This window comes from Aquabacterium sp. (assembly GCF_014378415.1).
Classification (GTDB): Bacteria; Pseudomonadota; Gammaproteobacteria; order Burkholderiales; family Burkholderiaceae_C; genus Aquabacterium.
This window is the reverse complement of the sequence record NZ_JACMNS010000104.1, coordinates 1-51,905: the sequence shown is the minus strand read 5'-3', so window position 1 is coordinate 51,905 and position 51,905 is coordinate 1. Positions and strand designations below refer to the sequence as shown.

Below are 51,905 nucleotides of genomic sequence, written 5' to 3'. Positions count from 1 at the left end.
CGCGCCGCGACCTCCGCCTCGACCTGCTCGTCGGTCGGGATGATCCCCTGCTCGTCGAATTCGTCGCGGACCTCGGTCCGGATGATCGAGTCCTGCGCTTGCGCTGCCGCTTCAGCCGTCGCTGCGACCTCACCGACCAACCGGTTGCGCTGCGCCTCGATCTCATGGCTGCTGATGACGAGAAGGTTGACGACCTTGCCTCCCTGGAACTCAACTGCCTGCACCTCGTAGGTCTCGCCGCCGTCCAGCTCGCGGGCTTCGATCCGCGCAATGGCATCGCCTACTTCAAGCTGGAACAGCTGCGGCTCGGTGTCCACGTTGGGCTGCGTGAATGGGCCGCGGTGCATGCCGGGCGCGCTTGCGTCGAGGTACTCGCGATTCTCCAGGCCCTCGACCCGGTAAATGAGGTGCGTCGCGTTGCCTTCCGTGTCGCGCACCGCCTCCCGGATGACGACTGATTCAGCGGGCTCAGTGGCGCGCGCGAGCGCTGCTGTGCCCCACAAGGCCAGCCCCTGCGGACTGACCAGTGTGGCGCCCGGCCGAAGGCCTATCTGGTGGCTGGCGGTGAAGAACGGATCCCATCGGCGGCGAACAATCGTGAACTGGTTCGGAACGACGTCCAGCAGGGCGGCGTCGACCTTCTTGTCAGTCTTCTCCTCGACGACCCACTCGGCGATCGCCTTCTGCGTGATGTACTTCCCGGCCTCAAGTGCGGCGAAGACCAAAACTGAATAGGGCCCCAGGAGCGGCACGGTGGCCAGCGCGATCACGCCGAGGAGGATGTCGGCCAGGATGCTGGCCTGAACGTCCGCGCCCGAAGTCCACGACATGATCCCTTCGGCGTCGAGCGCCTCGTAGATGTAAATGTGCACCGTGAAGTTTGGATCGGGCAGGTTATTGATTTCGTACTCGCCCTCCACTGAGACTTTGAGCTGGTTGTCGGTCAACACGGACCGGGCATCGATCTCGACCACGTCGAAAAGCTTTTCTTCTTTCTTCATGACCGGGTGGTGGTATCCGGACCCGGACCGTCGTGCCATGCGGTGATAGGCATCGTGGGCAAAGTCGCCGTAGATGCTTGCTCTGGTCGCGACTGTGATGTCGGCGCGGGGCTCGAGGATGTTCTGCGCCAGGGTGAGGTCGCCGCGCGGCCCGAGCACGTTGTCCTCCTGAGGGCCGGCACGCAGTACCAGGTTGATGTAAAGCCCCAGTGCCGCTTCGCGCTCCACATTGCCGGCCAGCTTCTTCATGTGGATCTCGCCAATCCGGCCGCCGGACCCGAGGTTGGTCATCGAAATGTCTTGGTTGATCATTGGCTGGAGCCTCGCTAGCAACTCCGCCTGCGGCAGGCCGTTGCCAGCGGCAAGGGTCACGATCGGCCCGCCAATTTCGAGCAGTTCAAGCTTCAGCTTCATCGCGCCCAGACCGGTTCCGTCGGTGTCCGGCGTGGTGTTCAGGCTAATGCCGATGTACAAATCAATGAACGCAATGCCCGATTGCATACCCCGCGCCAAGTTGAGCCAGACGCTCACTTGCAGATCCGCGCCCATAGGGTGCGTAGGCAGAATCTGGACAGCAAACGCCTCGTCGCCGGCCGCCTCGAGTGGCTGGGGGACATTTGCATCGACGACATAGGCCCGATCGAGGGCGGGCGGGATCAGCACCTGAACTTGGATCGGATCGCCGCCGCCGCTAGGCGTGAATGTCTCGCCAGTCCGGATCAGCCCCGTCTCGACAGCGGTCAACAGTAAATACTGCAGATACCTTTCGCCCATCGCCACCTCGACGTCGTACCCACTGGTCACACGTGCCTGGTCCATGACTGGCCTCCATTGAAAATTGGAATTGAGAAATCAAGGTTCATTCGCCAATCGCCAATCGCGATTAGCGGCCAAGCGGGGGCTTCCGCGCTGATGCTTATTCATGCCGGCGGCGGGATGCTGTTCGTTGGCTGGCCAGCACACACCAAGCGAATCATTTGGTTCTTACCGCAGAAATACCCACCAGCAAGCGGTGTAGATGCAGTCCGCGAGGCTGTCGCAAGGAGCATCGTGTCGGCTCATGGTGTGAGACTCCAAAGGGTAGGCTTGCAAAGCGAATGTTCACTAAATGTGAAACAGGATCTACCCTTGGAACTAGGGGTGAGTCAAAGAACGCCCCCCTAATTTGGTGACGCTAGCGTTCACCCGGCAACTCGCAGGGCTAAAGAAGGCTTTTGGTTTTCACCAAACAAGCCCTTCCCTGCTACTTCAACTCCGCCGAACTCTTCCCCAACAACCTTCGCGCAATGATCAGCAACTGAATCTGCTGCGTGCCTTCGAAGATGTCGAGGATCTTCGCGTCGCGCGACCACTTCTCCAGCAGCGAGGTCTCGGTGTAGCCGATGCTGCCCGCCAGTTCGACGCATTTCAAAGCCACGTCCACACAAGTGCGCCCCGCCTTGGCCTTGGCCAGCGAGGCTTCCAGCGAATTGGGCCGCCCGTTGTCGGCCATCCAGGCCGCCTGCAAAGTCAGCAGGCGCGCCGCCTCGTAGTCGGCCTGCATGCGCACAAAGTCAGCCACGGCCGAAGGCTGCCGATGCAGCGGGCGGCTGTAGTCCACCGTCAAGCCGCAGTCTTTCAGGATCTGGCCCATCTCTTCGATGCAGGCGCGCGTCAGGCCCACGGCCATCGAGGCCACCAGCGGACGCGTGTTGTCGAAGGTCTGCATCACACCGGCAAAGCTCTTCTCGGGGTTCACCTCGGGGTCGCCCAGCAGGTTCTCCTTGGGCACACGGCAATTGGTGATCATGAAGTGCGCGGTGTCGGAGGCGCGGATGCCCAGCTTGTGCTCCAGGCGCACCAGCTCGAAGCCCGGCGTGCCCTTCTCGACCACGAAGGATTTGATCGCAGCGCGGCCCAGGCTCTTGTCCAGCGTGGCCCACACCACCACCAGGTCGGCGCGCTCGCCCGCGGTCACGTAGATCTTTTCGCCATTGAGCACATAGTGGTCGCCGTCGAGCTTGGCGCTGGTTTTGATGGCGGCCGAATCGGAGCCGCAGCCCGGCTCGGTGATGGCCATCGCGGCCCAGCGGCCCTTGAAGCGCTTGAGCTGCTCCTCATTGGCCACCGACGCGATCGCGGCATTGCCCAGGCCTTGGCGCGGCATCGACAGCAGCATGCCGACATCACCCCAGCACAGCTCCATGATCGACAGGCAGGTGGAGATGTTGGTGCCGTTGCGGTTGCCTTGCGACGCGTCAGCCGCGTCACGGCGCACGCCGGTGGCGCCCGTGCCGCCGACATCGCTGTTGCCTGCATTCATGCCGTCGATCACGGCGGCCATCATGTCGAGTTCGACCGGGCGGCTGTGCTCGGCGCGGTCGTACTTGCGCGAGATGGGGCGCAGCACTTCGGCGGCGGTCTCGTGGGCCTGGCGCACCAGGGGCTTGAACTTGCGGGGGATTTCGAGGTTGATCATGAAAGGCCTTTGAATGGAGTTGGATGCCGAAAGGAAGCCGACGTCAAATCAACAATCCACCCTCCATCACACCGACCGCGCGCAAGTCGCGGTACCAACGTTCCACCGGGTACTCGGTGACAAAACCATGGCCGCCCAGCAACTGCACGCCATCGCTGCCGATCTGCATGCCCTTGTCGGCGCACAGGCGGCGTGCCAAGGCGGCGGCCTCATAAAAATCCACGTCCGCATCGACCAGGCTGGCGGCGCGCCAGGTCAGCAGGCGCATCGCGTTCAGCTCGATCGACATGTTGGACACGGCAAACGCCACCGACTGCCGGTGGCTGATCGGCTCGCCGAAAGCGTGGCGGTCGTTCACATAAGGCACGATGAAATCCAGCACGCCTTGTGCGCAGCCCGTGCCCAGCGCACACCACGCCAGGCGCGACAACTGGATGCATTCGCGGTAGGCATCAAACGCGCCTTCGGCCAGCAAGGCCTTGGCAGGCACCAACACCGCGTCGAGCTTCAGGCGCGCGGTGCCTGCGGCGCGCAGGCCCATGGCACGGTCCTCTTCAACCGACAAGCCCTTGGTGGACGACTCGATCACGAACAGCGCCGGGCCCTGGCCCTCGATGTGCGCGGCCACGATGAACAGCTCGGCGCTGGCGGCCAGCGGCACCATCGACTTCAGGCCGTTGATCACATAGCCACCACCGCTTTGCGCCACGGCGCGGGTCTTCAGCTCGAAAGGGTCGAACAAGGGTGTGGGTTCCTGGATGGCCAGGGCCGCTGCGGGCACGTTCTCACCGGCGAAATCGCCCAGGTAGGCGGCCTGCTGATCGGCATTGCCCCACAGCACCAGTGCCGTGCTCACGGCCGAGGGCGCCAGCGCCGCAAAGGCCAGGCCCATGTCGCCTTCGGCCATGGCTTCGGCGATCAGCACATTGGTCACGGCCGAGCGTTCAGTGCCCATGCCGCCCAGCGCCTCGGGGATGCCCAGCGAGGTGATGCCCAACTCGGCGCATTGCGCCAGCAGCTCAGGCGGCGCGGCGTAGGCCATGTCGGCCTGGCCGGCGGCTTCGCGCAGTTGTTCCATCGCGAAGGTGCGCGCCGCTTCGCGCAGCATCTGCTGGTCTTCGGTGGGCGCCAGGTCGAACAGGTCGCCCGCACCGCGTTTGGACAAGCGTTGCGGTGAGCCCAGGTTCTTCACCGCCTTGAACGCGCGGTTGGCGGCCGTCACAGCCTTGAAACCCACCTTGGTGCTGTGGTACAGCACCTGTTCGGTCGGCTTGCGCAGGCCCAGCGAATCCAGCTTGGGCGAGGCGGCCATGCGGCTGAGGGTGCGCAATCCAATTCGTGTGAGCGATGTCATGTCGAAGTCGTGAAATGAGGGATCCCATGATCTTGCGACCCGCCGGTCGCCGATACTTGCCCCTTTGCGCCAATCAACTTGACCCGACCTGCCTCGCCCAGCCCGCCGCCATGAGTTCCCCGCCGCCTTCCTTGCCCGCCTCCGACGCCTCTGCCCTGCGCAGCTGGCTGCTGGCCGCCAAAAGCGCGGTGGACAAGCGCGGTGTGGACGCCGACGCCCTGCTGCGCGAGGTGGGCCTCGACCTGTCGACCCTGAGCGACCCCATGGCCCGCTACCCCGCCCACCTGGGCTTGGCCTTCTGGCAAAAAGCCCTGCAGGCCACCGGCGAAGAGCTGTTGGGCGTGGACGTGGCCCTGCAATTCCTGCCGCTCAACTTCACCGCCCTGGGCTATGCCCTGATGGCGTCCGAGAACCTGGCCCAGATGTACCTGCGCCTGGCGCGCTACGCCCACGTGGTGACCGATGCCGCCGACGTTCGCTTTCACCTGGAAGAGGGCGTCGGCCGGATCACCATCACGGGCGACCAGGCCCTGCTGCGCGCCGCCAACGCGGCCACCGTCTGGAGCATCTTCGACTACGCCATGCTCACCCTGGTGCGCGGCTCACGCATGCTCTACGGCCGCGACTTCGTCCCGCTCGAATTGCGCCTGCAGCGCCAGCGCCCCAAAGACCATGCCAGGTTCGAAAAAGTCTTCCGCTGCACGCCCATCTACGGTTGCGAGGACAACGCCTTGTTGGTCGACCACACCACCCTGCACAAGCCCCTGTCCTTCGCCAACCTGGAAGTCGTCAAGGCCAGCGAAGAAGCCATGGACCGCTACCGCTCGCACTGGCCTGATCGCGGCTTGCCCCAGCAACTGGCCGCCGTGCTGAAAGAGATGCTGCCCAGCGGTGAACCCCGCCAGGACGACGTCGCCCCGCGCCTGGCCATGACCCTGCGCACCCTGCAGCGCCGCCTGGCCGAGCTGGGCACCAACTACCGCGACGTGCTCAACCAGACGCGCCACCAGCTCGCGCTCGATTACCTGGCCGCCGCCCAATACTCCGTCGGCGAGATCTCCTTTTTGCTGGGCTTCTCCGAAGTCAGCGCCTTCACCCGCGCGTTCCGCCGCTGGACTGGCACCTCGCCCAGCACCTGGCGCCAAGCCGTCGCGCCGACACGCCCACCCCATGCGCATTGACGACATCCGCCAGCGTTTGCGTGCCCACGGCGCCAAGCCTTGCCATGAAGACAAGATCCTGCGCTTGTGGTCGCAGGCGCTGCCCTTGGACAGCGGCAAGCGCCGCCCGGAAGACTTCCTGCCGCTCGGTGTGCGCAACGCCCTGCCCGCCCTGCTTCATGACCTGAACGCCCTGGCCCGTGTGCGCTCCGAACACCCCGCCGAAGACGGCTCTTCCCGCCTCCTGATCGGCCTGCAGGATGACCAGACCATTGAAAGCGTGCTGCTGCCGCGCGACGGCCTGTGCGTGTCGTCCCAAGTGGGTTGCGCCGTCGGCTGCGTCTTTTGCATGACCGGCAAAGACGGCCTGCTGCGCCAACTGGGCAGCGCCGAAATCGTCGCCCAAGTGGCCCTGGCCCGGGCCCGCCGCCGCGTCACCAAGGTCGTCTTCATGGGCATGGGCGAGCCCTCGCACAACCTGGACAACGTGCTCGAGGCCATCGATCTGCTGGGCACCTGCGGCGGCATCGGCCACAAGAACCTGGTGTTCTCAACCGTGGGCGACCCACGCGCCTTCGAGCGCCTGCCGCTCGGCATCGTCAAGCCCGCCCTGGCACTGTCGCTGCACTCCACCAAGCCCGAGCTGCGCGCGCAATTGCTGCCCCGCGCGCCGCGCATCGACCCGGCAGAGCTGGTCGAGCAAGGCGAGCGCTACGCCCGCGCCACCGGCTACCCGATCCAGTACCAGTGGACCTTGATCGACGGCCTCAACGACAACGAGGAAGAGATGGACGGCATCGTGCGCCTGCTCAAAGGCAAGTACGCGCTGATGAACTTGATCCCGTACAACACGGTCGACGAACTCGACTTCAAGCGCCCCTCGTGGGAGCGCGCCGCCGAGATCGCGCGCAGCCTGCACCGGCGCGGCATCCTGACCAAGCTGCGTCAGTCGGCCGGGCAAGATGTGGACGCCGGCTGCGGCCAATTGCGCGCCCGTGATGCCCACAAGGCCGCCGTGATCAAGCCACAACCCGTGCGCATCGTCCGCCCTGAAGTGCGCCCACGATGATCGAAGTCCGCCACCTCAAATCCCTGGTCGCCATCGCCGACGCCGGCAAGCTGGCCACCGCCGCCGAGCGCGTGCACCTCAGCCAATCCGCCCTGTCCCACCAGATCCGCGCCCTGGAATCGCACCACGGCCAGGCCCTGTTCGAACGCACCCGCCAGGGCCTGCGCTTCACCCCCGCGGGCGACCGCTTGCTGGCCCTGGCCCGCACGGTGTTGGCCGACATCGGCGCCGCCGAGCGCGACCTGCAGCGCCTCAAAGGCGGCGCCGGTGGCGAGTTGCGTATCGTGCTCGAATGCCACACCTGTTTCGACTGGCTGATGCCCGTGATGCACGAGTTCCGCCAGCGCTGGCCCGAGGTCGAGGTCGACCTGGTGGCCGGCTTCCACGCCGACCCGCTGTCCTTGCTCAAAGAAGGCCGCGCCGACCTGGTCATCGGCTCCAAGCCCAAGGCCCAGCGACCCTGGTCGGTCGAGCCCTTATTCCGTTTCGAGATCCTGGCCGTGGTCGCCAACGAGCACAAGCTGCGCCACAAACGCCACCTCACGGCCCAGGATTTCGAGGGTGAAACGCTCATCACCTACCCCGTGCCCGAGCAGCGCATCGACCTGATCCGCGAAATCCTCAAGCCCGCCGGCGTTGAACCCGCCCGCCGCACGGCCGAGCTGACGGTGGCCATCGTGCAACTGGTGGCCAGCCGCCGAGGCATCGCCGCCCTGCCCAGCTGGGGCCTGCAAAGCTACCTGGAGCACGACTACGTCAAGGCCGTGCCCATCGGCCCCAAGGGTCTGTGGAGCGAGCTGCACGCCATCTGCCCCAAGGCCCTGGCCACCCAGCCCTACATGCAGGACATGGCCCTGATCATGCGCCAGCAGTGCGCCAAGTTGCCCGGCATCCAATGGCTGGCCTGACCCAAAGCGCGAGGCCAAGGGTCAACCCGCAGCGTTAAACGCCCCAACCGTCAGGCGATTGACAGTTGACGCCCCCTGATTTCAGGGGAAAGCTGCCCACCCACGGGGAATGCCCAGGGCCTGAAAAAAAACACTGTGTTTTAAACTTGAGGTCATTGGAAGACACCTTTCACCCCATGGAGCGTTGACATGACTATGAAATCACTGATGCTGACCACGGCCAAGGCCGTCGGCGTGACCCTGCTGACCAGCCTGGCGGCCCACGCTGCCTACTTCAAATGGGAAATGATCGAGCTACCGGCCTCCACCGGCGCCACCTGCGGCAACGGCACCCCCTACCGTTTCTTCGTCAACCGCACCCCGCTGAACAGCAAGGCCGTGGTCATGTTCGAAGGCGGCGGCGCCTGCTGGGACCAGTCCGCGTGCAAGGGCGGCTCGCTGCTCAACGCCGTCAACCCAGATGGCATCCCGGAGAACTACATGAGTGACTGGAACCGCCAGGCCCACCTCGGCCTCGTGACGCCCTTCACCGCACGCATCCACCCGCTGCAAGCCGTGCAGACCCAAAGCTGGAACATCGTCTACCTGACGTATTGCACTGGCGACGTGCACACCGGCAACAAGGTCAACGTGTACAACAACACCGACCCGGCCAACCCCATGACGTACTTCCACCGCGGCGCCATCAACGCGCAAGCCGTGGCGAACTGGATGGCCAAGAACATGCCCCAGCCCGACCACCTGCTGCTGACCGGTTTCTCGGCCGGCGGCGTGGGCTCCACGGCCAACTACGCGGCCTTCCGCACCACGCTCAAGCCCAAGAAGATGGCCCTGGCCGCCGATTCAGGCCCGCTGTTCAACGTGCCCCGCACCGCCACGCCTGAGCAAGCACCGTCTGTGCTGCTGCACAACAAGATCCGCGAAGTCTGGGGCCTGGACGGCCCTGAGGGCCTGGTCACGCAATTGATCAGCAAGTACCCCGGCGCCGGCGACGTGAACAACATGGGTTCGATCACCGCGGGCCTGGGCAAGATCTTCCCGAACGACCGCATCGGCTACACGATGTTCCAGGAGGACACCAACTTCTCGGCCTTCTCCTACCAAAAGTTCTACCCCGAGATCGCCAACGCCGCCACGGACGCTGACCGCCTGAAGATGCTGAACGTGAAGTGGCGCCAGGAAATCGCGCCTTGGATCGCCCAGATGACGCCCACCAACGTGGGCTATTACATCCCCAACAAGCGTGACATCAATGGCTCACACTGCACCACCATCGTCACCTTCGGCGGCACCAGCATCGTCGAGCAGAAGCTGAACCACGTGGGCGAGTTCATCGACAACCTGCTGGACGGCAAGGGCCCGGTCATGCGTGCCTATGAAACCAAGCCGACCACCCAGCGCGTCTTGCTGAGCGACATGTTCGCCGACTGGCTGGCACCTTTGATCCCCTGATTGATGGCATCAAAAAAAGCGGACTGTTGCCAGTCCGCTTTTTTCACATCAGCTTGACAAAAATCAGACTGCTTGACGGCGACGAGCCACCAGACCGACCACACCCAGACCGGCGAAGATCAAGGCCAGGGACTCTGGCTCAGGCACGGCCGAAGGCGTGGCGTACGCACTGCCGAGGTAGGTGTAAATGCTTGGGAAAGCACCTGTCACCTTCAAAGTGTGCGCACCAGCCGTCAAACCGGCAAAGCTGAACCCGTAACCCGTCGTGGTCGACGTCAACGAAGTGGCCATGCCATCGATCAGCACAGAACTGAAGGTGGCGCCGTAGCCACCAATCGAACCGACCAAATCGCTTTTGTTGCCCACCGAGAAGGTGAACAGATCAGCGATCGTGCCGCCAGTGGCAAAAGCGCCTACGCCCAGGAACAGGGCAGGCGTGGGCGTCAAGGCACCCAGATCACCGCCTGGCAAAGCTGGCGCACCCGCCAGCGCCGAACCTGCCACCACGAGGGAAGCAGCGGCTACCAACATTTTCAATTTCATAAGCAACCTCCAATAGTTTATCCAACGGATCGCTGACCCAAAAAGCTTCGAGACCGCGACTGTTCTTTTATAGGTCCAGGCGCCGAGCGGTCATACCCCCTGTTTCAGGGGGTAAAGGTAACAACCCTAGGTCGCCAGCGTTACAAATGAGGTGAATGATTCATGTCGCGTGTCACGGAAACGCAAAAAAGGCCCCGAAGGGCCTTTTTTCTTGGCTGGCGAAAAATCAAGCTGCCAGGCGCTTCTCGATCTTGGCCTTGGTGGCGGGCATCTCGGCCGGCAGGTGATACGACAGCTGCTGGAACAACTCGTCGTGCAGCTTCAGCTCTTGCGTCCAGGCGGCGGCGTCGATGCCGATCACCGACTGGAACTGCTCCTTGGTGAAGTTCAGGCCGGTCCAGTTGAGGTCTTCGTAGGTCGGGCTCAGGCCAAAGGCGTTGTCCACGCCCTTGGTCGTGCCAGCGATGCGGCCCAGGATCCATTCCAGAACGCGCATGTTCTCGCCATAGCCAGGCCAGACAAACTTGCCATCGGCGCCCTTGCGGAACCAGTTCACGCAGTAAACCGGAGGCGTCGGGTGGCCCGCCTTTTGCAGCTTGGCGCCCATGTCCAGCCAGTGCTGGAAGTAATCGCTCATGTTGTAGCCCATGAAAGGAAGCATGGCGAAGGGATCGCGGCGGACCACGCCTTGTTGGCCAAAGGCGGCGGCGGTGGTCTCAGAGCCCATGGTTGCGGCCATGTACACACCTTCGGTCCAGTCCTTGGCCTCGGTCACCAGGGGCACGGTGGTCGAGCGGCGGCCGCCGAAGATGAAGGCATCGATGGCCACGCCAGCAGGGTTGTCCCACTCGGGGTCGAGCGCCGGGTTGTTGGTCGCGGCCACGGTGAACCGGGCGTTGGGGTGGGCCGCCTTGGCGCCGGTTTCCTTGGCGATCTGGGGCGTCCAATCCTTGCCTTGCCAGTCGATCAGGTGTGCTGGCGGGATGTCGGTCATGCCTTCCCACCAGATGTCGCCGTCGTCGGTCAGGGCCACGTTGGTGAAGATCGTGTCGCGCAGGACCGACTTCATGCAGTTCAGGTTGGTCAGGTCGTTGGTGCCAGGGGCCACGCCAAAATAGCCAGCTTCTGGGTTGATGGCGTACAGGCGGCCATCGCCACCCGGCTTGATCCAGGCGATGTCGTCACCGATGGTGGTGACCTTCCAACCGTTGTAACCCTCGGGCGGGATCAGCATCGAGAAATTGGTCTTGCCGCAGGCGCTGGGGAAAGCCGCCGCGATGTGCGACTTCTTGCCTTGCGGATCGGTCACGCCCAAGAGCAGCATGTGCTCGGCCAGCCAGCCTTGGTCGCGGCCCATGGTCGAGGCGATGCGAAGGGCGAAGCACTTCTTGCCCAGCAGCGCATTGCCACCATAGCCCGAACCATAGGACCAGATTTCGCGGCTCGTGGGGTAGTGAACGATGTACTTGACGGTGGGGTTGCAAGGCCAGACGCTGTCTTTCTCGCCAGCTTCGAGCGGGGCGCCCACGGTGTGCACGCAAGGCACGAATTCGCCATCCGCGCCCAGCACGTCGATCACGCCCTTGCCCATGCGGGTCATGAGCTTCATGTTGACGGCCACGTAGGCGCTGTCAGTCAGTTCAACGCCGATGTGGGCGATGGGCGAACCCAGCGGCCCCATGCTGAACGGCACCACGTACATGGTGCGGCCCTTCATGCAACCCTTGAACAGGGCATCTTCACCCGTTTGCAGCTTGGCACGCATCTCCAAGGGCTCGCACCAGTTGTTGGTGGGGCCGGCATCTTCCTTGCGGTCGGCGCAGATGAAGGTGCGGTCTTCCACGCGGGCCACATCGGACGGGTCGGTCACGGCCAGGTAGCTGTTGGGGCGCAGTTCGGGGTTCAGCTTCTTGAAGCTGCCAGCGGCCACCAATTGGTTGCAGAAGCGGTTGTATTCTTCTTCAGTGCCATCGCACCAGTGAATGTCCTTGGCCTGCGTCAGGGCGGCAATTTCGGCCACCCAGGCGATCAGCTTGGCATTCTTGACGTAAGCGGCGGCGTTCAAAGGCACCCCCTGCGAGACGGTTTGGTTCATGACGATGGCTCCAAAAGTAATAAACAGGGTCTCGACAGCGCGGCCATGGCTTGACGGCTGCGCTCTCGACACCCTGCCGGCTGACACTCCCGGCAGAGAATGCCCAACAGCGAAACCTCGTAGTTTAGTCCACCCCTCATCGTTTGAGTTCCCCCCCTTTCCGAGGGGTTTCCGCCGGGATGCCAACTCTGTCACACCGCAAACACCGCGCCAGCTTGTCGGCAAGCCCGGGATTCCACTGCGCGACAATAGGCCGTGCCCTTGATAAGGTGAAACGATGAATCGACGGGATTGGATGGGATGGACCACCGGTTGGCTGAGCCTGCCCGGCTGGGTTTGGGCACAAAGCACGGAGCCGGTGCGCCTGGGGGTCGATGGCCTGCTGCAGGACACCGGGCTGGCCGGGCGCTGGAAAGCCGGCATGGGGCGCGACCTGGGCTTGGCGGCCAATTGGGTGCGCGAACCCTCGGGCACTATCTTGCGGCAACTGGAGTCGGGCGAGTTGCCCATCGGCCTGTTCCTGAGCCACCCTTTGGCCGACCGTTTGGAACAACAAGGCCTGATCCACGACCGCCACACGCTGGCCCGCACCCAGGTTTTGCTGGTGGGCCCCTCGTCCGACCCGGCCGGCGTGCGCGGTGAGCGCGACGTGGTCCGCGCCCTGCACCAGATCCTGGCCGGCCAGGCGGCGGGTGCTTGCCACTGGCTGCCGGCGCCCCAGGATTCGGCGCTGGCCGGCCTGAGCGACACCTTGACCAGCACCTTGGGCGCCCAGCATTTGCCCGCCCGGGCGGCCAGCAGAACGTCGGCAGGTGTTTCACTGCCTCCTTATCAATGGTTGACCCTGGCTGATTGGCAAACAATGTCCCGTGCTGAACGCAATGCCCGCAAGGTCCTGGTCGACCAGGATCCCCGCCTGTGGCTGAGCTGCCAGGTGGCGCGCTCTTTCAAAACGCCGCACCCCGCTGGCAAGCTGCTGGTGAAGTGGCTGCAAGGCCCGTTGGGGCGACAGGCCGTGACGGCCTCAGGATCGGTGTGGCAAAAAGCACAGGGCTGAGGCCATGAGTACCTGGGAGCTCGACGCCATCTGGCTCAGCGGGCAGATTGCCCTGCTCACGTTGTTGATCAGCACGCCGCCGGCGGTGGTGCTGGCCTCGGTGATGGCCAAGGCTCGGTGGCATGGTCACTGGCTACTGAACACGGTGGTGCTGCTGCCAATGGCCCTGCCACCCGCCGTGGTGGGCTTTGCCCTGCTGATGGGCCTGAGCGATGACGGCCAGCTCGGCCACTGGCTCGGCAACCTGACCGGCTGGACGCTGAGTTTCTTCCCCAGCGGCGCGGTGCTGGCGGCCAGCCTGGTCACCCTGCCCCTGATGGTGCGCGTGCTGCGCCCCGCCTTCGAAGCCATCGATCCGATGATGGCGCCACTGGCCCAGACACTGGGCGCCTCGCCCTGGAGCGCCTGGTGGAGCATCACCTTGCCGCTGGCGGCACCCGCCGTGCTGTCGGCCATGGCCCTGGGCCTGGCGGCGGCCTGGGGCGAAACCGGCGCCACCTTGGTGCTCGCCTCAGCCCTGCAACCCAGTCCCCGCGTGGGGCACCCCGAGCACAGCGTGCCCCTGGCCCTGGTGCAGGCCTTGCGCTCTCCGGACAACCTGGGCGCCGCAACCCGCCTGGCTCTGGTCTCGGTGGGCGTCGCTTTCGTGGCGGTCTTGCTGAGCGAGGCTGGGCGTCGCCATTGGCAGGGCCGGTGGGCCACCAGCAATGCGGGGCCACGGGCATGAGCGACAAGCGGCCACGCGTTCTGCCACTGCCCCTGAGCGTTGAACTGCGACTGCAGCAACCCGGGCTGGACATCCAGGCCCAGTTCCGCGTGCTGCCGGGGCGCGTGTGCGCCATCGTGGGGCGCGCAGGAGGCGGCAAATCCGCCCTGCTCAAGGCCACGGCCGGGCTGCACCCCTCGCTGGGCGGTCGAGTCGCCTTGGGCAACCAAGCCATCTACGACTCGGTGGCCGGCATCAACCTGCCCCCTCACCAACGCCGACTGGCCTGGCTGGACGGCCACGCGCACCTGTTCCCGCACCTGAGCGTGCAGGGCAACCTGGAATATGGCCTGGCGCGCGCACCCAAACCCGTGAACGGCCCCTCCTTCGACGCCGTGACCCAATGGCTGGACCTGCGCTCGCTGTTCAAAGCCCGCCCTGCGCGCCTGACGCCCTCGCAGCGCTTCAAGGTCGCTTTGGGCCGCGCCCTGCTGTCCGCCCCCCGGGCCATCTTGCTGGACGACCCCCTGAGCGGCGTGCCCGAGCACGACCAGCCGCCCTTGCTTGAATTGCTGGCCCAAGTCCCTGCGCGCTCCAAACTGCCGGTGGTGCTGGTCAGCCCGCGCATGAACGAAGTGATCCGCATGGCCGATGACGTGATCGTGCTGCACGAAGGGCGCATGACCAGCGGCGGCCCCGTCACCCAGATCCTGTCAGACGTGTCCCTGTCCACCTTCCTGGAAGGCGTGAACGCCGGCAGCGTGATCGAGGGCGAGGTCAAACGCCACGACATCGAATGGCTGCTCAGCGAGATCGACGTGGCCGGCCAACGCGTGACCGCCCCCGCCGTGCTGCACGCGGTCGGCCGCAAGGTGCGCCTGAAGATCCGCGCCCGCGACATCAGCCTGCACCGCGACCTGCTAGAGGGCAGCGGTGCCAACAATCAACTGCGCGGGCGCATCACGCAGATCATGCTGGCGGGCGAGAACGGGTCTTACGGCGCCGTGGGCGTCGAGCTGGATCACGTGCGCGAAACCGGCGACTTCTCCATCCAGGCCGGCGTGCAGATCTGGGCCCTGCTGACCCGACGCTCTATCCAGCAGATGGACCTGGCGCCCGGCCAGCCTTGCGTGGCCAGCTTCCAGGCCATGTCGGTGGCGGTCTCTTCCTGGCGTTGATTTTGCTATGCTTGAGCGGCCTTCATCGCTTTAATCGCCGCCCAGGAGTTGTCCATGCCTGCCCTTGTTGATCGCCGCGTGTTGTCCGTCAACACCGCCCCGGCCCAAGCCCTCGTCATCGACGGCAAAACCGTGGTCACGGCCATCGGCAAGCGATCGGTCAGCTCATTGCAATCGCCCGAGCGCATTGAGGTCAAGCCCATGGGTCTGCACCTGGACGAACAGGCCGACCCCACCGTGCATGGCGGCCTGTCCAAGGCGGTCTACGCCTATCCCCACGAGCACTACCCCTTCTGGCAAACCGTGCGCTCGCAGGCCAAATCGCAGGCGTGGGACGAGGCCCTGCCGCACGGCATGCTGGGCGAGAACCTGACCCTCACCGGCCTGCTGGAGGCCGATGCCTACATTGGCGATGTGCTGAAGTTTCCGAACTGCACGCTGGCCATCAGCGAGCCGCGCCACCCCTGCTTCAAGTTCGCGGCCGTGATGGGCTTCAACCAGGCAGTCAAGATGATGGCGCAGTCGGGCTACTGCGGCTTTTACCTGGCGGTGCGGGTGCCGGGCACCATCGCGGCCGGTGAAAGCTACGAGTTGATCCCGGGTCCGCGGCAGGTCGGCATCGCCGAGCTGTTCAAGTCCGACATGCGGCGCAGATGATCCTGGTCGCTTGACCGGGCCAGTCAGCCCAGGGTTTCGATGATGGCGTTGGACACACCACTCATCACGTGCCCGGCCGGCACATGGCGCGCCGCGCCATCGACGTGACCGGTCTGGTCGTCGAAGAAAAAGTCGGGCTCGAACTCGCGCAGGAACTCGCCCTTGGGCAGGCCGCCCAGGAACATGGCTTCGTCCACCTCAATGTCCCAGTCCATCAGCGTGCGGATGGCGCGCTCGTGGGCGGGGGCGCTGCGCGCGGTGACCAGGGCGGTGCGGATGCGCATGCCGCCTTCTTCTCCCAAAGCCTGGCCGCGTTGCTGTAAATCGTGCAAGGCCTGCAAAAGCGGCTTGAAGGGCCCGGCCGGCAAGGGCTTGGCGGCGCGCTCCTGTTCGTGCAGCTGGAAGGCATCCAACCCCGAGCTTTGAAAGACCTGCTCGGCCTCGTCCGAGAACAGCACCGCGTCACCGTCAAAAGCAATGCGCACCTCGCGCGGGTGGGCTTCACCGGCATGGGCCGAATGGGGCAGCACGCGCGCTGCGGGCACGCCTTCCAGCAGGGCCGAGCGCACATCGGCCTCGTTGGCCGACAAGAACAGGTGCGCCCGCAAAGGCCGCAAATAGCGGTAAGGCGATTCGCCCCGCGTGAACACACCTCGCTGAATCGGCAAGCCATAGTGACGCGCCGAGCGGAACACCCGCATGCCGGACACCGGGTCGTTGCGCGACAGGATGACCACCTCCACCCGCTGCTGATCGGGCGAGTTGAAGGCCAGCAGCTTGCGCACCAGCGAGAAGGCCACGCCCGGCTTGGCGGGCTCGTCCAGGCGCTTGAGCTGGTGCTTCATGTAGGCCCGGTCGCCCGCGCCCTGGTCAAACAGCAGGTTCTCTTGCTCGAAGTCGAACAGCGCCCGCGATGAAATCGCCACCACCAACTGCCCTGACAAACTGACGGCCATCTGGATGCTCCCTTGCAATCATTCGAATTGAAGGGACCAGTATCGCCGAGCGGCGCGCCGTCAGCTTGTCATCAGTGCAGCGTCATTGCGTAAACCCCATCGGCGTGCGGCGGGCCTGGGCATCGGGCAAATCGCGCGTGTCCAGGCAGTGCCGACAATCCAGCTTGGCATTGCCAAACGCCGTCATCAAGGCGCGGCGCATGTCGCGCGGCGCCAGGTGGCTCAGGCTGGCCAGCACGGCCTCATTCAGGTCGGGATCAAAACGCTGGCCCCAATCGTGGTCGGCGCGGATGCTGCGGTACAGCTTTGACGCGATCTTGCGCGCGGCCTCCTCGCTGGGCATCTCGATCTCGAACACGTTCATGCGGTTGAGGATCGGATCAGGGATGCCGCGCGCCTCGTTGGCCGTGGCCACCCAGATCACCTGGCTGGCATCGATGGGCACATCCGCGAACTCGTCGGTGAAGTGGCCTGCGGTATCGTGCTCCAGCAGGCTGTACAACGAGCCCAGCGGGTCGTAAGCATGCTCGCCGCCGCTCTTGTCGATCTCGTCCACCACCATGACCGGGTTGGCGTATTGGCCTTCAACCAGCGTTTCAAACACCTTGCCCGGCCGCGCGCCCTTCCATTGGCTGGACGAGCCTGACAGCACCCAACCGGCCGTCATCGAACTCATGGACACGAAGCCCATGCCCGTGCCCAGCAGTTGCGAGACTTCGCGCGCAAAGTGGGTCTTGCCGACACCGGGTGGGCCCAGCAGCAACATGGGCGTGATCTCAAGCGCATCGCGGCTGTCAGCGCACAAGGCCAGTTGGCGCCGCAGGTCGTCCAGGGCCTCGTGGAAATTGGGCAGATCGTCGTAGAGGTAGTCCATGGCCGGCAGGCCTGAGGGCTTGACCTGAAAGCGGTCGGGCCCCATCTCCAGCATGCGCTCGTAGGTGGCGCGCAAGGATTCGTGTTCGCGGGGCGGCAGCTTGCCCAGCTTCTTTTCGACTTCCTCAAGCCGATAGACATGCCGCATGTGCGCGATGGGGATGCGCGGGCCAGCGCCCTCTTTTTGCACCGTGACCAGTTCACAACCAGTGTTCATGCTCAACCTCCGACAACGAAGACGCTGAGACATCATGCAACAAACGCCCCCCGTCGCGAGCCCCTGATCAAGGGGATTCACTCCGCCTATATCGTGCTTACTTCACCCAGGTGTTCATCTGCATGATCGGCATCATCACGGACATGACGATGAGCATCACCATCAGGCCCATGAACACGATCAACAAGGGCTCGAGCACCGTGGCAATCGCCAGGGCCTTGCGCTGCACTTCGGCGCTGAGCTGTTTGGCCGCGCGTTGCAGCATCACGGGCAATTGCCCGGTCTGCTCGCCCAGGCGGGCGAACATCGACAGCAAGCCAGGGAATCTCTTCTTGGCGGCCAGGGCCGAGGCCAAGGGCGCACCTTCGCGCACCTGCACCAAAGCCTCCATGGCATCGGCGCGCATGGCGCGGTTGGACAAGGTTTCAGCGGCAGCCTGCAAGGCTTTCAAAATGGGCACGCCGGATCCAGCCAGCATGGCCAAGGTACCGGCAAAACGCGCAGCGTTGTAACCGCGAATCAATCGGCCGATCACCGGCACACCCAGGGTAAAGCTGTCGAACTTGCGGCGAAACGCCTCACCCCGCAAGGCGAACACCAGGGACGTGAAGCCCCCGATCATCAGCAAAATCAACAGCCAACCCCATTCACGCATGAAAGCGCTCAGGCCCAGCATGACGCGGGTCAGGATGGGCAAAGCCCGCTTGCTGCTGGTGAAGACCTGGGCCACCTGCGGCACCACGAACACCAGCAAAGCGACCACGACCACGATGGCGAACACCGACACCACCGCCGGATAAAGCGTGGCGCCAATCAGCTTGGAGGTCAACGCCTGCCGCTCTTCCAGGTCATCGGCCAGCTTTTCAAGCACGGCGCCCAACTGGCCGCTTTGCTCACCCGCCGCTACCACGCCACGGTAGACATCGTCGAACTCTTTGGGCGAGCCAGACAGCGCCCGCGCAAACGGCGACCCGGCGTTGACCTCAGAGCGCAAATGCGCCACCAGCTCGCGCTGATGCGGGTCTTCAGACTCGTCGGCCAGGGCCGTGAGCGCCCGCTCCAGCGGCAAGCCCGCCGACACCAGGCCCGACAACTGGCGCGTCCAAATCGCCAGCGACGTCGAGTTGAAGGCCCTGCGCGTGAACATGCCTTGCTGCTGGCCCTGCGCCTCGGTGACCATCACCAATTCGATCTTCAAGGGCACCAATTGCTGCGAACGCAGTTGCGCGCGAGCGGTCTTGGGGTTGTCGGAATCGACCAGACCGGTGACAGTCTTGCCACTGGTCTCCAGGGCTTCAAAACGGAAGGCAGGCATGGTGTCTTAAGTCTTATTCGCGCGTGACGCGCAACACTTCTTCCAGAGAGGTGACGCCTTCGGTCACCAAACGGTCGCCGTCCTCGCGCATGACCTTCATGCCGTTCTTGGCCGCGGCCTCGAACAACTGGGCCTCGGAGGCCTTGGCATGGATCAAGGCGCGGATGTTGTCGTCGGCCACCAGCAGTTCGTACACGCCGGTGCGGCCCTTGTAGCCGGTCATGCCGCAAGCAGCGCAACCCACGGGATGCCAGCGGTGGTATTCGTCTTCGCGCTTGCAATGCACGCACAACTTGCGCACCAGGCGCTGCGCCATCACGCCCAGCAAGCTGGAGCTGAGCAGGAAGGGCTCGATGCCCATGTCGGTCAAACGCGTGACGGCGCTGGCCGCGTCGTTGGTGTGCAAGGTGGCCAGCACCAAGTGACCCGTCAGCGAGGCCTGCACGGCGATCTGCGCGGTTTCAAAGTCGCGGATTTCACCGATCATGATGACGTCAGGGTCTTGCCGCAGGATGGCGCGCAGGGCCTTCGCGAAGGTCAGATCGATGCGGGCGTTGACCTGCGTCTGGCCGATGCCATGCAATTCGTATTCAACCGGGTCTTCCACCGTCAGCACATTGGTGGTGGTGGCATCGAGCGTGCTCAGGCCCGCATACAGCGTGGTCGTTTTACCCGAGCCCGTGGGGCCCGTGACCAGCACGATGCCGTGCGGCTGGCGCAGCAGGCGCTTGAAGCGGTCCAGCGACTCGCCGCTCATGCCCAGCGATTCAAGCGTGAACTTGTTGGCGTCGCCCTTGTCCAGCAGCCGCAACACGGCGCGTTCGCCATGGGCCGATGGCAAGGTCGAGACCCGCACATCCACCGCGCGGCCACCGATGCGCAGGGAGATGCGGCCGTCTTGCGGCATGCGCTTCTCTGAAATATCCAGCTCGGCCATGATCTTCAGGCGCGAGATCAGCGCGGCATGCAGGGCCTTGTTGGGCTGCACCACTTCACGCAGCGTGCCGTCAACGCGAAAGCGCACGGCCGAGCTGCGTTCATACGGTTCGATGTGGATGTCGGAGGCGCCATCCTTGGCCGCTTGCGTCAACAAAGCGTTCAGCATGCGAATGATGGGCGCGTCGTTCGAGGCTTCGAGCAAGTCCTCGACCGCCGGCAGGTCCTGCATCATGCGCGACAGGTCAACGGCGTTTTCCACCTCGCCCACCACGGCGGCGGCACTGCCCTCGCCACCCGCGTAGGCCACGGCAATGCGTTGCCCCAACGACTCGGCGGGCTCACGCTCCAGGGAGTCGATCACGAACAGGCGCATCACCTCGGACAAGGCCGAGCGCGACACCTGCTCGCTGGCCCACAAGGTGGCGCGGTCGCCATCGCTTTCCAGCAGCAGGCTGTGCGCCTTGGCAAAGGCGTAGGGCAAGGGATGGCGAACGGCCATGGCTCAGTTCTCCACGCCGCTGGCGGCGGGCTTGACTGGCGTGAGCTTCGGCGCAAAGCCAGAGTCGGCGGGCATCACCACCGTGGGTGCGGGCGCGTTGGGGTCGTCCAGCGGTTGCCTCACCGAAGGCATGGTCAGTTGGTTGGACAGCTTGAGCGGGTCGAGCACCGGCGCTTCGTTGATGCGCAACAAGGTGCTGTGAGCCGGCGCGCTCTCGATCTGCTTGTTGCGCATGTAGTCGTAGCGGTCCAGGGTGAAGGCGTTGGCGGACTCCTGGGTGCGCATCACGATGGGCCGCAAGAACACCATCAGATTGGTCTTCTTGCGCGCACGCTGCTGGCTCTTGAACAAGTTGCCAATGTAAGGAATGCTTCCAAGCAGAGGCACCTGGCTGTTGCTGTCTTGGTAATCATCTTTCAGCAGCCCACCCAACACCAGCACCTGGCCATCGTCAATCACCACGGTGGTTTCGATGGAGCTCTTGGTGGTGGTCGGACCCGAACCCGTATCAGCCCCCGGCTTAACGCTGGAGTCCTCCTGGAACACCGTCATGCGCACGGTGCCGCCTTCGCCCACTTGAGGCCTGACCCGCAAAGTCAAACCGACGTCCTTGCGATCAACGGTCTGGAAGGGATTGACGGTGCCACTGGAGCTGGTTTGCGCGTTCGAATAAGAGCCTGTCACGAAAGGCACGTTCTCGCCCACCACAATCTTGGCCTCTTCGTTGTCCAGCGCCACCATGTTGGGCGTGGACAAGACGTTGCCGCCCGCATTGGTCTCCAAAAATGTGGCCAAGGCCCCCAGGCTGTATTGCCCATTGCCGATCGCGCGGGCCAGGCCCACGGTGAAACCAGATGGCAAGACCAAGCTTTTGGTCGCCCCACTCACCACAGACGACAGCGTCTGAGAGCCCAGGCTGGTTCCGGCCCCAAGCAGGGTGTTGTCACCCCCGCCCACCTTGGTGCCACCCGCCCAATTGACGCCCATCTGAGCGGCTTTTTCCACATCAACCTTGACGATCATGGACTCGATGTAGATCTGCGCCCGGCGCCCATCCAGTTGATCGACCACGGCGCGCAGCTGCCTGTACAGCGCATCGGTCGCGGTGATGATGAGCGAGTTGGTGCTGGGATCAGCCTGGATGAAGCCCCCGGTCGAAGGCGAAGCCGAACCTGCCACTGGCGTGGTGGATTGGGCGGAGGCCGTGCCACCTGAGCTGCCGCTTTGGTTGTTGGCTGCGGCAGGCATGGGCGAAGCACTGGCCGAGCTGCCGCCGCTGGAGGATGAACCACCGCCCGACGAGCCCCCGGCACCCGGGAACGACGCCCGCAGCACCTGCGCCAGCTTCACGGCATCGGCGTTCTTCAAGTAGATGACGTGGATGCCACTGCCGCCCAGCCCGGCCGTGCCGGGTCGGTCCAGGCGCTGAATCAGGCTGCGCACCAGGGCCAGGCGCGCCGGATTGGGCGCGCGGACCATCAAGGTGTTGGTGCGCGGATCGGCCATGATCAAGGTGGACTGCCCACCGGCCACACCGGGGATGGTGGGGCCGCCACCGCCATCGGCCATGCGCTGAACCATGGGCGCCAGGTCAGCCGCAATCGCGTACTGCAAGGGCATGGCCTCCATGTCCGTCGACGACGGCACGTCCATTGCCGCGATCATCTGGCCGATGCGCTTGAGGTTGTCCGCGTAATCCGTGATCACCAGGGTGTTGGTGCCCGGATTGGCATTGATCGTGTTGTTGGGGCTGATCAGAGGCCGCAGCACCGTCACCAGGCTGTTGACGTTTTCGTACTGCAACCGAAAAATCTGCGTCAGGATCTGGTCGCCAGACCGCTTGACCGTGCTGCCCACCTCGACCGTGCCGGTTTGCAGCTTGGCGTCGGCTTCTGGCACCACCTTGAGCAGACCCGCCACCTCCACCATCGCAAAACCCTGCCCGCGCAAGGCCGCCAGGAAGTTCAGGTAAGCCTCGCGCGGTGTCAGCGGTTGCTCGCTGTACAGCGTGATGGTGCCCTTGACGCGCGGATCAACCAGGATCTGCTGATCGACGATGGCCGCCATGGCCCGCGCCACGCCTTCAATCTCGGCGTTGACGAAGTTGAGCGTGACCGTGGGGCCACCCTTCTTGACGGTAGCGGCCTGCGCCGCGCCCGCCACCGAAGGCATCAGACAAGCCGGACCAAAGGTGAAGGCCAAAGCCGTGGCCAGCGCAACCGCGCGGGGACGAGACAATAGAGGATGGGTCGTCATGACTTATCCGATCGAAATTACGGAGCGGTCGCCCATGCGGCGACCGATGATGTTCAAAAAACTGTCGAGCGCGCCGCGCTCGCTTTCATTGGCCCGCGCTTCACCCCGGAAGCGCAAACCATTCAAACCCATTTGCCCCTGCCCGGACAACTGCAAGGCACCGTCCAAGGTCATGAGCGATAAATTCACACGCCCCTGCGGGTCACCCAGCAAATCAACCCGGTAGGACCCCAGCCGATCCAGGGTGGTGACGCTGGAAGATACGTCGGTGAAATCGAACTGCGCCTGACCCTCGAAACGCATGCGACCGTGGACCCATTCGACCACCAGGGCGTTGCTGCTCAAGCGCACCACACCGCCCAGTTGCAAGGTGTTCCAGGGGGTGCCCAAGCCGGTCAACCAGGCCGCAGGCCAATGGCCAATCGGCCCCGTGGACGACACAGGCACAGAAGGGCTGGACTGGCTGAACACGGCCACCCGCACCCGCCCAAAGCCTGGCTGCACCTGGATCACCACCGGTGTGGGCACACAACAGTCTTGCTGCAAGGTCAGACTCACGCCCGTCCAGCCTGGACGCAGCTTCCAGTTCAAACGGCCCGGCAAAGCCCGGGCGTCACGGCTGCCGGGACCGCCGGTCAGCACCACCACGGCATCACCACTCCACACGGTACCCTGCGATTCGGCCAACAACAAGCGACCGTCGCTCATCACCACCACCCCTTGGGCCAGCCAACTGGCCGGGGCGTACAAGATGAAGCCCAGCAAGGCCCCCAACACCGCGCCCCACCAACCCCAGCGCCGCCCGGCCTTGCGCATGTTTTCCCAACGCGCCACTTCCAGCGTGGATTCCATCCAACGGGTGGTCGCGGCCATGCCGCCAGACCACCAGGCGGCGGGGGATTTCAGGTTGGAGAGGATCGACATGCCCGGTGTGTTCCTGCTCAGCGAGGCGAGGCCTGCCCAGGGGCCAGGCCCAGCACCACGGTGCCCGAATAATGCCCGGGTTCCGACTGCGCCAGATTGGCCTCCAAAGGCCGCGCTCGGGCGGCCACGCGAACCTCGGCCATCCAGTCGGCCAATGATGCGCCGAGCACCTTGTTGAATTCGACCGTGGCCCGGTCACCCTGGACGCTCATTCTGGCCGCTGCCCCCAAACGTTCAGTGGCCGCCTTCAAGGCGGCTTCAGCCTGAACGGGCGGCACCGGCGGCTGCTGGCGCAAAGCCTGAGCCTCCTCCGCCATGGCCCGCATGCGGGCCACCTGGGTGCTGATTTCGCGCAATTGCGTGGGCGTTTGCTGCATGCTTTTCAAGGCAGGGCGGATGAAAACCAGCACCACCACGGCCAGCAACAGCAAAGCGGCCGCCGCCTGCGCCATCTGGCGTTCACGCGGGGCCATCGCGGCCCAACGCGCGAGCCCCTGCTGACGCAGGACGTTGAAGGAGGTGGCTTCTGATTCAGTGCTCATAGGTCGGTGTCAATGGCGATCGGCTCAACTGCGCGAGCCGCGGCGCACGGTCAGGCGGCCTTCGGCCACCTCCACCTGGGCGCCCGTGGCCGACAGCTTGCTGCGGAACTGGTCGATGTCCGACGGGCCCCAGGCCGGTGGCGGCGCCAGGGTCAGGCTGGTGCCGTCGTATTGCAGGTTGGTGGACGGCGTCTCGTTGGGCCAGGCGCTGGCCACCAGGGACATCAGGCCTTCCAGGTCGTTGTCACCAGGCTGCCCCGCGATCGCGCGCAAGGCTTCGGTTTCGCGCTGCATCTGCACGGCCGGGTCCAGGATCACCTGAACCTGCGGATGGGCCTGCTTCAGGATCGTGGTCATCTCGGCCTTCTTGAGCTTGAGCTGGCGCTCTTGCTGCCAGGCCCACAGGTTCAAACCCACGACCTGGGCCACCACCAAAGCCGCCATGCCCACCCGCACCGGGCGCCATTGCGGGCTCAGGAACTGGCGCCAGCGGTCAGACACCGCGTTGAAGCCTTTGCTGTTGGGGGTGAGGTCAAATTGCAACAGGTTCCACAGCGAGCGATTGGCTTGCAGCAAATGCTCGGACTGGGTTTGCACCGTCACGGCCTGGCCCAACCAGCGTTCGGCCGGCGAGGCCACCTGCGGTGTGGCAAAAAAGCGGGTTTGCGGCGGCAAGGCTTCGGGCACCAGGGCGCGCGACAAGCCGCCCGTCAAGGGCCAACTGGCCACACCGTCCAGGGTTGACCAGGTCAGGACGATTTCCAGGCCCCGATCGGGCGCGGCGCCACTGCCAGCTTCATGAACTTCATGGAAATACCCGGTGGCGGGCTCATCGGGCCACACGGCCGGGGCCACGCGGTCGACGCGCAACTTGGCTTTTTCAAGCAGCATCAACTGGCTGGTCAACCAAGTCAGGTCGCAGGCTGCGATCCAGGCGGGTTGACCGGTCTTGGCCGCAGGGGCCAGGGCCAGGTGCATGTCCTCGGGGTCGGTCAGCATGGCGTCTTCCAACATGCTGGCCAGCGCGGCACGCAGGCGCGCGGCGGGGGCCTTGGGCACCGTCAGGCGGTGCCAGCTGATGTCGGTAGGCGCCAACACCGCGACCACCGTGTCAGCGCGCGGCACCATGGACAAGGCACAGCGCCCCTGCCGGGACACCGTCTGCCCATCGGCGCTGAGCACGTAGGCGTACTCCTTGGTCGCCTGGGCCGCGGACGAGGTCGGCTCCGCCACGGCCAAGTCGGCATTCAGGCGCGAACGCGCAGGTAGTTGAAGGATGAGGATGCTCATGCCCAGCAGTCAAAGGGGTCGAAAAAGGAAGCACACATCAAGGGTAGATGCCTTGGCATTGTAGGAGGCGCGAAATAAGGCACGTTTAAGGATAGATACTGTCTTGTCAGTTGCCAGGATCAACGCCCGAAAAGCGCTCCTGATTCATCACAGTCACTTCGACCTGCCTGTTCTGGCCCTCGCGCTTGACCAGGTGCCGGTTCTTCATGATCTGATTTTCAAGCCGCAACATGCTGGTCACCTCGAAATATTTGGAGGTCAATTCGATGGCATCGGCAGGGATGGGCACGGTGGGCACCTGCTTCTGGGCATCGGCCAAATCTTCAAAATAGTGGTTTTGCCGAGACTGCACGATGCGCTGGGCCGTGGCTGTGTCAATGCCCCACACCGCCGCGATGACTTCCTTGGGCGCGGTATTGACATTGATGGCCGTGATGCCGCCCTGCGGCACGTTAAGGTAAGGCAACAAGGCCACATAGGGGCGCATGCGCTCGACCGTGTCCGCGCCCAGCTTGGGCAAAAGCCAGGTCAATTGATCCAGCCGCTGGGGCATTAACGGCGAGGCAGCCCGGCCAGAAGCCCCTCCTAACGCGCCAAAGGACTGCGTTGTGTCCATGGCCGCCAGGGTGGCTTTTCTCAAGGCTTCCGCAATCTGCAGTGCCAAATCTGGCGGCAAGTTGATGTTGGTGAGCAAGTCTCGCAGCACCTTGACCTGCTGCGGATCCACATCCACCAGGCCAGGGTTGGGGCTGATCAGCAACAGATTGCGCAGGTTGTAGCGCGCGTTGACGTCCAGCACCTTGCCCGACAGGAAGGCGTCAGGGGCATCATCGGTGTTGTCCTTGTCCACGGCCAGGAAGGTGGACAGGCGCATTTCCTTCAGATCCTGGGCCCACTGCTGCGCCAGATGGGTCGGCTCTGGCTGCCCCCCCGTCTGCATGCGGCGCCCGTCGTCCTTCAACACCAGGCGCGCGAAGTCTAGGGCGCCCACCAGCAGCCACTCGGATTGCTGGCGACCGCGCTCGGCCGACTCCACCTGCACCGCACGCCATTGCTGCCACACCATCGACGAGGCGATCGTGGCCACCACGGTCACGATGACCATGGCCATCAACAAGGCCGCGCCGCGTTGTCGCACAGGCAGTTTCGAAGGCTTGGAATGCTTCATGTCATCGCCTCAATGCGCGGCCAGGAAGGTGTCGCGCGTGGCCACGCCCTCAAAGCCGCTGGCAGGCCCCAAGGTCAGGATTGACCGCACCGCCACAGGCAGTTGGTTGTTGCCCGTGGACTGCGGATTGGTGGGGGTGAGGCTGCCCCCGCTCACCCCAATGTAGAAATACATCTGCCATTGCAGGGCGCCTTTGAGCATGGTCAAGGTGCCCGGCTCGGTGCCCTTCAACTGATTGGCTTGCGCCCACTGGGCCTCCAGCTCACCCACCGTGGTCACCGGCGGGCCGGCCCAACGCTCCCAGCGCCCATCGCGCACGCTCCAGGCCACCACCTGCACGCCACCCGGCGCCTGCCGAGTCAAGCGCAGGTAACTGCCATTGAACAAAAACGACCTTTGCCCCTGAATGGCCCCGGTGTTCAAGGTCGGGATGTCGATCACCGAGTCCATGTCGGCATCCCATTGGGTCATCACCGATTGCAAACGCAGGGTGCGCTTGAGCTTGCCCTCTGCCACTTCGCGGGCCCGGCTGATGCTGTCCATGCCCTTGAAGGCCGTGGCCGCCATGACCGACAGGATCACCAGGGCCACCAACACTTCAATAAGCGTGAAGCCCACGCTTGAGAGAGGGCGCTTCATGGCTTGGGCAGCACGGTGATCACCTTGACCACCGACTGCCCCTCCTCGTCCAGCACCTGCACCTCGACCCGCCGAAAGTTGTTGGCATTGACGGTGGGCCGCACCGCCTGCTTGCCCCTGAACTCACGCCCCAGCTGCTGGCACTTGAATTCGCTGTCGCCCACGTCCGGGAAGGTGGTGCTCGCCTTCAGAGCGAACAACTGGTTTTGAACACACCACTGTGCCACGGTCAGATCAGCCACGCGCTGAGCATTCAATGTCAAGCCACCCGCGGCCTTGATGCCGGCCGACAGGGTGATCGCCACAATCGCCAGGGCCACCAGCACTTCGATCAGCGTCATGCCGACCATGGAGCGCTCATCAAACTGGCGCACGATTGCCCCCCCCGTCATCGGCTTGCGCTGGCTCACCCGTGATCACGTCGAAAGGATTGAGCCCATCGGTGCCAATGATGATCTGCCGATCTTCCAGCCGCAAGATGATGCTTTGGGCGCCGATCACGGGCTCGGGGCCCAGCACAATGCTTTTCTTCATGCCGATGCCGATGCCGCCATTCACCACCTCGGCCTTGATCTCGCGCGCATCCCATTTCAAAGGGGGCATGAAAGCCTCGGGCAAACCAATGAATTGGTAGTCGTCGCCCTTGCCATTGGGCTCGGGCACCCAGCGGATGGTCATGGCCCCGGCACGCGCCTGCACCCGCGCTGACTCCAGGATGGCGGTCAGGCGGGCGGCTTCGCGCTCCAGGCGGGTGGACGAGGGATCGGGCACAGCGAAAGCCACGACGGCCGTGGTGATCGCGATCAACGCGACCACGACCATGAGTTCGAGCAGCGTGAAGCCGCGCGCGGATTGGGGCCGGGAGGGCAACTTACTGCCAGGATCCGATGTCGGCATCCCTGCCTTCACCACCGCTTTGGCCGTCGGCGCCAAAACTGAAAACGTCGACCGTGCCCTTCACGCCCGGATTGACATATTGATAGTTCGCGCCCCAGGGGTCATTGGGCAGCTTTTCAAGGTAAGGCTTCCAGTTGGACGGGACAGGTGCGGCCGTGGGCTTGGCCACCAGGGCTGCCAGGCCTTGCTCGCCCGTGGGGTAGCGCTGGTTGTCCAGGCGGTACAGCTTGAGGGCCTGCATCAGGTTGCTCACGTCGGTTTTGGCCGCCGTGACGCGGGCATCGTCGGCGCGCTCCAGCACATTGGGCACGATCAGGGCGGCCAGCAGGCCGATGATCACCAGCACGACCATCAGTTCGATCAGGGTGAAGCCCCGCGACAGGGCCCGGGCCGCGCCCCGGAGGTGGTGCTGAGTGGGTCGGGCAAACATCTTCATGCGGAGATCCGTGTGGTGACTTGACTGAGAGATAAGAGCCCGGAACGCCGGAGAGGTTCCCCAACGCGGACGAGGTCGCAAGCATGCCCGAGCTTGAGGCGCATCCTATGCGGGATCAACCCGAGGTCTGGGGCCCTGTTTTCACGCTTCCGAGCGATCAACAGGGATGATAATGGCCGCCATATGGCATCTCGCATCCTCGCCCTCCTCATTTGGGCCGCCGTCGCGGCCAGCCTGGCCTATTGGGGCCTGCGCTGGCTGGGGCAGCCCACGGCCGTCCCGGCCAACGCCACCGCGGTGTCCCTGGACAACGCAGCCCGTGGCGACATGCGCAAACTGCTGACCAGCCCTGCGGCCGCGGCGCCCCCCGGGCAACCCGACCCCACCACCGCGTCCATGTTGGCCGAACGCATCAAGCTGTTGGGTGTGGTGGCCCCGCGTCATGAAGGCGACAAAGGCGGCTTGGCCTTGTTGTCCATTGACGGCAAACCTGCCCGCGCCGTGCGCGCCGGCGCTTCGGTCGATGGCGACATGGTCTTGCTGAGCGTCAACCAGCGTGGTGCCGAGATCGGGCCTGCCGCCGGGCCTGCTGCCGTCAGGCTGGACCTGCCCTTGCTGCCAGCCGCTGCCACGGGCTCTTTGCCGCCACCCACAGGCTTCAACACTGGCGCCCCTGCGCCACAGCAAATGCCCGGCGCCCGGCCTGACATCAACTCGGGCATGGCCGGCACCCCTGAAGGCATGCCCATGCCATCGCCAGACCAACCCCCGATGGACAACGTGCCCCGGCCGATTCGCCCGGGCGGCAACCGCCCGCTCTGACGCGCCCTTCGTTCAGCGCAGAAACAAGCGGTACACCGGGTTGCGCGTCTCGTCGGCGTAGACATACCCCAGCGCATCCAGCAAGGGCTTGATGGCCTTGGTGTCCTGCTTGGGCACCTGCAAACCCACCAGGATCCGGCCAAAATCGGCGCCCTGGTTGCGGTAATGGAACAGGCTGATGTTCCAGCCCGGCGGCAAGCTGGTCAGGAACCTCATCAAGGCGCCCGGCCGCTCCGGAAACTCAAAGCGGAACAGGCGCTCACCTTCGGCGAGGCCGGAGCGCCCGCCCACCATGTGGCGGATGTGCGTCTTGGCCAATTCATCTTGCGTCAGGTCGACCGCGGCAAAGCCCTGCGATTCGAACTCCTGCGCCAGGCGGCCTGATTCGCCCTTGCCTTTGACGCTGACGCCCAGAAAGACATGCGCTTTGTGCTCGTCCGAGATGCGGTAGTTGAACTCGGTCACGCTGCGTGGGCCGATCAGCTCGCAAAACCGCTTGAACGAACCGCGCTCTTCGGGGATGGTGACGGCCAGCAAAGCTTCGCGTTGCTCGCCCACCTCGGCCCGCTCGGCCACGAAGCGCAGGCGGTCGAAGTTCATGTTCGCGCCGCAGTTGATGGCCACATAGGTGCGCCCCTGGCCGCCGTGGCGTGCCACGTATTGCTTGAGGCCCGCCACGCCCATCGCGCCCGAGGGTTCGACGATGGAGCGGGTGTCCTGGTAGATGTCCTTGATGGCCGCACAGACCTCGTCGGTGCTCACCACCACGAACTCGTCGACCAGCTCACGGACCAAGCGCAGGGTTTCTTCGCCCACCAGCTTGACCGCCGTGCCGTCGGCGAACAGGCCCACGTCGGCCAGGGTGATGCGCTTGCCGGCCTTGACCGAGCGGGCCATGGCGTCGGAATCATTGGTCTGCACGCCGATGACCTTGATCTCCGGGCGCACTGCCTTGATGTAGGCGGCCACGCCGCTGATCAAACCACCGCCGCCGATGGCCACGAACACCGCGTCGATCGGGCCCGAGTGCTGGCGCAGGATCTCCATGGCGACCGTGCCCTGGCCCGCGATCACGTCCGGATCATCAAAGGGGTGGACGAAGGTCAGGCCCTTTTTCTGCTCCAGCGCTTTGGCGTGCAGGGCGGCATCGGAGTAGCTTTCGCCATGCAGCACGATCTGGACCTTGTCGCCACCAAAGTGCGCCACGGCGTCGATCTTGACTTGGGGCGTGGTCACCGGCATCACGATGATGGCCTGGCAACCCAGACGCCGCGCCCCCATGGCCACGCCCTGCGCGTGATTCCCGGCCGACGCACAGATCACGCCCTTGGCCAGCGCCTTGGGGCTGAGCTTGGCCATCTTGTTGTAGGCGCCGCGCAGCTTGAAGCTGAACACCGGCTGTTTGTCCTCGCGCTTGAGGAAGATGTGGTGCCCCAGGCGCAGCGACAGGCCACGAGCCTCGTCCAGCGGGCTTTCAATGGCCACGTCGTACACCCGGCTGGTCAGGATTTTCTGAAGGTAGTCCTGCACGCTCAAGGGCACTGCGGATTTTTTGGTGGCGGCGGGGCGCGCGGTGGACATCGTGGGGGCTCCGTGGGATAGCCCTACAGTCTAGGGCAATGCCCAAGCGCCTGGCCACCCCTCATCTCGCGGCGCCAGTAGGCCAGCTGGACTTGCCGACCACGGCGCACCTGCCGATCCAGACCGCCCGGCAGCAGTCGCGGCAAGCCCGTGCTGATCAATCGGGGCAACCAGGTCAGCACCGGATGCCAAGGCCAGGCCAGCGGCAGCCCCAGGTGGCGCATGCCCTCGCTGCCCACGAACCAGCGCACCAGGCTCAGATGCCGCGCTTTTTCAAAACGACCCCGCCAGGCGCTGGGCCAAGCGTGGTCCCGGCCCAGGGGCTCATCCATCAGGGCCCGGCCCAAGGCCACGCTGGTCTCATCGGGCGGGGCCTGGCTGATGAGGTTGCGGTAGAGCTGGACGCGGCCGCCCATCTCATCGCCGGCCAGCCAGGCCTCGTCCACCCCCATGAGCCAACCAATGTAGCGCCACAGGTGCATGACGGCGCGCGCGTCGGCCTGAGTCACCACGAAGCCCGTCGTTCGCAAGGCCAACAGTTGCACCACGCTGAAGGCCAGGTAGGTGGCCTGCATGTCGACCTGGTTGATGGGCAAGCCCCAGGCAGCCGCGTCCCAGGTGTCACGCTGGCACACGTTCTGGCGCAGCAGCGCGTGCATCACCCGCACATGCAAGGTGGTCTTCCAGCCTGCGCCTTGGCGTTGCAGGCCGCCATCGGCAGTGCAGTCCAGCCACCACGAGGTGGTCTCGGCCACGCGGCGGTGTGCGCCCCGGTTCAGGGCGCCAGTCTGCACCAACGTCTGGTTGATCGCCGAGGCCTGGTAGCCGGCCATCAGGCCCGCGTCTCGCAAGACCCGCATGCCATGCAAACCGGTGCTTTGCAAAAATCGTGCGCCTTGCGCCATCAAGGCAGGGTCCACCCAGGGCGGCGTGAGCTGCACATGCTCAATCAGGAGGCGCAAGGCTGGCGGCGTGTCGTCACCGTTCTCGCTCAAGCCGTGTTCAATGGCCCGATCCAGCCGGGCGCGGGCCGTGGTCATGCCCTCCTCGCGGAGCCATCGGGCCAGGTCGTCGGCCAAAGGGTCGCCTTGCCACAGCGCCGCACCCATCCTGTTCCAAGTGACTTCATCCGGCTCGCACGGCCCCGAGATGGTCAGCTTCAAGCGCGAGGCCATGCGTCGGGTGATGGCCAGGTCGGCGCCATGTCGGCTGGGCGTTTGAACGCAAGGGGCTTGGCGGGCAAGGGAGGGCGTTGACATCAGGAAGGCCTTCGAAGCAATGGCATTGACCCTGGATGCTGAACGAACAGCACCCTTGAGTCAGTGACTGCAGACGCCACCCAAGTGGCCGCACAAGCCACCGCTGGCCCGCTACCATCGGTGACCCATGATTGAAGCCCCCGCCCCTGCTTCGCCGCCCAGCACCCCACCCGCGCGCGGCTTCAGTGCCTCTTTCGTGCGCGTGGTGGCCGACTATGTTCAGGCCCAGAACGTTGATGCCAAACCCATCCTCGATCTTCTGGGCTTGTCGAGCTCGCCCGTCCAGGACGAGGGGCAGCGAGTGCCAGCCTGGCGCCTGAGCCAGTCCCTGTCGCTGGCGGCCCAGTTGCTGGGCGACGAACACATCGGGCTGCACGTGGCCAGCCTGGTTCGCCCGGCTCACCTGGGCTCGCTCGGCTACGCCATGATGAGCTGCACCGTGGGCGGCGAAGGCGTGGCCTTGTTCGAGCAACTGCAAAGCCTGCTGTGCACCGAACTGCGTGGACACCACCGGTTGGCGGGATCGCACATGGAGGCACGCCACGAGGCCTTGGGCCCCTTGCCCGACGACTACCGCTTCTGGTCTTTTTTCATCGCCTCGCGCTTGAGCTTTGCGCGCTGGGTGTCGGGCCGCCACCTGATGCCCGATCGCATCGATTTGCCCTGCGCACCACCTGCGCAGGTGCAGCCCATCCTGGACTTCATCGGTGGCCCCGTGCATTTCCGATCCGCCGAATGCCGGGAGCTGATCCCCGCCGACTGGCTGGGCTGGGCCAATCCCAACGCCGATCCACCGATCCATGGCCTCATGAGCGCCATGGCCCGACGCCAATGGCAAAGCCGCACACAAGACACAGACGCGTTGCGGACCTCGATCACGCAGGCCATTCGGCTCGCACTGGACCGGGGAGAGCCCCCAACGCTGCCCCGCGTCTGCGCAGAACTGGCGGAAACAGGCTTGAGCGCCAGCACGGCCCGGCATGTCCAGCGGCAGCTGTCCGCCCAAGGGCTGAACTTCAAAGGCTTGGTGGAAGAAGCGCGCCAGGAGCAGGCCTTGAAACAGCTGCGCCTGACCGACCTGCCGCTGTCCCGCATTGCGGCCGAAGCCGGCTACGCCGAGACCAGCTCCTTCCACCGCGCCGTGCGCCGCTGGACCGGCATGACCGCCATGGCCGTGCGCCAAGCCGGCAACGACGACAAAAAGAAGCCATGAAAAAAGCCCGCTCAGTGGCGGGCTTCTGGAGAGGCGCTGAGGTTCAGCTCAGATCACTTCTTGCGCAGCCGCTGCAGGGCGACCAACTGGGCAATCATGATCTGCAGTTCGCTCTGAGCCTTGGCCAAATCCAGCTCGCCTTTGGCGTTCTGAACGGCCTCTTGCGCCAGGCGCTTGGCTTCGTTGGCCTTGGACTCGTCGAGGTCCTTGCCGCGGATGGCCGTGTCAGCCAGCACCGTCACGGTACCAGGCTGCACTTCCAGGATGCCGCCAGCCACGAAGACGAACTCTTCTTCGTTGTTGTCGGCGCGCTGGATGCGCACGGCGCCTGCCTTGATGCGCGTGATCAAGGGCGTGTGGCGGGGCAGGATGCCAAGCTCGCCGGACTCACCGGGCAGCGACACCAACGTGGCTTCGCCGGAGAAGATGGACTCTTCTGCCGAAACAACGTCAACGTGAATGGTGGTGGACATAACGGGCTTTCTCGATAGGGTGAAGCGGATCAGGGCCGGGAATCAATCAATCAGGCAGCGAGCAGGGGTTGCCCCCCGCCCTCCGTCTTGCTTACTGAATGCCCTTGGCCTTTTCAACGGCTTCGTCGATGGTGCCGACCATGTAGAACGCTTGTTCTGGCAAGCTGTCGTATTCGCCAGCCACGATGCCCTTGAAGCCACGGATGGTTTCAGACAGGGGCACGTACTTGCCGGGCGAACCCGTGAACACTTCAGCGACGTGGAAAGGCTGCGACAGGAAGCGCTGGATCTTGCGTGCACGGGACACAATCAGCTTGTCTTCAGGTGCCAGCTCGTCCATGCCCAGAATGGCGATGATGTCGCGCAGTTCCTTGTAGCGCTGCAGCGTGCCTTGCACGGCGCGGGCCACGTTATAGTGCTCTTCACCCACCACGTTCGGGGACAGCTGACGCGAGGTCGAATCCAGCGGGTCCACGGCGGGGTAGATGCCCAGCGAAGCGATGTCACGCGACAGCACCACGGTGGAATCCAAGTGGGCGAATGTCGTGGCAGGCGATGGGTCGGTCAAGTCATCCGCTGGCACGTAAACGGCCTGGATGGAGGTGATCGAACCAACCTTGGTCGAAGTGATGCGCTCTTGCAGGCGGCCCATTTCTTCGGCCAGGGTAGGCTGGTAGCCCACGGCAGAAGGCATGCGGCCCAGCAGTGCGGACACTTCGGTGCCGGCCAGGGTGTAGCGGTAGATGTTGTCCACGAAGAACAGCACATCCTTGCCTTCGTCACGGAACGATTCAGCGATCGTCAGGCCGGTCAGCGCCACGCGCAGACGGTTGCCTGGGGGTTCGTTCATCTGGCCGTAGACCATGGCAACCTTGGATTCGCCCAGGTTCTCCAGGTTCACGACGCCCGAATCGGCCATCTCGTGATAAAAGTCGTTGCCCTCACGGGTACGCTCACCCACACCAGCGAACACCGACAGACCGCTGTGGGCCTTGGCGATGTTGTTGATGAGTTCCATCATGTTCACTGTTTTGCCCACACCGGCGCCACCGAACAGACCCACCTTGCCGCCTTTGGCGAACGGGCAGACCAAGTCGATCACCTTGATGCCGGTTTCCAGCAGCTCTTGCGAAGGCGACAGATCGTCGTACGCAGGGGCCTTCCGGTGGATGGAGGCGGTGTGAGTCTGGTCCACGGGCCCACGTTCGTCGATGGGCGCGCCCAGCACGTCCATGATCCGGCCCAGTGTGGCAGGGCCCACGGGCACGGTGATTGCGGCCTTGGTGTTGTACACCATGATGCCGCGACGCAGACCGTCAGATGATCCCAGCGCGATGGTGCGCACGATGCCGTCGCCCAGCAGTTGCTGGACTTCCAACGTCAGGGCAGAGCCGTTCATCTTCAAGGCGTCGTAAACCTTGGGCATCTGGTCACGGGGAAACTCCACGTCCACCACGGCGCCAATGCACTGAACGACCTTACCTACAGCTTGAGTGTCAGCCATCTTGGTTCCTTCAATCAATTAAATCTGGGTCAGACCGCAGCCGCACCGGCCACGATTTCGGACAATTCTTTGGTGATCGCCGCCTGGCGGGTCTTGTTGTAGATGAGCTTGAGCTCAGCGATCACAGAACCAGCGTTGTCGGTGGCGGACTTCATGGCCACCATGCGCGCCGATTGCTCGGACGCCATGTTCTCGGCCACTGCCTGGAAGATCAGTGCTTCAACGTAGCGCACCAGCAGCTCATCGATCACCGCCTTGGCGTCGGGCTCGTAAATGTAGTCCCACTGATGGGCTGGCTCGGAAGCCAACGTCTCAGCCTTCAAGGGCAGCAACTGTTCGACCAAGGCTACCTGCTTCATCGTGTTGATGAAACGGGTGTAGCAGATCTGAACCGAGGCCAGCTCGCCCGCCGCGTACGCGTCGAGCAGCACCTTGACCGGGCCGATCAGTTTTTCAAGGTGAGGCGTGTCACCCAAATGGGTAACGTGCGCCACCACCTTGGCACCGATGCGGTTGGCAAAGCCAAAACCCTTGTTGCCGATCGCCACGATCTCAGCGGTCTTGCCCTGAGCGTCGAGCTCTTTCAGAGTCGTCGTCACACCACGCAGCACGTTGGTATTGAGACCACCACACAGGCCTTTGTCCGCGGTCACCACGATCAGTCCAATCTTCTTGGCGCCCGCATTGGCGATCAGGAAGGGGTGGACGTACTCGGGGTTGGCCTTGGACAGATGGGCAGCGATGTTGCGCACCTTTTCCGCGTAAGGCCGGGCCGCACGCATGCGTTCCTGCGCCTTGCGCATTTTTGAAGCCGCGACCATTTCCATGGCCTTGGTGATCTTCTTGGTGTTCTCTACGCTCTTGATCTTGCCGCGTATTTCCTTGCCTGCCGCCATGACGTGCTCCTGATCAGGCGAACGACTTCTTGAACGCCACGATGGCCGACTGAAGCTCGGCTTCAGCGTCCTTGTCGAGCGCCTTGGTCTGTTCGAGTTTGTCCAACAACGGGGCGTGGCTGGTCTTGAGGAACTGGTGCAGACCAGATTCAAAAGCCAGAACCTTCTTGACCTCGATGCTGTCCATGAAGCCCTTGTTCACGGCGAACAAAGTGGCCCCCATCAGCGAGATCGGCAGTGGCGAGTACTGAGCCTGCTTGAGCAGTTCAGTCACGCGGGCACCACGGTCCAGCTGTTTGCGGGTGGCTTCGTCCAGGTCGGAAGCGAACTGCGCGAACGCGGCCAACTCACGGTACTGGGCCAAGTCGGTGCGGATACCACCGGACAGGTTCTTGATCAGCTTGGTCTGGGCAGCACCACCGACGCGCGACACCGAGATACCGGCGTTGATGGCGGGGCGGATACCGGCATTGAACAGGCTGGTTTCCAGGAAGATCTGGCCGTCGGTGATCGAGATCACATTGGTGGGCACGAAGGCCGACACGTCACCAGCTTGCGTTTCGATGATGGGCAATGCCGTCAGCGAACCCGTCTTGCCCTTGACTTCACCGTTGGTGAAGGCTTCGACGTAGGCGGCATTCACGCGGGCTGCACGCTCCAACAGGCGCGAGTGAATGTAAAACACGTCGCCAGGGTAGGCTTCGCGGCCGGGAGGACGGCGCAAGAGCAGCGACACCTGGCGGTAAGCCACAGCCTGCTTGGACAGGTCGTCATACACGATCAGGGCGTCTTCGCCACGGTCGCGGAAGTACTCGCCCATCGCACAACCCGAGTAGGGCGACACGAACTGCATCGCGGCCGATTCGGACGCCGAGGCGGCCACCACGATGGTGTAGTCCATCGCGCCAGCGTTTTCCAGCGAGCGCACCACGTTCTTGATCGACGAGGCCTTCTGGCCGATCGCGACATAGATGCAGGTGACGCCTTGGCCCTTCTGGCTGATGATGGCGTCGATCGCGACGGCCGTTTTGCCGGTCTGGCGGTCGCCAATGATCAGCTCACGCTGACCACGACCCACGGGCACCATCGAGTCGATGGACTTCAGGCCGGTTTGCAAAGGCTGCGACACCGATTCACGGGCGATCACGCCAGGGGCGATCTTCTCGATGGGCGAGCTGATCTTGGCGTTGATCGGGCCCTTGCCGTCGATCGGCTGGCCGAGGGCGTTGACCACGCGGCCCACCAGTTCGGGGCCCACGGGCACTTCCAAAATGCGACCCGTGCACTTCACGATGTCGCCTTCGGAGATGTGTTCGTACTCGCCCAGGATCACGGCGCCGACAGAGTCGCGCTCGAGGTTCAGGGCCAGGCCGAAGGTCGGGGTGCCGCTGGCGGTGGAGGGGAACTCCAGCATTTCGCCCTGCATCGCATTGGACAGGCCATGGACGCGGACGATGCCGTCGGTCACCGACAGAACGGTGCCTTGGTTGTGGAGGTCCGCAGAGGCACTCAGGCCCTCGATGCGGCTTTTGATCAGTTCAGAAATTTCGGCGGGATTCAATTGCATGCTTAGCTCCCAGTTGGGTCAATCTGTCTCAAGTGCACACCTGAGACAACCCGACGGATAAGGTCGATCCAGTTGTGTCGATGCGGCGCAGGTAGCGTCAATCAGGCGGCGCAATCAGGCTGTTAAAGCGGCCTTCATGCGTTCCAGTCGGGCTTTGACCGAGGTGTCCAGGGCTTCGTCACCGACGACCACACGGATGCCACCGATCAATTCGGGCTCGACCTCCACGGTGGCGACCAGCTTGCGGCCAAAGCGCTTTTCGAGCGCGCTGACCACGTTGGTGAGCTGAGCCTGATCCAGCGGGTAAGCGCTGAAGATCTTGGCATCGGACACACCAGAACTGGCGTTCACCAAGGCGTGAAACTGCCCGATGATTTCAGGCAACGCCGCCAGCCGGCCATTGTCAATCACCAAACGCAGGAAATTCTGCATCAGGGGATCGAGCGGCTGATTGGCAGCGGCCGTCAACACATCGAACACCTGCGCGGGCAGGGTCTTGGGGTTGTCGGCAAACGCCCGCAGCTGACGATCAGCCGCGACGTTGGCCAGCGCCTCCACCTGCCCAGACCAACTCTTCAGGTCGCCTTGTTGGGCGACTTTGAAGAGGGCTTCGGCATAGGGGCGCGCGATGGTTGCCAGCTCAGCCATGCTCAGAGCTCCGTCTGGAGACGGTTCAACAGCTCAGCGTGAACGCCAGCGTTGACTTCTCTTTGCAGGATCTGCTCAGCACCCTTGACCGCCAGTGTGGCCACTTGCTCACGCAGGGACTCACGGGCCCGGACCACTTGCTGTTCGGCGTCAGCCTTGGCAGCAGCGATGATCTTGGCGCCTTCGTCGGTGGCACGCTGTTTGGCGTCCTCGACAATGGCCTGGGCACGCTTTTCAGCGTCAGCAATGCGCTTGGTGCTTTCTTCACGGGTCTGGGCGAGCTGCTCTTCGACGCGCTTGTTGGTCACGGCCAATTCGGCCTTGGCCTTGTCGGCCGCAGCCAGACCGTCAGCGATCTTGCGAGCACGCTCATCCAGGGCCTTGGTCAGAGGAGGCCAAATGTAGCGCGTGGTAAACCACACCAGGATCGCAAAGACGATGGCCTGGAGGAAGAGTGTTGCGTTGATATTCACGGCGCGAGCCTTTCAGACGTGAAAGGTTCGGGGTGACTCAAGCCAGCACGAACGGGTTGGCGAAAGCAAACAGCAGGGCAATGGCCACGCCGATCAGGAAGGCCGCGTCGATCAGACCCGCCAAAATGAACATCTTGGTTTGCAGTTCGTTGATCAGCTCAGGTTGACGAGCCGACGCCTCCAGGAACTTGCCGCCCATCAAAGCGATACCGATCGAAGCGCCGATGGCGCCCAGACCAACGATGATGCCGCATGCCAGTGCCACGAGACCGAGAACATGTTCCATGATGACTCCTAAGTAGAAAAATGAAAAAGAGAAAGGGAAAACAGAAAAACCAGGGACAACTTAATGATGGTCGTGTGCCTGACCCACGTAGATCAGCGTCAACATCATGAAGATGAAAGCTTGCAGCGTGATCACGAGGATGTGGAACAAGGTCCAGAGGGTGCCGGCCGCGATGTGGCCGATGCCCAACCAGAAATAACCTTCAGTGGGGTTGAACTGCCAGGACCAGACGCCGCCCATCAAGGCGATGAGCATGAACACCAGCTCGCCGGCGAACATGTTACCGAACAACCGCATGCCGTGCGAGACGGTCTTGGCGGTGAATTCGATCAGCTGCATCAGGAAGTTGATGGGGTACAGCAGGAAGTGGTCGCCGAAAGGCGCGGCCACGAGCTCGTGCGACCAACCACCCAGGCCCTTGATCTTGATGTTGTAGAAAAGGCAGATCAACAACACGCTGGTGGACAGGCCCAGTGTGGTGGACAGGTCGGCCGTGGGCACGACACGCATGTATTCGTCATAGCCCAAGGCGGGACCGGCGTGGTGCCAGACTTGCGGCAGCAGATCGACCGGCAGCATGTCCATGAAATTCATCAGGAAGATCCAGACGAACACGGTCAAGGCCAGCGGCGCAACGATCTTGCGGCTGTGGGCATTTTTGATGATGCCCTTGGCCTGGTTGTCGACCATTTCGAACAACATCTCGATGGCGGCTTGCGCACGACCCGGCACACCGGAAGTGGCGCGGCGCGCAATCGACCACAGCACGAACGAGCCGATCACACCAATGATCAGCGACCAGAACAGGGAGTCGACGTTGAAGACGGTGAAGTCGACGATCTTGGACTGCTTGACGTTTGCCCAGTCAAAGTTCTTTTGCAAATGCTGCAAGTGGTGCGTGATGTAACCACTGGCGGTCAGGGCGTGCTCTTCTTGTCCTTCGGCTGCCATCGTTGATCTCAGTTAGCGGTTGTCGCTCGCGACGTTTTTCTTCACCCGACCTTGCATGAACAAGGCCAGCCAATTCAGCTTGATGCACACAATCAGGGCCGCCAGAAAGGCAGGCCAGCTCAAATGCGGCACCACTTTGACGGCAGCCACCAACATGATGACTGCCACCCCAATCTTCAAAAACTCCCACAGCATGAAGCCAAAAACGGCCGCACCGGCATTGATGGCAGACACCTGCCGGCTCATCCCGTGGGCGAACAGCGCACCAGGCACCACCACACAGGCTGCACCATAAAGCGCCGACCACACCACATTGCTACGGTGCCCACCCAAAACCCAGAACACCAAAGCGAGCAACATGCCAGCCAGGGCCTGAATGGCGACCACGCGCCACAGGGACACCGCCGGCCGTTTCAGCCTCAGGGCCTCGACCTCGTCGCGGCTCCACTGCCTGATTGGAGCCTCTCCAGCCTCCAAATCATCAACGAAGCCACCAAGGGCTTCTTCGATTTTCCGGGCGCCACCCAAAGTGACTGACAAGGCTGGCGGCTTCATGGTGTCGACAAAACCTAAAGATTATACGCGCTTACTTATGTCGAATCCAGTCTTACGTCATACACAAGACAAGAACCCCTCAAGCGCGGGTCAAGGCTGCACGGCACCTCAGGATTCAATAGCGATTGACGACGCCATCCATATCCGCCCGGAAGTAGTGCGCGCCTGGCAGTGGATTGAAGTAATACGGCTCGGTGGGCTCGAAGCCCAGGCTGCCGTACAACTCGCGGGCGGCCTCCATGTCGCTCAAGGTGTCCACGAACATGGTGCTGAAACCCGATTCACGAGCGCGCTGCATCAAGGCGTCAACCAGCAGGCGCCCCAGGCCGAAGCCGCGGAAGGCGGGGCGCACGTACAGACGCTTCATTTCGCAGGCGTTGGCCTCGCTGGCGCCCAACAGGGAGCGCAAGGCGCAACACCCCGCGATCGCGTCATCCACCACAGCCAAAAGGAACACCTCTTCACCCCCCCCATACATGCCTGCAGGATCGGCCAGCTCGTGCTCGAAGGACTGGAAGGACAGGTCCACCCCCAATGAATCACCGTACTCGGCCAGGATGGATGCGGCCTGCTCCCAGTCGTGCGGCGCCTGTGCCATGCACAAAGAAATCGAAGGGATGTAGGCGTCCATGTGTGATGCGCAGTGTATATCGGTACACCCCTCGTTTGGGGGGGCTCCTCGGGCAAGCCCCATGCTGAATTTTGGACAAGAGCGGCATCCTGATCAACAGGCAAGTAATTGCAACATTTTGTTTTTTCGGCCAGCCCATTCAACGCTCCCCGTTCGGAGGGTTGCCGGGTTGTTGCCCAGGCCTTGGGCGCCCCGGTGGAGTATTTTTATGTCTGCAACTGTCAAAAAAGAGAAGGTGAGCACCTTCTTCCGCCCCATCAGCTCAGTGACGGTCACCAACATCAAACAGATGTATGACCTGTATGCCAAGTATTACGAGAACACGTCGCTGGACATCTTCCTGACCGACTTGTCGAAAAAATCCGGCGTGATCCTGGTGACGCGCGCCGTGGACGATCAGATCGTGGGCTTCTCGACGCAGACGTTTTTCGACCTGAAGGTCGATGGCAAGCGTGTGCGCGGCATCTTCAGTGGTGACACGATCATTGAGCAAGCTTACTGGGGCAACAACGCCCTGGCCAACACCTTCTACCGCCGCCTGATCATCGAACGCCTGAAGCGCCCTTTCGTGCCCTTCTACTGGTTCCTGATCTCCAAGGGGTACAAGACGTACCTGTTGATGACCAACAACTTCTACAACTATTACCCGAACGTGAACGGCAAGGACGACCAGTACCGCCGCGTCACCGAGGCGTATTGCCAGCAGTTGTTCCCGGATGCCTTCGACCGCGAGAAGATGCTGCTGGACTTCGGCGAAAGCTATGTGCGCCTGAAGGGCGACGTCGCCACCATCACGCCTGAGCTGGTCGCGGCCAACCCGCACATCGCCTTCTTCGAGAAGGTGAACCCCAGCTGGCGCCGTGGCACCGAGGTGCCTTGCCTGGCCGCTTGCGATTACGAGAGCCTGTTCCGCTCGATCGTGGACGTGCCCTTGAAGTGGGTCAGGAAGCACGTCCTGGGCACCCACCGCCCGGAAGGCCTGGAACTGGCCAAGCGTCAAGCGACATCGAGTGGAGACCACCACAAGCAGGCATGGCTGGACGTTGACGCCGACGAGGCGATCGAGCGGACCAAGGCCTCCTGACATGGGGGCCAGTCATACCCTAGGACACCACCTTCTCAAACTGCTGGTCGCCCCGGGCCGGCGCCGTTTTGAACGGCATCTTGGCGAACTGGAATCGATCCAGCGCGCCAGGCTGTCGCGTTGGTTGTCCGCTGCCGCCAATTCACCCGAAGGACAACGCCGCGGCATCCGCGCGGATTGGTCGTGGGAAGAGTTCGCCCGCCAGCATCCCGTGACCACTTACAGCGACTATGCCGAGCTGCTCTTGCAGCAACGCGAGCGCAAGCAGAACTTGCTGATCGACTCGCCGGTGATGCGCTACCAACCCACCAGCGGCTCGACCTCGGCGGTGAAGTGGATCCCGTACACCAAGATGTTCCTGGACGAGCTGGACCAGGTGATCACGGCTTGGGTGGGCGATCTGTACCGCCAGTTCCCCGGGCAGGCCCATGGCACGCACTACTGGTCGTTGTCGTGGATCCCCACCGACATGCGCGGCCAGGCCGCCGGCGACATCAACGACGACATGAAGATGTTGTCCTGGGGCAAACGCCTGCTGGCGTATTTGACCCAAGCGGCACCGCAAGAGATTGCGCTGGCCGAGACGTCGGAGGACTCCTTGTTCGCCACCTTGGCCTACCTGGTGTCCGACGAAGCGCTGGGCTTCATCTCGGTGTGGAGCCCCACGTTTGGCCTGGGCCTGCTGGAGCAGATGGGCCGCTGGCGTGAAGAGCTGGCCGAGGCCTTGTCACGGGGGCAATGGGGCCATCGCACATCGCACATGGCCGGGTTGCCTTGCCCGCAGTCGCCCCGCGCCGCGCAGTTGCTGCGCGAATGGAATGGCGCGACGAGCGCCGAATTCTTCGCGAAGCTGTGGCCGCAGTTGGCCGTGCTGAGCGCGTGGGACACGGCCGCCGCCGCGCCCTGGGCGCAAAAGCTCAAGTCGCTGATGCCGCACGCCAACTTCCAGGGCAAGGGCCTGTGGGCCACCGAGGGCGTGGTGACCTTCCCGTTTCAAGGCCGATACCCGCTGTCCTACCTGAGCCACTTTTACGAGTTCCAGGACGCGCAGGATGACCGGGTGCTGGCCCCCTGGCAGTTGCGCGAAGGCCAGGACGTGATCCCCATCATGACCACCGGCAGCGGCTTTGCGCGCTACAAGATGAGCGATGTGATCCGCGTGGATGGGCACCTGGGACAAGTGCCTTGCTTTACCTTTTTGGGCCGCAACGACGGCGTGGACCTGGTGGGCGAGAAGATCAGCGCCACCACCGCACAACAGGTGCAGGACGGCCTGCTGCTGGACAACGCGCTGCCGGTGACCTTGCTGGCGTTGGACCACAGCACCCATCAGTCGCCCGGCTATGTGCTGCTGGTGGAGTGCGCGCCGGAAGTGAACCGCGATGCCTTGCAGCAGTCGCTGTCGATTCAGCTGGAAAAATCCCTGCTGAGCAATTTTCACTACAAGTTGGCCCGCGAGCTGGGCCAGTTGCAGCCGGCCGCTTGTATCGCCCTGCCCCACATGCGCGAGATCTACCTGGACCAATGTCGCCTTCGCGGCATGATCGAAGGCAACATCAAGATCGAACCCTTGCGCCATTGGCGTGGCGAAGTACCGCCTGTGTTGCGCGACGTGCTGGACACGGTCGCCACCTGACCAGCGCTTGCTTCAGAATCACCACCACCCGAACAACCACTTGCACCGAACATGGCCATCACCGTAAGACTGGGCACCCCCGCCGACAACGCCAAGATGCAGGACCTGATCACCAAGATCACGATGCCGGGTGTGGCGCAGATGTGCTTCCAGCGCGACCCGGACTTCTTCGTCGGGGCCAAGGTGATCGGTGACGAGTTTGTGTTGACGGTGGCCGATGACGATGAGCGCCCCGATGTGCTGGCAGGCCTGACGGTGATCTCGGGCCGCGAGCTGTTCATCAGTGGGCAAAAGCGCCGTGTTTATTACTCGGGCGACACGCGGGTGGACCCGTTCTACCGTCGACGCGGCATCGCCTCTAACTTGTTCGTTGAGCAAAAGAAGTTCCGATCAAGCGAGGACCTGCTGCAAGGCATCGTGTTGAAAGAGAACACGGCGCCGCTGGACGCTGCCGCCAAGTCGGCCGATGGCGTGCTGTTCCGCTACTGGATCAGCCACGCGATTGAAACCAGCTTCATCTTCACGCGCAAGATCACACCGCGCATCCCGGCGGGCGTGCAGATCCGCGCGGCCACCATGGCCGATGTGCCTGCCATGCAGGCCTTCTTTGATGTGGAAGCACCGCGCCGCAATGGCTACCCGGTGTACGACTTCAGCAAGCTGGTGGCGGGCGATCCGTACTACGCGGGCCTGTCGATCGGCGACTTCGCCCTGGCCACGCGCGATGGCGAGATCGTCGGCTTTTTGGCAGGCTGGAACCAGAAGGCCTACAAGCAGACACGCATCGTGGGCTTCAAGCCCATCGTCAAGGTGCTGCGCCCGCTGTACAACCTCTACGTGAGCTTGACTGGCGGCTTCAAGCTGCCCGCCATCGGCGGCGAGCTGAACTACCTGTCGCTGTACAACATCCTGGTGGCCCAAGACGACAAGGCCGTGCTGCAGGGCCTGATCGACTGGGTCATGGCCCACCAGGGCCAGAAATACGATGCGCTGGCCATCGGCATCACGCAGACTGATCCGCTGGCCGAGGTGCCACGTGGCTACAAACGCCAGAAGCTGTTCTCCAGCCACTTCTGGCTGAGCTATGGCGAGGATCCTCGCCCCGGCATCGACGAGCGCCCGCTGTACGTGGAGTTGGGCCGCCTTTAACCCGCCCATGACCCCGGCGATGATCTGCGGGGAGCGATCGGCAAAGTGCTCATGAATTTGCCCCTCACCCCTGAACGGGTGCCAAGCGTTCAATGGACTTTGTGGTCGTGTGCTGGCTCAGGCAAAACCTCGCGGACCATGCGCCGCATGGTTGAACCGAGGTGTTCGCTGAAGGCGGCCACCTCATCCGCCGAGGTCTCTGACTCCTGCCAGATCATGGAGCAGAGCAGTTCGTCATTGACCTCCATCAAGCCCATGATCGGCGAGATGCTGTTGACCGCCGCCGAGAACTGCGCGACCTGGATCGCCGCGTCCTTGGAATTGATGTAGCCGCAGACGTCGCCCAGGCTGGTGGCGTGGGCACTGATCTGCGGAAATCGATCCGCCCGGCGCAACTTCACGCCCACATGGCCGATCAGGGTGCGGCCCATCAAAGGCATCAGCTCTTCGAACAGATAGGTCCAGCACATCTCGCGGCGGGCAAAGCGTGACTGCCCTTCCTTGATGCTGGCATCGATGGACTTGACACGCTCCTGCAGGGACTTGCCCGGCCCCTGCTCGATCACCAGGAAGGCGCCCACGTGGTTGCCCCACAAGGGGCCGTGTCCTGCCGACTTGGCGTAGTAGCGCCGCATGTCCACCGAGGTGCGGATCACGGCCGCGGCCTTGGGATCATCGGGGGCCTGCTCCAGAAAGGTCTGGGCAATCGCCGCGGTCAGGAAGGTATTGAGGGTCACGCCCAATTGGCGCGCCGCTTTGCGCAGGTCCGCCACAGGCACGGGCAGTGCCCCTTGGCTCAGGCCGGAGGTGCCGTAATTTGGCCTCGGTTGGCGGGGCAGTTGCTGCACGTTGACGCTGGCCAGCAGTTGGCTCTCAGCAACCTTGTGCTGCCGCGAACGCCACACCTTGCCGGGCCATTGCCACCACAGCGCGGGGGCGATGGCGCCCACCATGGAAGGTGCCTCGATGGGCATGGCCTCCATCGGCAGGCCATTGATCCCCAGGATGCACTGCTTGACCAGGTGCAGCATCGTCATGCCATCGGCAAAGATGTGCGGCACACCGAACATCAGCACGGGCCGCTGGGCATGCGGCACGTACCACATGCGCAGCCCGATGCCTTTCTCCAGGGGCACCACGTGGTGCATGCATTGGCGATGCCAGGCTTGCAGCGCGGCCGGATCATCCACAGGGATGTGCGGCTGCACTTCGAAGGCGAGTTCAAACAACTGATCCACCACCAGGTCATCTGGCAGGATGCGGAAGTGGTAGCGGTGAAGCCCCGGCTCAATGACGGCACGCAGCTTGGGGTAGAGCGTGACCATCTGACGCAACACGCGCTTGACCAGCAAGGTGTCCACCGGCGCACTCAGCCTCAGCAAGTAGGGCTGGATCATGGTGCCGACCAGGCCTTCAACGGCGGAATAGGCATGCTCGGTGCGGTTGAAGGGGACGATGTCTTGGGTGATAGCGACCATGCACGCATCATGGCCTGACATCGGCCGGGTGCCACCCCCGTGAACAGGTGATCAGGCGTTCAACGAATCGCATGCATTCAACGGCATGCTTGACAAAGGCTCATCGTCGCGGGGCTTGGCCACCAGCACTGGGGGGTCGATGCCTGCTTCGCCCACCAATCTTTCAAAGGTGCGGTCAAGGCGCGCCAGGTAAGCGTCGATCTCTTGCACCGTGTTGTCGCTGCGCTGCCAAGAGGTGGGCAGGTAGAACACACCGTCGAGCTCCACCATCACCATCAGCAGGGCCACGCTGGTCACGATGGGCTGGAACTCGATGGCCCTGATGGCCGCACCCGGTGGGTTGATGCCACTGACATCGCCCAGACTGGTGCAATGGCAGCTGATCTTGGGGCACTTGTTCTGGCGCTTGAGCTGGTGGGCGACGTGCCCGATCAAGGTTCGGCCCAGCCAAGGCATGGCCTCTTCCAGCAGGTAAGTCCAGCACATCTCGCGCCGCGCAAATCGGTCCAGCCCCTCCTTGACGTGCGCCCCCACCGACCGCACCCGCTCTGGCAGGGACTTGCGCGGATCGTCTTCGGTGACCAGAAAGGCACCCACGTGGTTGCCCCACAGCGGACCGAACCGGCGCGACTCGGGGTAATGACGGCGCAGGTCCACCGAGACGCGGATCACGGCGGCGGCTTGAGGATCATCGGGCGCCTGGTCCAGGAAACTTTAGGCCACGGCCGAGACCATGAAGGTGTTCAGCGACACCCCCAGCTTGCGCGCGGCCTGGCGCAAGACCGCCGAGCCCACGCTGACCCGGTGCTGGCGCATGGCGTTGACCGAGAAGTGCGTGGTGGTCTGCATTGGCAATTGCTGGATGTGCAGGCCAGCCTGGCGCTTCGCCTCGTTCACCTTGTGCTGGCGCGAGCGCCAGATTTGCCGGGGCCATTGCCACCAATGGGCCGGCGCCACGGCGCCCAGCATCGACGGCGTTTCCACGGCTTGCATCTCGATGGTCTGGCCATTGAGCAGCTTGAGCAGATCGCCCACCAGTTGCATGCAGGTGCGCCCATCGCCGAACAGATGGTGCAGGCAGAAAAAGATCACGGGTTGCGAGGCATGAGGTATGAAACGCAGGTGCACCGACAAGCCGCGCTCCAGCGGCATGACCTCGTTGAGCATCTGATTCTGGTAGGCCTCCAACGCGGCGCAGTCGTGCGCATTGATGTGCGCTTCGACCCGGTAGGCGACGTTGAACAGCTGGTCCACCAAGTCGTCATCGGGCAGGATGCGCAAGCGGTAGAAATACAGCCCCGGCGCCACCACACCCCGCAGGCGGGGATGGTGGCTGACCAGGGAACGCATGGCACGGCGCACATCATCCTCCGCGACGGGCGCGTTCAGACGAATCATGTAAGGCTGGACCATGGTGCCAGCAGCACCATCGATGGCGGCGTAGCCATGCTCGGTGCGGTTCAGGGCATGAGTGATCGCTTCAACTGCTTGGATCATGCCAAGATCGTGCCAGAAGGCGGCACGCGCCACCCTTGTGACAAATGCGGAGGCAAAGGAACATTTTCCGAGCATGCGTGACATCCGTCCGGCGAGGGCACTGCCTACAATGCCGGGATGACCACCGCCACGCCCAAGCTTCCCTCCCTGGCCAATGACCGCTTCCTTCGGGCATGCCTGCGCCTGCCCACCGACGCCACGCCCGTGTGGCTGATGCGCCAGGCGGGCCGCTATTTGCCCGAGTACCGCGCCACGCGCGACAAGGCCGGCAGCTTCATGGGCCTGGCCACCAACCCCGAAGCCGCCTGCGAAGTCACCCTGCAGCCGCTGGCCCGCTACGACCTGGACGCGGCCATCCTGTTCAGCGACATCCTGACCGTGCCCGATGCCATGGGCCTGGGCTTGAGCTTTGCCGCCGGCGAGGGCCCCAAGTTCGCCAACGTGGTGCGCGACGAAGCCGCCGTGGCCAAGCTGGCCGTGCCCGACATGGACAAACTGCGCTACGTGTTCGACGCCGTGCGCACCATCCGCAAAGCCCTGGCTGATTCAGACGGCGTGGGCCGCGTGCCCCTGATCGGCTTTTCAGGCAGCCCCTGGACGCTGGCCTGCTACATGGTCGAAGGCGGTGGCTCGGACGACTACCGACTGGTCAAGACCCTGATGTACCAGCGCCCCGACCTGATGCACCGCATCCTGGCCATCAACGCCGACGCCGTGGCCCTGTACCTCAACACCCAGATCGAAGCGGGCGCCCAAGCAGTGATGGTGTTCGACTCGTGGGGCGGCGTGCTGGCCGATGGGGCCTTCCAGGAATTCAGCTTGGCCTACACGAAGCGCGTGCTGTCGAAGCTGAAGAAAGAACACGATGGTTTCCGCATCCCGCACATCGTGTTCACCAAAGGCGGCGGCCTGTGGATCGACCAGATCGCCGACGCCGGCGCCGATGTCATCGGCCTGGACTGGACCGTGAACCTGGCCCAGGCCCGTGCGCGCGTGGGTGACCGCGTGGCCTTGCAGGGCAACCTCGACCCCAACGTGCTGTTCGCCCAACCCGCGCAAATCCAGGCCGAAGTCATCAAAACGCTGGACAGCTTTGGGGTGCCGAGTGCCGGCCACGGCCACATCTTTAACCTGGGCCATGGCATCAGCCAGTTCACGCCACCCGAGCACGTGTCGGTGCTGGTGGACACGGTGCACGAACACTCGCGCCGCCAGCGCAGCTGAGGCGCTGTCAGGCCGCGTGGGCGGTTGAGCCTTCGCGGGAGGCCAGAACGGCGGCCAGCAGGATCAAACCACCGCCCGCCATCATGATCGGGGTGAGCACCTCGCCGCCCCACCACACGGCGGAACCGGCGGCGAACACGATTTCGGTCAGCATCACCACCGAGCTGATGTTGACCGGCACGCGCGAGGCGCCATATTGCAATGCCATGTTGCCGCAGAACATGAGCAGGCCCAGCGCCAGCGCGCCGAACAACCAGCGCGCGTCGAATGCGGGCAAGGGTGGGATGACGCCCTGGCTTGACAAGACCACCGCCAGGCAACCCGGCAGCAGGATGCCGCCCATGAACATCGCCAGGGCGCGCGCGGCCGTGTCCTGGTGTACCTGCTGCCGAAGGATCACGTTGTTGGCCGCGAAACCGAATCCACCCACCAGGCCCAGCACATCGGGCAAGCCCGCGAAGACCGGCCAGGGCGCGTCAGCCGGCTTGAGCACCAGCACGGCCCCCAACAGCGCCAAAGCCACCCGAAAGGCCGCCGCCGAGGTGGGCCGCTCGCCCAGTGTCAGCCAGGCCAGCAGCGCCGCCCACACGGGCATCAGGTAGAACAGCAGCACCACGCGAACCACCTCACCCACGCTCACGCCCCAGTTGAAAGCCGCGTTGGTGCTGCCAGCCGCCAGGGCCAAGCACCACAGCGCAGGAGAGCGAAGCAGCACCGCCAGGGCCGACGGCCGCCAGGCCATGACCAAACCCGTGCTCAGCACGAAGAAAATCGAGGTGGCCCACAGGGGGTGCAAGCCCATGGCCTGCAGTTGCCGCAATGGCCACCAGGACAGCCCCCAGATCATCGCGTTGCCCACCAGCGCAAGGTAAGGCATCAACGTCGCTCGATCACCATGGGGTTCAGGGCCAGGACTTCGCGGACGGATTGCGCCACGCCTTGCGCCTGCTCGCGGCTTTCATAGGGGCCCACCTGCAGGCGGAACAAGGCCGCCTCTTTGAACACCGCCATCAGCGGCGTCAGGGACGACAGTTCGGTGGTGACCCGTTGCTGCAACTGGTCGACCCCCTCGCGTTTGCCCAGCGCGGCCAACTGCACCCAAAAGCCACGGGCGGCCTGGGTGTAGGCACGTCCGGGGGCTTCGGCCACGGGTGAAGTCTTGGCGTTGTCAAGTGCCTGGGCCAAGGGATCGGCCGCAGCGGTAGCTGGCGGGGGCGCGGTCGCCGAAGCCAAAGTCGCGATGGGATCGTCATTGCCCGGCTCTTGGCTCATGGCAGGCAGGCCGCGACGCCATGCCCCCGTGCGGATGTCGTCAAACGTCAGGCGCTCCAGCTCCACCTCGGCACTGCCCATGGCCACGATGCCCAGTTTCAGGGCCGCCGCGTAACTCAGGTCCAGCACCCGGGACGAGTGAAAAGGCCCACGATCATTGACCCGCACGATCACCTCCTTGCCAGACGCGATGTGGCGCACGCGCACATAGCTGGGGATGGGCAAGGTGCGGTGGGCCGCGGTCAAGCCATAGAGGCTGAAGAGCTCGCCACTGGCCGTGCGCCGCCCATGGAATTTTTGGCCATACCAGGAGGCCAGGCCACGCTGCTTCCAGGACACGTCCGTGGACATGGGCGCGTAACTTTGGCCCATGACCGAGTAAGGCTTGTTGGGCCCACCCTGGCGGATGGGCTCAACCTTGGGCTCGGGGTCGGGCAGCTTGGCCAGGTCGGCGGGCGTCACCGCTGGCGGACCATCCCGCCCCCCCGCTGGCGAGCGGGTCGCCGTCGCCGGACCAGGCCCCGAGGCGCATCCAGCCAGGATCAGCAAGGCCAGCAAGCTGACCGAAAGGCCAAAGGATGAGCGCAAGACAAAAACAGACATGGCCCGCACCATACACGACTTGCCGCTGCACTGGCTGGCACGCCGTGCTGGCAGGGCAAATGCGCCAGAGGGGTTTTCATCAGGCGTGAAATCAGGCCCAAGCGCGGCACAATTCACACACCGAACTTTGAAATGCGCCGCCATGTCCTCCGACCTCGAACGCCCCTTCGATCATCCTTTCGAGAGGGGCATGCGCAACCGGCGGGCCGCCTTGGGCGACGCCTGGGTGGACAAGTCGGTGGCCAAGGCCAACGCCTTCACGGCCGAGTTCCAGCACTTCATCACTGACTACGCCTGGCATGGTGTCTGGGGCCGCCCCGGCCTGGACTGGAAAACCCGCCGCATCATCGTGTTGGCCGTGACCAGCGCCCTGGGCCGCTGGGACGAGTTCGACATCCACTTGCGGGGCGCCTTGACGCCCGGCAACGCGCACACCCTGAGCGTGGAAGAAGTGCGCGAGGCCCTGATCCAGATCTCGATCTACGCTGGCGTGCCCGCCGCCAACACCGGATTT

The 51,905-nt window shown here is 63.9% G+C and carries 50 protein-coding genes; 15 read left to right on the top strand and 35 right to left on the bottom strand.

The window, feature by feature from the left end:
- The 3 genes from H7225_RS09500 to H7225_RS09490 form a co-directional block, all read right to left on the bottom strand.
- Positions 1-1,820, bottom strand: a 1,820-nt coding sequence (locus H7225_RS09500) for a hypothetical protein (protein WP_290661189.1), incomplete at its 3' end; no start/stop codon positions are given.
- A 424-nt stretch (positions 1,821-2,244) separates the two neighbouring features.
- The gene (locus H7225_RS09495; protein ID WP_290661187.1) at positions 2,245-3,459 is read right to left on the bottom strand and encodes an acyl-CoA dehydrogenase family protein; all 1,215 of its coding nucleotides are present in this window, start codon (positions 3,457-3,459) and stop codon (positions 2,245-2,247) included.
- A gap of 43 nt (positions 3,460-3,502) precedes the next feature.
- Complete coding sequence (locus tag H7225_RS09490) at positions 3,503-4,813, bottom strand: acyl-CoA dehydrogenase family protein (RefSeq protein WP_290661185.1); 1,311 nt, start codon at positions 4,811-4,813, stop codon at positions 3,503-3,505.
- Positions 4,814-4,923: 110 nt separating this feature from the next.
- Here H7225_RS09490 and H7225_RS09485 point away from each other — a divergent pair, with 110 nt between their 5' ends.
- From H7225_RS09485 to H7225_RS09470, 4 genes are all read left to right on the top strand, one after another.
- Positions 4,924-5,994: an AraC family transcriptional regulator gene (locus H7225_RS09485; RefSeq protein WP_290661183.1), complete on the top strand. Its 1,071-nt coding sequence runs from the start codon at positions 4,924-4,926 to the stop codon at positions 5,992-5,994.
- Positions 5,984-7,042, top strand: a complete 1,059-nt coding sequence (locus H7225_RS09480; RefSeq protein WP_290661181.1) for an RNA methyltransferase — start codon at positions 5,984-5,986, stop codon at positions 7,040-7,042. Before H7225_RS09485 ends, H7225_RS09480 begins: the two co-directional genes overlap by 11 nt.
- Positions 7,039-7,950, top strand: a complete 912-nt coding sequence (locus H7225_RS09475) for a LysR family transcriptional regulator (RefSeq protein WP_290661179.1) — start codon at positions 7,039-7,041, stop codon at positions 7,948-7,950. The genes H7225_RS09480 and H7225_RS09475 overlap by 4 nt, the downstream gene beginning before the upstream one ends.
- A gap of 189 nt (positions 7,951-8,139) precedes the next feature.
- Positions 8,140-9,402 (top strand): pectin acetylesterase-family hydrolase, encoded by a 1,263-nt coding sequence (locus tag H7225_RS09470; RefSeq protein ID WP_290661177.1) that lies wholly within the window; start codon positions 8,140-8,142, stop codon positions 9,400-9,402.
- 63 nt (positions 9,403-9,465) lie between these two features.
- On the opposite strand, the gene H7225_RS09465 is transcribed toward H7225_RS09470, so the two are convergent.
- A complete protein-coding gene (locus H7225_RS09465) occupies positions 9,466-9,945 on the bottom strand; it encodes an FxDxF family PEP-CTERM protein (RefSeq protein ID WP_290661175.1) in 480 nt (159 codons plus the stop codon).
- 226 nt (positions 9,946-10,171) lie between these two features.
- A complete protein-coding gene (locus tag H7225_RS09460; protein ID WP_290661173.1) occupies positions 10,172-12,040 on the bottom strand; it encodes a phosphoenolpyruvate carboxykinase (GTP) in 1,869 nt (622 codons plus the stop codon).
- 277 nt (positions 12,041-12,317) lie between these two features.
- Between H7225_RS09460 and H7225_RS09455 the strand changes: the two genes are divergently transcribed.
- The 4 genes from H7225_RS09455 to H7225_RS09440 are packed head-to-tail and all read left to right on the top strand — an operon-like array spanning position 12,318 to position 15,638.
- The gene (locus H7225_RS09455) at positions 12,318-13,097 is read left to right on the top strand and encodes a substrate-binding domain-containing protein (RefSeq protein WP_290661171.1); all 780 of its coding nucleotides are present in this window, start codon (positions 12,318-12,320) and stop codon (positions 13,095-13,097) included.
- 4 nt (positions 13,098-13,101) lie between these two features.
- The gene (locus tag H7225_RS09450) at positions 13,102-13,824 is read left to right on the top strand and encodes an ABC transporter permease subunit (RefSeq protein WP_290661169.1); all 723 of its coding nucleotides are present in this window, start codon (positions 13,102-13,104) and stop codon (positions 13,822-13,824) included.
- Complete coding sequence (locus tag H7225_RS09445) at positions 13,821-14,981, top strand: ATP-binding cassette domain-containing protein (RefSeq protein ID WP_290661167.1); 1,161 nt, start codon at positions 13,821-13,823, stop codon at positions 14,979-14,981. The genes H7225_RS09450 and H7225_RS09445 overlap by 4 nt, the downstream gene beginning before the upstream one ends.
- Before the next feature lie 54 nt (positions 14,982-15,035).
- The gene (locus H7225_RS09440) at positions 15,036-15,638 is read left to right on the top strand and encodes an MOSC domain-containing protein (protein ID WP_290661165.1); all 603 of its coding nucleotides are present in this window, start codon (positions 15,036-15,038) and stop codon (positions 15,636-15,638) included.
- A gap of 23 nt (positions 15,639-15,661) precedes the next feature.
- On the opposite strand, the gene H7225_RS09435 is transcribed toward H7225_RS09440, so the two are convergent.
- The 13 genes from H7225_RS09435 to gspG form a co-directional block, all read right to left on the bottom strand.
- Positions 15,662-16,594 (bottom strand): 5'-nucleotidase, encoded by a 933-nt coding sequence (locus tag H7225_RS09435; RefSeq protein ID WP_290661163.1) that lies wholly within the window; start codon positions 16,592-16,594, stop codon positions 15,662-15,664.
- Between the two features lie 82 nt (positions 16,595-16,676).
- Entirely contained in the window at positions 16,677-17,684 is a 1,008-nt protein-coding gene (locus tag H7225_RS09430; protein ID WP_290661161.1) for an AAA family ATPase, read from the bottom strand.
- A 97-nt stretch (positions 17,685-17,781) separates the two neighbouring features.
- The gene (gene gspF / locus H7225_RS09425; protein ID WP_290661159.1) at positions 17,782-18,999 is read right to left on the bottom strand and encodes a type II secretion system inner membrane protein GspF; all 1,218 of its coding nucleotides are present in this window, start codon (positions 18,997-18,999) and stop codon (positions 17,782-17,784) included.
- Between the two features lie 13 nt (positions 19,000-19,012).
- Positions 19,013-20,437, bottom strand: coding sequence for a type II secretion system ATPase GspE (gene gspE, locus H7225_RS09420; RefSeq protein ID WP_290661157.1), 1,425 nt, complete (start codon positions 20,435-20,437; stop codon positions 19,013-19,015).
- 3 nt (positions 20,438-20,440) lie between these two features.
- On the bottom strand, positions 20,441-22,693 hold the full coding sequence (gspD, locus tag H7225_RS09415; protein WP_290661155.1) for a type II secretion system secretin GspD: 2,253 nt from the start codon (positions 22,691-22,693) through the stop codon (positions 20,441-20,443).
- Positions 22,694-22,696: 3 nt separating this feature from the next.
- The gene (gspN, locus tag H7225_RS09410; protein ID WP_290661153.1) at positions 22,697-23,617 is read right to left on the bottom strand and encodes a type II secretion system protein N; all 921 of its coding nucleotides are present in this window, start codon (positions 23,615-23,617) and stop codon (positions 22,697-22,699) included.
- Positions 23,618-23,634: 17 nt separating this feature from the next.
- Positions 23,635-24,159, bottom strand: coding sequence for a type II secretion system protein GspM (gene gspM / locus H7225_RS09405; RefSeq protein ID WP_290661151.1), 525 nt, complete (start codon positions 24,157-24,159; stop codon positions 23,635-23,637).
- A gap of 24 nt (positions 24,160-24,183) precedes the next feature.
- Positions 24,184-25,449, bottom strand: coding sequence for a type II secretion system protein GspL (gene gspL, locus H7225_RS09400; protein WP_290661149.1), 1,266 nt, complete (start codon positions 25,447-25,449; stop codon positions 24,184-24,186).
- Positions 25,450-25,555: 106 nt separating this feature from the next.
- Positions 25,556-26,617, bottom strand: coding sequence for a type II secretion system minor pseudopilin GspK (gene gspK / locus H7225_RS09395; RefSeq protein WP_290661147.1), 1,062 nt, complete (start codon positions 26,615-26,617; stop codon positions 25,556-25,558).
- A 9-nt stretch (positions 26,618-26,626) separates the two neighbouring features.
- The gene (locus H7225_RS09390) at positions 26,627-27,256 is read right to left on the bottom strand and encodes a prepilin-type N-terminal cleavage/methylation domain-containing protein (protein WP_290661145.1); all 630 of its coding nucleotides are present in this window, start codon (positions 27,254-27,256) and stop codon (positions 26,627-26,629) included.
- Complete coding sequence (gene gspI / locus H7225_RS09385) at positions 27,253-27,606, bottom strand: type II secretion system minor pseudopilin GspI (protein ID WP_290661143.1); 354 nt, start codon at positions 27,604-27,606, stop codon at positions 27,253-27,255. The genes H7225_RS09390 and gspI overlap by 4 nt, the downstream gene beginning before the upstream one ends.
- A 10-nt stretch (positions 27,607-27,616) precedes the next feature.
- The gene (locus H7225_RS09380; protein WP_290661141.1) at positions 27,617-28,153 is read right to left on the bottom strand and encodes a prepilin-type N-terminal cleavage/methylation domain-containing protein; all 537 of its coding nucleotides are present in this window, start codon (positions 28,151-28,153) and stop codon (positions 27,617-27,619) included.
- Positions 28,128-28,583, bottom strand: coding sequence for a type II secretion system major pseudopilin GspG (gene gspG / locus H7225_RS09375; protein ID WP_290661191.1), 456 nt, complete (start codon positions 28,581-28,583; stop codon positions 28,128-28,130). The genes H7225_RS09380 and gspG overlap by 26 nt, the downstream gene beginning before the upstream one ends.
- A gap of 189 nt (positions 28,584-28,772) precedes the next feature.
- Here gspG and H7225_RS09370 point away from each other — a divergent pair, with 189 nt between their 5' ends.
- On the top strand, positions 28,773-29,411 hold the full coding sequence (locus H7225_RS09370; protein ID WP_290661139.1) for a hypothetical protein: 639 nt from the start codon (positions 28,773-28,775) through the stop codon (positions 29,409-29,411).
- 12 nt (positions 29,412-29,423) lie between these two features.
- Here H7225_RS09370 and ilvA read toward each other — a convergent pair whose 3' ends face one another.
- Positions 29,424-30,992, bottom strand: coding sequence for a threonine ammonia-lyase, biosynthetic (gene ilvA, locus H7225_RS09365; RefSeq protein ID WP_290661137.1), 1,569 nt, complete (start codon positions 30,990-30,992; stop codon positions 29,424-29,426).
- A 23-nt stretch (positions 30,993-31,015) separates the two neighbouring features.
- Complete coding sequence (locus H7225_RS09360) at positions 31,016-32,251, bottom strand: oxygenase MpaB family protein (RefSeq protein WP_290661135.1); 1,236 nt, start codon at positions 32,249-32,251, stop codon at positions 31,016-31,018.
- A 127-nt stretch (positions 32,252-32,378) separates the two neighbouring features.
- Between H7225_RS09360 and H7225_RS09355 the strand changes: the two genes are divergently transcribed.
- Positions 32,379-33,464: an AraC family transcriptional regulator gene (locus H7225_RS09355; protein WP_290661133.1), complete on the top strand. Its 1,086-nt coding sequence runs from the start codon at positions 32,379-32,381 to the stop codon at positions 33,462-33,464.
- A gap of 53 nt (positions 33,465-33,517) precedes the next feature.
- Here H7225_RS09355 and H7225_RS09350 read toward each other — a convergent pair whose 3' ends face one another.
- From H7225_RS09350 to H7225_RS09305, 10 genes are all read right to left on the bottom strand, one after another.
- Complete coding sequence (locus H7225_RS09350) at positions 33,518-33,937, bottom strand: F0F1 ATP synthase subunit epsilon (RefSeq protein ID WP_290661131.1); 420 nt, start codon at positions 33,935-33,937, stop codon at positions 33,518-33,520.
- Between the two features lie 91 nt (positions 33,938-34,028).
- Positions 34,029-35,441: a F0F1 ATP synthase subunit beta gene (gene atpD / locus H7225_RS09345; protein ID WP_290661129.1), complete on the bottom strand. Its 1,413-nt coding sequence runs from the start codon at positions 35,439-35,441 to the stop codon at positions 34,029-34,031.
- Positions 35,442-35,470: 29 nt separating this feature from the next.
- The gene (atpG, locus tag H7225_RS09340; protein WP_290661127.1) at positions 35,471-36,337 is read right to left on the bottom strand and encodes a F0F1 ATP synthase subunit gamma; all 867 of its coding nucleotides are present in this window, start codon (positions 36,335-36,337) and stop codon (positions 35,471-35,473) included.
- Between the two features lie 13 nt (positions 36,338-36,350).
- Complete coding sequence (gene atpA, locus H7225_RS09335) at positions 36,351-37,904, bottom strand: F0F1 ATP synthase subunit alpha (RefSeq protein ID WP_290661125.1); 1,554 nt, start codon at positions 37,902-37,904, stop codon at positions 36,351-36,353.
- A 114-nt stretch (positions 37,905-38,018) separates the two neighbouring features.
- Entirely contained in the window at positions 38,019-38,552 is a 534-nt protein-coding gene (locus H7225_RS09330) for a F0F1 ATP synthase subunit delta (protein ID WP_290661123.1), read from the bottom strand.
- Positions 38,553-38,554: 2 nt separating this feature from the next.
- Positions 38,555-39,025, bottom strand: coding sequence for a F0F1 ATP synthase subunit B (locus H7225_RS09325; protein ID WP_290661121.1), 471 nt, complete (start codon positions 39,023-39,025; stop codon positions 38,555-38,557).
- A gap of 37 nt (positions 39,026-39,062) precedes the next feature.
- Complete coding sequence (atpE, locus tag H7225_RS09320; RefSeq protein ID WP_290661119.1) at positions 39,063-39,311, bottom strand: F0F1 ATP synthase subunit C; 249 nt, start codon at positions 39,309-39,311, stop codon at positions 39,063-39,065.
- Between the two features lie 60 nt (positions 39,312-39,371).
- A complete protein-coding gene (gene atpB / locus H7225_RS09315) occupies positions 39,372-40,262 on the bottom strand; it encodes a F0F1 ATP synthase subunit A (protein ID WP_290661117.1) in 891 nt (296 codons plus the stop codon).
- A gap of 12 nt (positions 40,263-40,274) precedes the next feature.
- Positions 40,275-40,817, bottom strand: a complete 543-nt coding sequence (locus H7225_RS09310; protein WP_290661115.1) for an ATP synthase subunit I — start codon at positions 40,815-40,817, stop codon at positions 40,275-40,277.
- Positions 40,818-40,932: 115 nt separating this feature from the next.
- A complete protein-coding gene (locus tag H7225_RS09305) occupies positions 40,933-41,448 on the bottom strand; it encodes a GNAT family N-acetyltransferase (protein WP_290661113.1) in 516 nt (171 codons plus the stop codon).
- A 208-nt stretch (positions 41,449-41,656) separates the two neighbouring features.
- On the opposite strand from H7225_RS09305, the gene H7225_RS09300 reads away from it, so the two are divergent.
- From H7225_RS09300 to H7225_RS09290, 3 genes are read left to right on the top strand one after another with little or no spacing between them, the layout of a single operon-like run.
- Positions 41,657-42,532 (top strand): hypothetical protein, encoded by an 876-nt coding sequence (locus H7225_RS09300; RefSeq protein ID WP_290661111.1) that lies wholly within the window; start codon positions 41,657-41,659, stop codon positions 42,530-42,532.
- Position 42,533: 1 nt separating this feature from the next.
- Positions 42,534-44,168: a GH3 auxin-responsive promoter family protein gene (locus H7225_RS09295; RefSeq protein WP_290661109.1), complete on the top strand. Its 1,635-nt coding sequence runs from the start codon at positions 42,534-42,536 to the stop codon at positions 44,166-44,168.
- A gap of 51 nt (positions 44,169-44,219) precedes the next feature.
- A complete protein-coding gene (locus H7225_RS09290; protein WP_290661107.1) occupies positions 44,220-45,317 on the top strand; it encodes a hypothetical protein in 1,098 nt (365 codons plus the stop codon).
- A gap of 89 nt (positions 45,318-45,406) precedes the next feature.
- Here H7225_RS09290 and H7225_RS09285 read toward each other — a convergent pair whose 3' ends face one another.
- The 3 genes from H7225_RS09285 to H7225_RS09275 are packed head-to-tail and all read right to left on the bottom strand — an operon-like array spanning position 45,407 to position 48,292.
- On the bottom strand, positions 45,407-46,795 hold the full coding sequence (locus H7225_RS09285; RefSeq protein WP_290661105.1) for a hypothetical protein: 1,389 nt from the start codon (positions 46,793-46,795) through the stop codon (positions 45,407-45,409).
- Between the two features lie 51 nt (positions 46,796-46,846).
- The gene (locus H7225_RS09280) at positions 46,847-47,467 is read right to left on the bottom strand and encodes a hypothetical protein (protein WP_290661103.1); all 621 of its coding nucleotides are present in this window, start codon (positions 47,465-47,467) and stop codon (positions 46,847-46,849) included.
- A gap of 42 nt (positions 47,468-47,509) precedes the next feature.
- Complete coding sequence (locus tag H7225_RS09275) at positions 47,510-48,292, bottom strand: hypothetical protein (protein ID WP_290661101.1); 783 nt, start codon at positions 48,290-48,292, stop codon at positions 47,510-47,512.
- Between the two features lie 117 nt (positions 48,293-48,409).
- Between H7225_RS09275 and hemE the strand changes: the two genes are divergently transcribed.
- On the top strand, positions 48,410-49,516 hold the full coding sequence (hemE, locus tag H7225_RS09270; protein ID WP_290661099.1) for a uroporphyrinogen decarboxylase: 1,107 nt from the start codon (positions 48,410-48,412) through the stop codon (positions 49,514-49,516).
- Positions 49,517-49,523: 7 nt separating this feature from the next.
- Here hemE and H7225_RS09265 read toward each other — a convergent pair whose 3' ends face one another.
- Positions 49,524-50,393, bottom strand: coding sequence for a DMT family transporter (locus H7225_RS09265; protein ID WP_290661097.1), 870 nt, complete (start codon positions 50,391-50,393; stop codon positions 49,524-49,526).
- Positions 50,393-51,391, bottom strand: coding sequence for a septal ring lytic transglycosylase RlpA family protein (locus H7225_RS09260; RefSeq protein WP_290661095.1), 999 nt, complete (start codon positions 51,389-51,391; stop codon positions 50,393-50,395). The genes H7225_RS09265 and H7225_RS09260 overlap by 1 nt, the downstream gene beginning before the upstream one ends.
- A 142-nt stretch (positions 51,392-51,533) precedes the next feature.
- Between H7225_RS09260 and H7225_RS09255 the strand changes: the two genes are divergently transcribed.
- The coding region (locus tag H7225_RS09255) for a carboxymuconolactone decarboxylase family protein (protein ID WP_290661093.1) at positions 51,534-51,905 on the top strand (372 nt) is incomplete at its 3' end.

What these genes read in the sequence shown, in the direction of transcription:
- H7225_RS09495 (WP_290661187.1), bottom strand. Translation starts at nt 3,459, where the DNA reads ATGATCAACCTCGAAATCCCCCGCAAGTTCAAGCCCCTGGTGCGCCAG.
- H7225_RS09490 (WP_290661185.1), bottom strand. Translation starts at nt 4,813, where the DNA reads ATGACATCGCTCACACGAATTGGATTGCGCACCCTCAGCCGCATGGCC.
- H7225_RS09485 (WP_290661183.1), top strand. Translation starts at nt 4,924, where the DNA reads ATGAGTTCCCCGCCGCCTTCCTTGCCCGCCTCCGACGCCTCTGCCCTG.
- H7225_RS09480 (WP_290661181.1), top strand. Translation starts at nt 5,984, where the DNA reads ATGCGCATTGACGACATCCGCCAGCGTTTGCGTGCCCACGGCGCCAAG.
- H7225_RS09475 (WP_290661179.1), top strand. Translation starts at nt 7,039, where the DNA reads ATGATCGAAGTCCGCCACCTCAAATCCCTGGTCGCCATCGCCGACGCC.
- H7225_RS09470 (WP_290661177.1), top strand. Translation starts at nt 8,140, where the DNA reads ATGACTATGAAATCACTGATGCTGACCACGGCCAAGGCCGTCGGCGTG.
- H7225_RS09465 (WP_290661175.1), bottom strand. Translation starts at nt 9,945, where the DNA reads ATGAAATTGAAAATGTTGGTAGCCGCTGCTTCCCTCGTGGTGGCAGGT.
- H7225_RS09460 (WP_290661173.1), bottom strand. Translation starts at nt 12,040, where the DNA reads ATGAACCAAACCGTCTCGCAGGGGGTGCCTTTGAACGCCGCCGCTTAC.
- H7225_RS09455 (WP_290661171.1), top strand. Translation starts at nt 12,318, where the DNA reads ATGAATCGACGGGATTGGATGGGATGGACCACCGGTTGGCTGAGCCTG.
- H7225_RS09450 (WP_290661169.1), top strand. Translation starts at nt 13,102, where the DNA reads ATGAGTACCTGGGAGCTCGACGCCATCTGGCTCAGCGGGCAGATTGCC.
- H7225_RS09445 (WP_290661167.1), top strand. Translation starts at nt 13,821, where the DNA reads ATGAGCGACAAGCGGCCACGCGTTCTGCCACTGCCCCTGAGCGTTGAA.
- H7225_RS09440 (WP_290661165.1), top strand. Translation starts at nt 15,036, where the DNA reads ATGCCTGCCCTTGTTGATCGCCGCGTGTTGTCCGTCAACACCGCCCCG.
- H7225_RS09435 (WP_290661163.1), bottom strand. Translation starts at nt 16,594, where the DNA reads ATGGCCGTCAGTTTGTCAGGGCAGTTGGTGGTGGCGATTTCATCGCGG.
- H7225_RS09430 (WP_290661161.1), bottom strand. Translation starts at nt 17,684, where the DNA reads ATGAACACTGGTTGTGAACTGGTCACGGTGCAAAAAGAGGGCGCTGGC.
- gspF (WP_290661159.1), bottom strand. Translation starts at nt 18,999, where the DNA reads ATGCCTGCCTTCCGTTTTGAAGCCCTGGAGACCAGTGGCAAGACTGTC.
- gspE (WP_290661157.1), bottom strand. Translation starts at nt 20,437, where the DNA reads ATGGCCGTTCGCCATCCCTTGCCCTACGCCTTTGCCAAGGCGCACAGC.
- gspD (WP_290661155.1), bottom strand. Translation starts at nt 22,693, where the DNA reads ATGACGACCCATCCTCTATTGTCTCGTCCCCGCGCGGTTGCGCTGGCC.
- gspN (WP_290661153.1), bottom strand. Translation starts at nt 23,617, where the DNA reads ATGTCGATCCTCTCCAACCTGAAATCCCCCGCCGCCTGGTGGTCTGGC.
- gspM (WP_290661151.1), bottom strand. Translation starts at nt 24,159, where the DNA reads ATGAGCACTGAATCAGAAGCCACCTCCTTCAACGTCCTGCGTCAGCAG.
- gspL (WP_290661149.1), bottom strand. Translation starts at nt 25,449, where the DNA reads ATGAGCATCCTCATCCTTCAACTACCTGCGCGTTCGCGCCTGAATGCC.
- gspK (WP_290661147.1), bottom strand. Translation starts at nt 26,617, where the DNA reads ATGAAGCATTCCAAGCCTTCGAAACTGCCTGTGCGACAACGCGGCGCG.
- H7225_RS09390 (WP_290661145.1), bottom strand. Translation starts at nt 27,256, where the DNA reads ATGAAGCGCCCTCTCTCAAGCGTGGGCTTCACGCTTATTGAAGTGTTG.
- gspI (WP_290661143.1), bottom strand. Translation starts at nt 27,606, where the DNA reads ATGGTCGGCATGACGCTGATCGAAGTGCTGGTGGCCCTGGCGATTGTG.
- H7225_RS09380 (WP_290661141.1), bottom strand. Translation starts at nt 28,153, where the DNA reads ATGCCGACATCGGATCCTGGCAGTAAGTTGCCCTCCCGGCCCCAATCC.
- gspG (WP_290661191.1), bottom strand. Translation starts at nt 28,583, where the DNA reads ATGTTTGCCCGACCCACTCAGCACCACCTCCGGGGCGCGGCCCGGGCC.
- H7225_RS09370 (WP_290661139.1), top strand. Translation starts at nt 28,773, where the DNA reads ATGGCATCTCGCATCCTCGCCCTCCTCATTTGGGCCGCCGTCGCGGCC.
- ilvA (WP_290661137.1), bottom strand. Translation starts at nt 30,992, where the DNA reads ATGTCCACCGCGCGCCCCGCCGCCACCAAAAAATCCGCAGTGCCCTTG.
- H7225_RS09360 (WP_290661135.1), bottom strand. Translation starts at nt 32,251, where the DNA reads ATGTCAACGCCCTCCCTTGCCCGCCAAGCCCCTTGCGTTCAAACGCCC.
- H7225_RS09355 (WP_290661133.1), top strand. Translation starts at nt 32,379, where the DNA reads ATGATTGAAGCCCCCGCCCCTGCTTCGCCGCCCAGCACCCCACCCGCG.
- H7225_RS09350 (WP_290661131.1), bottom strand. Translation starts at nt 33,937, where the DNA reads ATGTCCACCACCATTCACGTTGACGTTGTTTCGGCAGAAGAGTCCATC.
- atpD (WP_290661129.1), bottom strand. Translation starts at nt 35,441, where the DNA reads ATGGCTGACACTCAAGCTGTAGGTAAGGTCGTTCAGTGCATTGGCGCC.
- atpG (WP_290661127.1), bottom strand. Translation starts at nt 36,337, where the DNA reads ATGGCGGCAGGCAAGGAAATACGCGGCAAGATCAAGAGCGTAGAGAAC.
- atpA (WP_290661125.1), bottom strand. Translation starts at nt 37,904, where the DNA reads ATGCAATTGAATCCCGCCGAAATTTCTGAACTGATCAAAAGCCGCATC.
- H7225_RS09330 (WP_290661123.1), bottom strand. Translation starts at nt 38,552, where the DNA reads ATGGCTGAGCTGGCAACCATCGCGCGCCCCTATGCCGAAGCCCTCTTC.
- atpE (WP_290661119.1), bottom strand. Translation starts at nt 39,311, where the DNA reads ATGGAACATGTTCTCGGTCTCGTGGCACTGGCATGCGGCATCATCGTT.
- atpB (WP_290661117.1), bottom strand. Translation starts at nt 40,262, where the DNA reads ATGGCAGCCGAAGGACAAGAAGAGCACGCCCTGACCGCCAGTGGTTAC.
- H7225_RS09310 (WP_290661115.1), bottom strand. Translation starts at nt 40,817, where the DNA reads ATGAAGCCGCCAGCCTTGTCAGTCACTTTGGGTGGCGCCCGGAAAATC.
- H7225_RS09305 (WP_290661113.1), bottom strand. Translation starts at nt 41,448, where the DNA reads ATGGACGCCTACATCCCTTCGATTTCTTTGTGCATGGCACAGGCGCCG.
- H7225_RS09300 (WP_290661111.1), top strand. Translation starts at nt 41,657, where the DNA reads ATGTCTGCAACTGTCAAAAAAGAGAAGGTGAGCACCTTCTTCCGCCCC.
- H7225_RS09295 (WP_290661109.1), top strand. Translation starts at nt 42,534, where the DNA reads ATGGGGGCCAGTCATACCCTAGGACACCACCTTCTCAAACTGCTGGTC.
- H7225_RS09290 (WP_290661107.1), top strand. Translation starts at nt 44,220, where the DNA reads ATGGCCATCACCGTAAGACTGGGCACCCCCGCCGACAACGCCAAGATG.
- H7225_RS09285 (WP_290661105.1), bottom strand. Translation starts at nt 46,795, where the DNA reads ATGGTCGCTATCACCCAAGACATCGTCCCCTTCAACCGCACCGAGCAT.
- H7225_RS09275 (WP_290661101.1), bottom strand. Translation starts at nt 48,292, where the DNA reads ATGATCCAAGCAGTTGAAGCGATCACTCATGCCCTGAACCGCACCGAG.
- hemE (WP_290661099.1), top strand. Translation starts at nt 48,410, where the DNA reads ATGACCACCGCCACGCCCAAGCTTCCCTCCCTGGCCAATGACCGCTTC.
- H7225_RS09265 (WP_290661097.1), bottom strand. Translation starts at nt 50,393, where the DNA reads ATGCCTTACCTTGCGCTGGTGGGCAACGCGATGATCTGGGGGCTGTCC.
- H7225_RS09260 (WP_290661095.1), bottom strand. Translation starts at nt 51,391, where the DNA reads ATGTCTGTTTTTGTCTTGCGCTCATCCTTTGGCCTTTCGGTCAGCTTG.